Below are 56,597 nucleotides of genomic sequence, written 5' to 3' on the forward strand. Positions count from 1 at the left end.
ACCCCGGGCGAACGCCGCCCGCCACCTGCGCACCGTCGCCACCGAGACCCCCAGATCCCGCGCGACCTGCGCGTTACTGGCTCCAGGCTCGGCACCGAGGCCGAGCGTGCCCGGCTGGCCAGTAGACACAGTCGGTGACGGGCCGAGCGAGACCCGCTCGTGATGAGCAACACCGACGCGACCAAAAGAGTCCGTGTTATGTCGGGGAGGACCCTGTTGCGACCGACCGGCGTGTACTTCATCACCGCCTCCGACGCCCTGCAGGCGGCATCTGCGATGGCTCCGGCCGGTTCGTCACTGGGCACGTCGCGGTTCACCGGTGAGATCGTGGAGGGTCTCCCAACGGGGCGGATCAAGGAGAGCGGCTGGATCACGCCGGATGATCTCTTCGAATACCTTACGGCGCAGATGGCGCGGAACGGGATTCCGGAAGAGCGGCGGCCTACCAAGTCCACGATCCGCGCCACCCGGACTCTCCCTTTCGCGCGGTCGGTCGCCAGATCGGTGGTGCTTCCGGTTCCGCCTAGGGACGCCGCAGAAACGGCGCGGCGGTCGCCCGCCACGCGCAAGGCGAGGGAACTCGCCTCCTCGGGCGGCCGAGACGGCGTCGACTGGCAGCGACTACTGCGGTACTACGTCCACTGTCTCGCCGCCGGCCCCGACGCGCTCCGCTGTCACGCCAGGGCGGCGTTGAGATCGGATCTCAGGAGGCGACTTGGGCTCGACGTCGTGCTGCCACTTGCCCGGTTCGGATTTCGGACCCGTGAGACGGGCCAGCATCTGACGGCGGAGCCGAGGCGCACCGCACACCAGACCGACCAGAGTCTTTCTGGCCCGGTCTCCGCGCTCTCACCTCGCCACACGGTGCAGCCGAACCAGCGCCTCTTCAGGATGCGTCGCCACCATCTCGTCACGGCACGCCACGCTGATCACCTCGGCGAGCCGTTCACAGGGAGATAATCTCTACGCGACGAGTCGTATCTGTCGGCGGAAGCACCTGCCCTGCTCCTCGTCCCGGAGGGCATGACGCACTACCAGAGCGGCAGACTCCACCTTGCGGGTCGTGACCTCACCGTAGGTGTCCGTGCAACAGGGGGAACCTCAATTTAGGTATGGCGGTCGAGGATCCACTGCCGTCGGCGTCCTTCGGGTCAGACAGTGTTCTCGGGGCGGAAGAGGGGCTCCTGACGTGTGCGGCGGTAGCGGACGTGCATGCTCTTGGGGCTGCTGCCGACGATCTCGATCATGCCCTCTTCGCGCATGATCTTCAGCCACCGTCGGACGGTTTGATCGCTCAGGCCGGTCCGGGCGACCAGTTCGGCACGGGACAGGCTTTCGTCGTCGAGGGCTGTGAGGAGTTCGGCTCTGCGGTCGGCGCGCGGTGATCGACCTGCCGTGGCGGTGTGCCGAGGGGATAGTTGGTATCTGGCCCACCGGCGTGTTCCGGTTTGCGCGATGAGTTCGCGGGCGACGAGGTCCTGTAGTTCGCTGGTGGCTACGCGGGAGTCGACGCCGGTGGCGTTGCGGTAGGCGCGGTTATCGAGGACCCCCTCCTCACGCAAGACAGCGAGGGCTACGCATTGGCTGTCGGTGAGCCCTTGTTGGCCGAGACTGTGGATCCAGTTGATCGTTTCCTCGCTCAGCAGCGTGTGATTGGGGAAGGTCACGAGGAAGGAGGAGATCTTGTCGGTGAACTGCGGTGGGCTCATACCGGCGGCTAGGAGTGAGTCGAGCATGGCGCGGATGCCGGAGCCGCGGTTCTCGCAGACGGTGCGGGTCTCGCCGGGCAGGGGGACGTCTTCGAGGAGTTTGATGAGGGTGGCATTGCGGGCTGAAGAGATGCCTTCTTCGCCCAGGTTGTCTACGGTGACGGGGCCGAACAGTCCGCCGGGATTGCGGATGGTCAGCCGGTCGGGGTACATCTCCACCTGGACTTGAGCGCCGCGGGCGCCGCTGGACAGATCGCGGTGGACCAGAGCGTTGACGACCGCTTCGCGCAGCGCTGTCTCGGGGTACTCCCAGACATCCTGTCGGCCGGCGCCTCCGATGATCGCCCGGCGGGACATGTTCCGGCGGATGGCGGCCAGTGTGTCCCTGACCATGACCGGGACCGGACCCTCTAGGGTCACGTTGTCCAGGAATCTCTCGCTGGATCGGGGACCGGTCTCGGTGGGGTAGTGGACGAAGGTGACCATCAGCTGGGGGAAGTGCTCCTGAGGGTAGTCGCCGAGCGCCAGCAGCCCCGCCAGCGAGACCATGTCCTCGCCGTTCTGCCCCGGTACGAGTACCTTGGCGCGGCGCAGAACCGCGACACGGCCCAGGTCCTTGAACGCGTACGGCCTGCTGGTCCTCAACCGGGCGATCAGTGCATCGGCACTGGCCGCGTCAAGGTGTTCCAGCCCCACACCGTGGACGGCCTGCTCATCATCACGGGGCTGCCCGCGTGAGGACAGCATGACCTGAACCTCGTAGGCCGAGAGTCGGCGATCGCCGTCGCCGACTCTGATGCAGCTGCCCTTGGTGATGCCGGTCCCGCGCGGATAGCAGGGTTTCTGCGCGGGATCGATCTCAGGGATCTCCGCGACCAGAACCTGCGCTTCCTCGAAAGTATGGACCTTGATGAGCGGTCGGAGTGGCGGCTCCATGTCCTCGGAGCACATGGAAGCAAGGTCAGCGGCCAGCTTTGCGGGATCGGGGAGTCCCGTCGCGCGAAAGCCCTGGGTTTCGTCCAGCCCGAGGATGATGACACCACCCTGCGTGTTGGCGAACGCCGAGAGAGTCTCGCGCAGCGACTTGGGGAGGCCGCCCTGGGCCTTCTTCACCTCCACGTCGGCGATGTCAGCACCGATGGTGCGAAGGTTGGCGACGATCTCCGCGAGTTCTGCGTCGAGCATCTCATCTCCTCAGACCAACAACCATGCTAGTTAGCATGGTTGTGAGCATGGTTGTGAGCAAGCTGATTGGCCAAGGACATCGCTGATCGCCCGTAACCGCTGAGAGCTCCGTCCGATGCGTAACGGATCCTGGGGTGTCCGGGCGGGCGGCGGTGCGCTGTTCAGGGGGCTGTGATGATCTAGTTTGCGTGTCGCTCGGTAAGTTCGGCGATCTCCACCAGCGCCCCATCGAGCCGCATCTGCAACTCGACCGGTTCGCCCCACTCGGACCAGACGCCCACATATCAACGATCCAAGGCATGGGGCCGAGCGTCGGCGAACCTCGCGTATTCGCCAGGGCCGCTCAGCCGGGTGGGATCACTGTTCGGTCGGGGCGATGCCGAGGTCGGCGCGGTCGAAGCGGGCGATGAGACTGGGCTTGCGGAGATGCTGTCGGCGCAGGAGCGTGAACCGCCGTACGAACTCCTCGGCGTGGTCGGCGCGTGAGGTGACGACCTGTAGATCCTTGATGATCTCGACGGCTATGTCGTAGTCGTTCGGCCTGCGGGTGTTGATCAGCGCATCGACGCGGGCCCAGGCGGTTTCCTGGTCGCGGGCCAGTGTGTCCAGTCGTTTCTTGCGGGCCAGTGCACGTTCTCGTGCACGGCGGGCTTCCTCTGCGACGTGCGCGGCCTCGGCCTGCCGTTGGCGTTCCTGCCGGATGTCCGCGGCGGCGTCCAACAACTCGGCGACCGCGCGACGGGGACGTCCATTCTCGCTGATGCCGGGTTCACCACGGAAGCGACGCAGCAACTCCATCTGGACCTGGGCGCCGTGGCCTTGCGTGACCTGAAGCAGGAGCCGCTCCTTGTCCCTGGAGGGCAGGTCGTTGATCCATCCGGCGAGTTCGTGGGGATCGTTCTTGATCTTCGCCAGGGGTGGGCTCGTCTGGGCTGCGACCGTGAGCAGGTCGGCGTCCAGACGGAGGAAGTCCGCCAAGGCCCGCTGCGGCGCGGTGAGGGAGCTCAGCCCGGCGGGTACCGGCGGTTCGAGTTCGTCTTCGGCGTCGTAGTCGAAGGCGTCCTCGTCGCGTTCCCATGTCCCGTATCCGGCCAGCCAGGCCAGGTAGAGAGGCCGCAGGTCACCGGCGGCGAGTTCGGTGCGGACACCGATGATGGCCGACAGGGAGCCCTCGGCCCCCTCCACCCAGTCCCCGCCTTCGTCCTCGCTGCTCAAACCGAGGATGAGATGTTCGCGGGTGGTCCAGGCGGCCACGTGAGGGTCGATGCGGTACTGCTCGACGGTTTTCAGGTCGAGGAGGGTACGGGGCAGCCGGAGCATGACCTGGTGGGTGCCCCAGCTGGCGAGGTAGAGGTGGGCGTCGTAATAACGCTCCATCATCGCGCGTGGATCGCCGCGAAAATCGCCCCAGTGGTATTCATTGGTGAAGCTGGTGGCGGTGATCCGGGCCCGGGTGGACAGGGCGCGGACCTCGGTCTGCTGCCGTTCGTCCAGGGGGCAGTCGACGGCCAGGAATTCGTAGTACTGGTACTCGCTCATCGTCGCATTGTCACGGGGTGTAGTGCCGGTAGGCCTCGATCCATTCGGCGCCGGCCGGGGGTGGGGTGGGGAGTGGCAGGTCCAGGATGCCGATCGCCTGGCGGTGCTCGTCGCGGGTGCAGACCGCGACGATACCGCTACCGGGCAGCAGATCGACTTTTGTAACAGCCACTTCGATACCCAGGACGGTGGTCTGGAACGGGACAGCGAGGTTGTCCTCGATCACGAAATGGAAGGCCGTGAGCTGTTCGTACTCGTCATAGGCATCGACGATGGCCTGCTCGACCAAGGCATCCAGCTCGGCCTTCCTCGTTTTCGTCACGGACCGCAGCCTACCGAGGCGGCGAGTGGAGAAACGTTGCCATCGCGGTGGCGGCAGAGCCCAACCGAAACGGCTTTCCGTCGGACCCTCTGGACGCCAGCGCCGCCCTCCCGCTGCGTTTTCACGCGCGGTACCAGCGGCTGGTCGACATCCTCGTGACCCAGAAGTGGCGAGCCACCTCGTCGGCCTGAAGTCGCAATCACTTATCGCCCGCCATCCTCGACGGTTAATCCGTCATGACGCCTATACGTTATATACACGACATGGCCACCCTGAGAATCAGTGCCGAACCGAACTAAACCCGGCTATTCATGGCCAGAAGCGTAGATGACAAGATATGAGCCCATTATGGGTGCGAATTGGTTATGGTGTGCTGGTAATTTTTGTCGTTCGTCATATGCGGACTCTGGGTTTATTAGATGCTGGAACCGAAGTGTACGACTGCAGCGGGAGACGGGCCATGGTTGCGACTGTACCGTCGGGCACAAACCGGAGCGCGGGCGGCGATACGCTGCTGGCCTGGGCGGAGCGATCGGGAAACCGCACGGTGGCGGAGCCGCGTGGGGGCAGGCTTCGGTTCGCTTTCTATGGGCGGGTGTCGACAGAGGATCATCAAGATCCGGTGACGTCGCAGGCGCGGCAGCGGGATCAGGCCGCCGCCTTGGTCGGTGGGCATGGACGGATCATGGCCGAATTCTTTGATGTGGGGCAGAGTCGGGTGCTGCCGTGGGCGCGGCGTTGGTGGCGGCGATGGCGGATCCGGATCGCACCTTCGACGCGATCGTGATCGGGGAGTATGAGCGGGCGTTCTATGGCAACCAGTTCAGCCTGATGGCGTCGTTGTTCGAGCATTACGGCGTGCAATTGTGGATGCCGGAGGCCGACGGCCGGATCGACTTCGAGGCCGATGGCCACGAGCAACTGATGATCGGGTTGGGTATTCAGTCGAAGCGTGAGATCACACGGACCCGGATCCGGGTGCGCACGGCGATGGCCACGCAGGCCCGAGAGCAGGGCCGGTACCTGGGTGGCCGACCGCCCTACGGCTACCGGCTGGTGGACGCAGGCCCGCATCCGAACCGGGCGCATGCTGCGTGGGGGCGGCGGGCCCATCGGCTGGAGCCAGACCCGGAGACCGCGCCGATCGTGAAATGGATCTTCGCTCAGCGGCTGGCCGGTCACAGTGTGGCCCGGATCGCCCGTGCGTTGAACGACGCGGAGATCCCGTGCCCGTCGGCGGCCGATCCGGAGCGCAACGCCCACCGATCCGGGCGGGAGTGGACGCACACCACGGTGCGGAGCATCCTGGCCAATCCGCGCTACACCGGGCGGCAGGTGTGGAACCGTCAACCCACCGAACATGATCTGATCGATCCAGCCAACACCGGGCTCGGGCATCGCCAAGTGCAGCGGTGGAATCTGCCCGACGGCTGGGTGATCTCTCACCGGCCCGCGCACCCGGCGCTGGTCAGCGAAACCGACTTCGTCGCGGCCCAGAACATCCGCGCCCGGCGCGGCCACGCTGATCCAGATCGCTGTTATCGGTTGGCCGGACTGCTGCGGTGCGGGATCTGCGGGCGCCGCATGGAGTCGTGCTGGGCGAACAGCAGGGCGGCCTACCGCTGTCGACACGGCTACACCAGCGCCTCGAAGGTAGACCCCGAGCGACCGAAGAACCTCTACATCCGCGAGGACCGCATCCTCGTCCACCTGCCGGCGCTCTACATCCTCCTGGCCAAACCAGATCCCGTGAACACGCCGCCCACCGCTGAGGACATCATCGGCCACTTGCGAGCGGAGGAGATCACATTGACCTATGACCCCGAAACTCGAAGCCTTGGGACGGGCTCCCGCGAGGGGGTGAGGATCACCATCGACCGCACACGCTGAGCAGACGCACTGCCACAGCACCGGAAGAGGGAGTCACGTTCGGTGCCCAGCCGTAGACCGGGCACCCGACGGCGCTCCGTCATGCCCGGAGGAAACCGGACATGTGCAAACTGTGTGTCCGAGGGGGGACTTGAACCCCCATGCCCCGCAAAGGGCACTAGCACCTCAAGCTAGCGCGTCTGCCTATTCCGCCACCCGGACGTGGTGTGCCTCCGCGTCTCTCCGCGTCGGCTGCCACAGACTAGCAAATCCCTGGTGATGCCGCGAAGTCGGTTTCAGCGGCCACCCTGACCAGGCGTGCCAGGCCTGGGGGCGGCTGAGGGAGGATGGGGTGGACATCCCGGGCGAGACGAGCCGGGTACCCGCGACAGGCGGTGCGCCGCGCCTCAGGCGGCGGTGCTCCGGTTCTGCGCCGCGCGTGCGAGGAGGCAACGTGAGTAATCCTTCGGCTGAGGATGAGGTAGTCCAGCTGTGCAGTGACCTCATCCGTATCGACACCTCGAATCCGGGTGATCACAGCGGGCCGGGGGAGCGGGTGGCCGCGGAGTACGTCGCGGAGAAGCTCGCCGAGGTCGGCCTCGAGCCGAAGATCTACGAGTCGCACGCGAAGCGGTCGAGCGTCGTCGTACGGATCGAGGGGACCGATCCGCAGCGGGACGCGCTGTTGATCCACGGGCACCTGGACGTCGTTCCGGCGCGCAAGGAGGACTGGACCCGGGATCCGTTCGGCGGGGAGGTCGCCGACGACTGCGTGTGGGGGCGTGGCGCGGTCGACATGAAGGACATGGACGCGATGGTCCTCGCGGTGATCCGGGAGCGGCTGCGTCAGGGCCGTCGGCCGGAGCGGGACGTCGTGCTGGCCTTCCTCGCGGACGAGGAGGCGGGCGGCAAGTGGGGCGCGCACTGGCTGGTCGACAACCACCCGGAGCTGTTCGAGGGGTGCACGGAGGCGATCGGGGAGGTCGGCGGGTTCAGCCTGACCCTGCCGAACGACGACCGTCTGTACCTGATCGAGACGGCGGAGAAGGGCCTGGCCTGGATGCGGCTGATCGCCGAGGGTACGGCCGGGCACGGGTCGATGGTGCACCCGGACAACGCGGTGACGGCGCTGGCGGCGGCGGTGGGCCGGCTGGGGGAGCACGAGTTCCCGGTACGGCTGACGAAGACGGTGCGCGCGTTCCTGGAGGAGGTCTGCGACGCGACGGGTGTGGAGTTCGACCCGGACGACATCGAGAAGACCGTGCGGGAACTCGGGCCGTTGTCTCGGATGATCGGCGCGACTCTCAGAAATACCCTTAATCCGACTGTTCTGGATGCAGGCTACAAAGCCAATGTAATTCCGCAAACCGCCACGGCTCAGGTCGACGGGCGATTCCTGCCCGGATATGAGGAGGAGTTCTTCGCGACCGTCGACGAACTGCTCGGCGAGCACGTACGGCGGGAGTTCGTCCACCATGACATCGCGGTGGAGACGGAGTTCGACGGGCCGCTGGTGGCCGCGATGGCCTCGGCGCTGCGGGCCAACGACCCGCACGCGCGGCCGGTGCCGTACTGCCTGTCGGGCGGCACGGACGCGAAGTCGTTCGCCACTCTGGGCATCCGCTGCTTCGGTTTCGCACCGCTAAAACTGCCGAAGGATCTGGATTTTTCCGGAATGCTCCACGGCGTCGATGAGCGCGTTCCAGTCGACGGTCTGCGCTTCGGCGTGCGCGTCCTCGACCATTTTCTTGATCACGCCTGAAAACCTCTCGGCAATTGTCGATTCAATGCTCTCCGTGGTGATAGCGTGACTCACCGTACGGAGCGCCTTTGCGTTCCGCGCGGTGGGTCGATGCCGAGGAGGGCGCGTGGTTCCCAGGTGGTCGCGGTCACGGAGGTGCACCTCCGTCGTCCCGCGCCGCCGTGGTCTCCGCGCGCGATCGGTCACCCAGTGCCTGCGCGGTCTCCTCGCGCGGCCGGTCACCCGGCGCCTGCTGACCATGGCGGGCATCGCGGTCGCCGGCTGGCTGTTCGGAGCCGCCGGGCAGGCACACGCCGACACCGTTCCGGGCGCACGCCTTCCCAGCGCCGTCGCGCACGCGGCCCCGCACGTCACCGCTGATCCGGGTGACGTGCTGCCGTCGTTGCGCGCCGCCGCACCGGCCGTGCACATTCCCCGGGCGACTCTCCGGCACTCTCACCCGCCGTTGATCCCCGCCTCGCCGGCACCTGTGGCGAGCGGATCGGCCGGAGCCGTACGGCCCGGTACGTCGGAGGTCACGGCGGACCCTTCTCGGGCACCGCGGCATCCCGGCCACGGCCATCGCGCCACGGTCGGTCGCGGGCCGGTGACGAGCACCGGTCCGGTCGCCGCAACGGGGGCGTCCGAGAAGGTCTCCGTCGATCATGCGACCCGTTCCCGGGTCCCCGCGCCGGTCATGCCACGGATGCCGCAGCAGTCGCCGCACCGGGCACAGGCGCTTCCCCCGTCCATCGGCGACGGTGTCACCCAGACGGGGCTATGGCGTGCCCTCGGGTTCGGGGCGGCCTCTGGCCGCTCGCGTGTGTCCGCCCTGATCGTGCGGACGGTCCCCCCGGCCGTCCGCACTGCGGCGGACGAGCCCTCCTTTTCGCCTGACTAGTTCCCCCACCACCGGCCCGGCCCCCGCCGGGTCGAGGCGTGCCCGCATGCGCGCGGCCACGCCGTGAATTCCCCCAGGGACGTTCTCCGACTCCTGAGAGACGTACCCCCCAACCCTGTATCGAAGGAGCTTCATCCATGGCTACGTGGGCGAAGAGCACCGCGCGTGCCACGCTGCTCACCGCGAGTTTCGTCGCGCTCGGTGCCGGTCCGGCCCTCGCCGACGTCACCGACGGCTCGGGCAGTGTGCTCGGTGGCAACCAGGTCAAGGCGCCCGTTTCGGCGCCTGTCAACGTCAGCGGCAACGCCGTCGCCGTCATCGGTCACTCGATCGCCGGCTCGGTCGGCGGCGCGTCCGTGCACCGCGGCGGCAGCGGCCGTGGCGGGCAGTCGACGTCCGGGCGGCACAGCATCGGCGGCGGCAACCAGGTCGACGCCCCCATCACCGCGCCGGTGAACGTCTGCGGCAACGCGGTCGCGGTCATCGGTCGCTCCGCGGCCGGGTGCGCGGGCGGCGCCTCCGTCTCCGGCGGCCACGGCGGCGGGCACGGCACCGGCCACCATGGGCACACGACCGGAGCCGGATCCATCCTCGGCGGCAACCAGGTCAACGTCCCGATCGCCGCGCCGATCAACGTCTGCGGCAACTCGGCGGCCGTCCTCGGCGGGGCGCTCGCCGGATGCAAGGGCGGCGCCTCCGTCTCCGGCGGCCATGGCCACGGGCACAGCGGCGGCGGGACGACCTCCGGCCGGCACAGCATCGGCGGCGGCAACCAGGTCAACGTCCCGATCAAGGCCCCCGTCAACGTCTGCGGGAACGCCATCGGCAACGCCCTCGCCGGGTGCGAGGGCGGCGCGTCGGTCACCGGCCCCGGAAGCGCCGGCGGCGGCCGTACCAACGGTCGGCACAGCATCCTCGGGGGTAATCAGGTCACCATCCCGATCACCGCGCCGATCAACGTCTGCGGCAACGCCGTCGCGGTCCTCGGTGACGCCGCCGCCGGATGCGCCGGCGTGATCCCCCCGGTGCGCGGTGGCTCCGCCTCCGGCGGGCGCACGAACGGCCGGCACAGCATCGGCGGCGGTAACCAGGTCACCGCCCCGATCACCGCGCCGATCAACGTCTGCGGCAACGCCGTCGCCGTCATCGGCCGTTCCCTGGCGGGGTGCGAGGGCGGCGCCTCCGTCTCCGGCGGTCACGGCGGCCACGGCGGCGACCACCACTGCGTCTCCCCGCACCACGCCATGGCGGCACGAGCGCCACTCAGCGAGCTCCCGGTGCTGCCGGGTGCGCCGTCGCGTACGGGAGCGGTGGCGGCCAACCCTGCGGCCATGCCGGCCTTCACCGGACTGCGGTTCCAGCCGCGCCGGCGCATGAGCGCCCCCGTGACGTCGACCCTCCCCGACGCGCCTCGGACGCCGCTGGCCGTCCCGGCGCCGAGAACCCCGGTGGACGGCCGCCTGGCCGACCTCGCCGACGAGATCCCGGGCGCGCTCCCCGCGCTGCCGAACGCGGCGCGGATCGGTGGTAACCCGCTGAACCTCCCGCAGTCCTCCTCCGACACCTCTCAGACCGCCTCGGGCACCGAGAAGACCGGCGCTCCCGTTCCTCCGGGAGTCGCCGGCACGGTCCCGGGTGCGCGGGCGCTGCCCGATCTGCCGAGCGTCCCGGTCACCCGGCCGGTCCCGGCCGCGGGCGCGGCGCTGCCCGTCCCGGCCCGGTTCGGTCTCCCGCAGGTGGGCGGGCCGCCCAAGCGCATCCCCCCGATGCGGACGGTCGCGGCCCAGGAGCCGGCTCAGGCGGAGAACGGTGCGCTGGCCGCCCTGGCGCTCGCGGCGCTGCTCGCGGCGTCGTCCGGCACCGTCTCCCTGGTCCGCCGGTTCCGCGACCGCTGACGCCGACCTTCGACATCGACGCGGGCCCGCGATGGTGATGCGGGCCCGCAACGTCGACGCCGGTTCACGACGCCGGCACGGGCCCGCAGACGTCAGCGCGGGCCCGTGCCGGCTGAGGCGGGTTCGCGGCAGGTCGAGGCCCCCTGTAGGCGGTCAAGACGCAGCCGCAGCGGGGTCGCCATCGGGCTGCGGGTCCGTGGCAGCCGGAGGGAAAGCGGCGTCGCAGCCGGTCGAGGCGAGCCATGGGCGGTCAGAACGCAGCCCAGGCGGGGTCGGGGCGGGCCCCTGTCGGCTGAGCGGGTTCGCAACCGGTCAGGGCGAGTCGTGGACGGTCGAGGCGCAGCCGCGGCGGCCGAGGCGTGTGCGCGGTTGCGACGAGTCCGAATCTGGCCAGAACGCACCGTGATGCCTGAGGCGGGCCAGTGGCGGCCGAGGCGTCTGCGCGGCTGCGGCGGGTCCGCATCTGGCCAGACCGGCGACCGTACGGCTGAGGCCGCCTCGCCGATCCGCAGGTCCGTCGGGCCGCCGCTCCGGCCGGGTCTCGCGGCCGTAGGGAGGGTCGGTGACCGTCGTGACGGTTCTGTGATCGGTGTGGTGGGTGGACGCTCGCCGACGTCCGGCTTCGCCCGGCTGGGGGCTTGCCTTCCGGCCCGGCAAAGCCCGGTAAAAGGGAAAGTTTGTGCCAAGATGTGCCCTGCGCTCACGCTCGGGGCACATTGCTGTAGCGTCGAGGAGGTCGAGTACTGGCCGCCTCTACAAGGTGCGCGTAGCGCGGATGACCTTGCGGCGGAGCTGGATTCGGCGGCGTCCGTCGGGGTACACCCGCACGCGGACGAGTTCCCACCCGCCATGTTCGGCGTGCTCGACCATCACCTGCCTCGCGGCGTCCCGTGTCGTGCCGCGTGGTAGATGCAGTACTAGGTAGGAGTACTCCAGCATTGGCCTTATTCTGCTCCGTCTAGGGTCCTCACGGGGAGCGGGTGATCCTCTTCCGCGGATCCGGTCTGCCGAACGTCCCAGGTGGATCGGCTTCGGGGAGGCACTTGGCGACTCCCGCCGCAGTCGAGATTTGTGAGGTTCAAGCACCGTGCCCGACAGCAACGGCACAACGAGGTCCAGCCGCAACCGCCTGGTGATCGTCGAGTCGCCCGCCAAGGCCAAGACGATCGCGGGTTATCTCGGCCGTGGCTACGTCGTGGAGTCAAGTATCGGCCACATCCGTGATTTGCCGGAGAAAGCCGCTGATATTCCCTCGAAGTACAAGAGCGAAATCTGGGCTCGCCTGGGCGTGAACGTCGACCATGGCTTCGAACCGCTGTACGTCGTCAACGCCGACAAGAAGCAGCAGGTCGCCAAGCTGAAGAAGCTGCTGCAGGAGGCCGACGAGCTCTATCTCGCGACGGATGAGGACCGCGAGGGCGAGGCGATCGCCTGGCACCTGCGCGAGGTCCTCAAGCCGAAGGTGCCCGTGCGGCGCATGGTCTTCCACGAGATCACCAAGGACGCCATCCGCGCCGCCGCGGAAAGCCCCCGCGAGCTGAACCTCAAGCTCGTCGACGCCCAGGAGACCCGGCGCATCCTCGACCGGCTGTACGGCTACGAGGTCAGCCCGGTGCTGTGGAAGAAGGTCATGCCGAAGCTGTCGGCGGGCCGGGTGCAGAGCGTCGCCACCCGCCTCGTCGTCGAGCGCGAGCGCGAGCGCATCGCGTTCGTCCCGGCGCACTACTGGGACCTGTCGGCCACCTTCGACACCGGCAAGCCGGAAGAGCCCTCGACCTTCGCGGCCACTCTGGTCTCCCTCGACGGCAAGCGCGTCGCCCAGGGCCGTGACTTCACCGCGCAGGGCACGCTGAAGACCCAGGACGTCCTGCACCTCGACGAGGCCGCCGCGCGGGGGCTCGCCGAGCGGCTGCGGGACCGGCCGTACGCCGTCAGCTCGGTGGAGCGCAAGCCGTACCGCCGCAGCCCGTACGCTCCGTTCCGTACGACGACGCTGCAGCAGGAGGCCAGCCGCAAGCTGGGCTTCTCGGCGAAGTACACGATGCAGATCGCGCAGCGGCTGTACGAGAACGGCTTCATCACCTACATGCGAACCGACAGCATCACGCTGTCGGAGATCGCCATCAACGCCGCGCGCCAGCAGGCGAGGGCGCTGTACGGCGCCGACTACATCCCCGACAAGCCGCGCGTCTACCAGAGCAAGGTGAAGAACGCCCAGGAGGCGCACGAGGCGATCCGCCCGGCCGGTGACACGTTCCGCACGCCCGGCGAGACGGGTCTGTCCGGGGACCAGTTCAAGCTGTACGAGCTGATCTGGAAGCGCACCGTCGCCAGCCAGATGAAGGACGCCACCGGGCAGTCGGTCTCGGTGCGCGTCGGCGGCGAGTCCACCACCGGGGAGCGGGCCGAGTTCGGCGCCTCCGGAAAGATCATCACCTTCTACGGCTTCCTGAAGGCGTACGTCGAGAGCGCGGACGACCCGTCCTCCGACCGCGACGACCAGGAGCGCCGCCTGCCGCCGCTGGCGGAGGACGACCCGCTCACCGCGACCGAGCTGGGCGCCGAGGGCCACTCGACCCGGCCGCCGGCGCGGTACACCGAGGCGAGCCTGGTCAAGGAGCTGGAAGACCGCGAGATCGGCCGGCCCTCGACGTACGCCAGCATCCTCGGCACGATCCTGGACCGCGGGTACGTCTTCAAGAAGGGCACCGCGCTGGTGCCGTCCTTCCTGGCGTTCGCCGTGGTGAACCTGATGGAGAAGCACTTCGGCGAGCTCGTCGACTACGACTTCACCGCGCGCATGGAGGACGCGCTGGACGCCATCTCGCGCGGCGAGGCCGAGCGGGTCCGGTGGCTGCAGCGGTTCTACTTCGGCGAGGACGGGGACGGGCTCAAGGAGCTGGTCAGCCACCTCGACGAGATCGACGCCAAGGAGGTCAGCTCCTTCCCGCTCCCCGACAGCGACATCGTGGTCCGGGTGGGGCGCTTCGGGCCGTACCTCGACCGTGACGGCCAGCGGGTGAACATCCCCCAGGACATCACGCCCGACGAGCTGACCAAGGAGAAGGCCGAGGAGCTGCTCGCGCAGCCGAGCGGCGATCGCGAGCTGGGCGTCGACCCGGAGAACGGCCACTCGATCGTGGTCAAGACCGGCCGCTTCGGCCCGTTCGTCACCGAGATCCTGCCGGAGGACGCCCCGAAGAACGCGAAGGCGCGTACGGCGTCGCTGTTCAAGTCGATGTCGCCGGAGGCCGTGACGCTCGAGGAGGCCCTTCAGCTCCTGTCGCTGCCGCGCGTCGTCGGGGAGCTCGACGGTGAGCCGGTCACGGCGCAGAACGGCCGGTTCGGCCCGTACCTGAAGAAGGGCACCGACAGCCGGTCGCTGCAGGGCGAGGACCAGCTGTTCACGGTCACCATCGAGGAGGCCAAGGAGATCTTCGCCCAACCGAAGCAGCGCGGGCGCGGCCGGGCCGCCGCGGCGCCGCCGCTGCGCGAACTCGGCGAGGACTCGGGCAACAAGATCGTCATCAAGGAGGGGCGCTTCGGTCCGTACGTCACGGACGGCGAGACCAACGCCAGCCTGCGGAAGGGCGACGAGGTCGAATCGATCACGATGCAGCGGGCCCTCGAACTGCTCGCGGAGCGTCGCGAGAAGGTCGCCGCGGGCGGCGGGAAGAAGCCCGCGCGGCGGCGTACCGCGAAGTCTCGTTCCTGACGCTCTCAGGTGGATACGCTGACACAATGACCAGAACGGGCAGCTCTTCCGGCGTGCTGTCGATCAGGCCGTTCCGTCGGCTCTGGATCGCCCTGTCGTTGTCGAGTTTCGGCGATTGGCTCAGCATCCTGGCGTTGACCGCGCTGGCCGGCTCACTGACCAAGGGGTCGGCGGAGAACTATGCGATCGGCGGCGTGCTCGTCATCAAGCTGCTGCCGGCGCTGATCTTCGGGCCGCTCGCCGGCGCGGTGGCCGACCGCTTCGACCGCCGCACCACGATGGTGATCGCGGACATCCTGCGGTTCAGCCTGTTCCTGTCGATCCCGATCGTCGGGCGGCTCGACTGGCTGTTCGTCGCCACCTTCCTGGTCGAGATCGTGACGCTGTTCTGGATCCCGGCCAAGGAGGCCACGGTCCCGAACCTGGTGCCCAAGGACCGGCTCGAGAAGGCCAACCAGATCAGCCTCATCTCGACGTACGGCTCGGCGCCGGTGGCGGCGGGGACGTTCTCGGTGCTGGCGCTGATCTCCGGGGTGGTCTTCAAGACGCACCAGCAGCAGGCCGACCTCGCGCTGTACATCAACGCGGTGACGTTCCTGGTCTCCGCGATCACGATCTTCTCGCTGCGCGAGATCCCCCGGCAGGGCGGCAAGGTCTCGGTCCCGTCGATCCTCAAGCAGATCGTCGCCGGCTGGCGGTTCGTCGGCTCGACGCCGATGGTGCGCGGCCTGACCGTCGGAATCGCCGGCGCGTTCGCCGCGGGTGGCGCGGTGATCGGCGTCGCCAAGGTCTACGTCAAGGACCTGGGCGGGGGCGACGCCGCGTACGGTGTCGTCTTCGGCATGGTCTTCGTGGGCATGGCGGTCGGGATGTTCCTGGCCCCTCGCATCCTGAAGGACTTCAGCCGCCGCCGGCTGTTCGGCCTGGCGATCATCGGGTCCGGCGTCGCGCTGGCGCTGATCGCCATCATCCAGAACCTCGTCATCGTCTGCCTGCTGACAGCGCTGCTCGGGGCGGGCGCCGGCATCGCCTGGGTGATCGGCTACACGCTGGTCGGCTTGGAGGTCGAGGACAGCCTCCGCGGCCGTACGTGGGCGTTCCTGCAGTCGCTGGTCCGGGTCGTGCTGCTGCTCACCCTTGCCGCCGTGCCGTTCATCGCCGTAGGGGTCGGCGAGTACCGGATCAAGGTCGCGCACGGCGTCTACCGCTTCGCCGGCCCGAACGCGGTGCTGCTGCTCGGCGCGCTGGTCGCCGTCATCGTCGGCCTGCTCGCCTACCGGCAGATGGACGACCGCAAGGGCATCCCGCTGTCCCGCGACCTCCTGGCCGCGCTGCGCGGCGAGGAGTACGTCCCGGAGGAGCCGGGGCACGGCGAGCGCGGCGTGTTCCTCGCGTTCGAGGGCGGGGAGGGTGCCGGGAAGACCACGCAGGCCCGGCTGCTGGCGATCTGGCTCCGTGACCAGGGCTTCGACGTCGTCACGACCCGCGAGCCGGGCTCGACGAAGATCGGAATGCGGCTGCGCGCGCTGCTGCTGGACAAGGAGACCTCCGGCCTGTCGGCCCGCGCCGAGACCCTGCTGTACGCGGCGGACCGCGCGCAGCACGTCGCCGAGGTCATCCGCCCGGCGCTGGAGCGCGGCGCGATCGTCGTCACCGACCGGTACGTCGACTCGTCCCTGGCCTATCAGGGCGCCGGCCGCGAGCTGCAGGTCAAGGAGATCGCCGAGGTGAACCGCTGGGCCACCAGCGGGCTCACCCCCGACCTGACGATCGTCCTGGACGTGCCGTCCGAGGTCGGGCTGGGCCGGTTCGCGTCCCCGGCCGACCGGATCGAGTCCGAGCCCCGGGAGTTCCACGAGCGCGTACGCCGCGGGTTCCGGGCCCTCGCCGAGGCCGAGTCGCACCGGTACCTCGTCGTCGACGCCACCCAGCCCCAGGAGCAGATCACCCGGCAGATCCACGACCGGGTCCGCGCCATCCTGCCGGACCCCGTCCCGGCCACCGCCGAGGCCGTCACGAGCACGATGCCGGTCATCAGCGACTGACCGCCGGCCCGCGAACGACCACTCCGCGGGACCGCCCGGCCCCCGGAGGTCGCCGTCGACGCGGGCGTAACGCTCGGTGAAGCCACCGAGAGCGGGCCCGTCATCGGGATGAACCACCGGGCAGGGTGGCCTTTCACCGAGTGTGGTGCCCGTCTCGCCGAGCGCAGGGTGGCATGGGGACACCGAGTCGGTCGGCCCATGCGGCGAACGCTCGCGCCAGGCCCTAGCATCGAATGCGCCACAGGGCTGGAGGAGATCGACGCGTGACGGTGTACGACGACCTGGTCGGGCAGGAGCCCGTCATCGAACAGCTGCGCGCCGCCGCGGCCGCCGGAGCCGACGCCCTGGCCGGTACGGGCGGCGGCGGCATGACGCACGCCTGGCTGTTCACGGGCCCGCCCGGGTCGGGGCGCTCGACCGCCGCCCGGGCGTTCGCCGCCGCGCTGCTGTGCCCCGACCAGGGCTGCGGGCACTGCGCGTCCTGCCACCAGGTGCTGTCCGGCAGCCATGCCGACGTCGAGGTCGTACGCCCCGCCGGGCTGTCGTACGGCGTCAAGGAGACCCGCGCGCTGGTGCTGCGGGCCGCCTCCTCGCCGACCGGCGGGCGCTGGCGGATCGTGCTGTTCGAGGACGCCGACCGGTCCACCGAGCAGGCCGCGAACGCGCTGCTCAAGGCCATCGAGGAGCCCCCGGCCCGTACGGTCTGGCTGCTGTGCGCGCCGTCGCCGGACGACCTGGTCGTGACGATCCGGTCCCGTTGCCGGCTCGTGACGCTGCGGACGCCGCCCGCGCACGCGGTCGCCGACGTCCTCGTGCTCCGCGACGGGATCGACCCGGACACCGCGGCCGCGGCGGCCCGGGCCGCGCAGGGGCACGTCGGCCGGGCGAAGCGCCTGGCCACCGACGAGCAGGCGCGCCGCCGCCGGGCCGACGTGCTGGCCGTCCCCGGCCGGCTGAACGGTGTCGGGCCCGCCGTCGAGGCCGCCGAGGCCCTCGTGAAGGCCGCGGAGGCCGAGGCCAAGGACCTCGGCGCGGAGCTGGACGCGGAGGAGACCGCGGCGCTGCGCCAGGCGCTCGGCGAGAGCGCCAAGGGCCGCATGCCGCGCGGCACCGCGGGCGCCCTGAAGGAGCTCGAGGACCGGCAGAAGTCCCGGACGACCCGCATGAAGCGCGACGCCATCGACCGCGCGCTCCTGGACCTGGCCTCGTACTACCGGGACCTGCTCGTCGTGCAGCTCGGCGCGGGGGTGGAGCTGGTCAACACCGACCGGGCCCGGGAGCTGCGGTCGGTGTCCGGGCCGCCGGAGGCCACGCTGCGCCGCCTCGAGGCGATCATGGTCTGCCGGGAGCGCCTGCAGGCCAACGTCAATCCCCAGCTCGCGGTCGAGGCCATGGCGATGGCCCTGCGCACCGGCTGATTCCGCCGGTCCGGCGCCCGCGCGTGGCGCCGGATCGTATTCCATGGCCATTACCGGCCATAGATCTCACCGGTCGCAACACTGGACGAACCACGCACGGAACCGCTCTGATGCCTCCATTGCCAGTTCTTTACCGGCAGCAGATTGACACCAATGGAGGTGTGCAGTGCGGCGTGCCATCGTTCTGGCCGCCTGCGTCGCTGTGACGGCGGCGCTCGCGGCACCCGCTCAGGCGGGGCCCTCACCGACGGCCTCGGCCGACGGAAAGGCCACGGAGTACGTCGTGCTCTACAAGGACGGCGTCTCCCCCGAGCAGGCGCACGCGGCGATCAAGGCCGCGGGCGGCACCATCGTCCGGGAGAACACGGCCGTGGGACTGGCCACGGTCCGCTCGACGCGCAGCGCGTTCGGCACCGACGCCCGGCGGCAGTCCGCCGTCGGCGGGGTCGCGCGCAACCGGGCCGTCGGCGAGGCGCCCAAGATCACGCGCCGGGCGGCCGACAAGAACATCGCGGTCGAGAAGGAGGGACGCGACGGCGGGAGCCACGGCACCGCCGCGAAGAAGGTCAAGGGCGACCCCCTCGCCGGCAGCCAGTGGGACATGCAGAAGATCCACGCGACCGCCGACGGGTCCTACAAGGTGGAACCCGGTGACCGCCGGGTGCTCGTGGGGGTCATCGACACCGGCATCGACGGCAACCACCCCGACATCAAGGCGAACTTCGACCGGAGGCTGAGCCGCAACTTCACCACGGACATCCCGGTCGACGCCAACGGCGCCGAGGTCGACGGCCCCTGTGAACACCCCTCCTGCGTCGACCCGGTCGACGAGGACGACAACGAGCACGGCACGCACGTCGCCTCGACGATCGCCTCCCCGCTCAACGGGCTCGGCATCGCCGGCGTGGCGCCGGGCGTCACCCTCGTCAACGTACGGGCCGGGCAGGACTCGGGCTTCTTCTTCCTGCAGCCGGTCGTGGACGCGATCACGTACGCCGCGGACGCCGGCATCGACGTGGTCAACATGAGCTTCTACACCGACCCGTGGCTGTTCAACTGCCCGGACAACCCGGCCGACTCGCCGGAGTACCAGGCCGAGCAGCGCACGGTCATCGCCGCCACCGAACGCGCCCTGGCCTACGCCCACCGGCACGGCGTCACGATGGTCTCGGCGGCGGGCAACGGGGCGACCGACTACACCAAGACGATCGTCGACGCCTCGAGCCCGGACTACCCGGCCACGCCCGGCGAGGCCCCGTACAGCCGCACGATCCCGCCGAGCTGCGTCTCCGAGCCCAGCGAGGGCCAGAACGTCATCGCGGTCTCCTCGGTCGGTGTCAGCGGCCGTAAGGCGTACTACTCCGACTACGGCAACGGCTACGTGGACGTCGCCGCGCCCGGCGGTGACGTGTACGACACCGCCGACGGCAAGCGCGACGTCACCAAGGGCATCCTCGCGGCCTACCCCGAGTCGCTGGCCCGCGCCCGCGGTGAGCTGAACGCCGACGGCACGCCGAACGTCCCGTACGTCGTCCGCGACTGCAAGGGCACGACCTGCGGCTACTACCAGTACCTGCAGGGCACCTCGATGGCCTCCCCGCACGCCACCGGCGTCGCGGCGCTCATCGTCAGCCGGTACGGGCACCGCGACCCGAGGCACGGCGGCCTGACCCTGTCCCCGGACGTCGTCCAGCGGATCCTGCAGGGCACGGCCACCGAGCAGGCCTGCCCGTCGCCGGCCGCCTTCACGTACACGCGCTACGTGCTGCAGGCGGACGGCACCTACAAGAAGGTGACCGCCACCCACACCTGTGAGGGGTCGGCCGGCCACAACGGCTTCTTCGGCAGCGGCATCGTGGACGCCCTGCACGCCGTGGGCCACTGACGCCCCGCTTACGTGAGGCACGGCCCACCCGCACCGCGCGGGTGGGCCGTGCGCGTCTCGGGCCGTGCGCGTCTCGGGCCGTGCCCGTCTGGGGCCGGGTCAGCGGGCCCGGAAGGCGGAGACCGGGGCGCTGTGCGGGATCACCGCCCGCTCGGTGAGCACGACGTAGCGGCTCCCGGCCGAGTAGAACAGCTCGTCGTCGTCATCGCCGGGGAAGCGGGGCACGCCGACGTAGGTCAGCCTGCCGTCGCGCAGGGACAGCGCCCACAGACCCGGCTTCCACGAGGTGCCGCCGAGGACGTGCACGAGTCCGGGCTCGGCCTGCAGCGCGGCGAAGTCGCCGACACCGGTCGACCAGCGCAGCCGGCCGTCGGCCAGGTCGTAGCCGACCAAGCGATACTTGCCGCCCGGCAGCTGCGCCTTGGCCACCAGGAGCCCGTCCTGCAGGACCAGGTGACGGGCGGGCGTCGCCCGGAACCCGTGGTCGCTCACGTCCAGCCGCCGCTGCCCGTCGTCGATCGGGATCGTCGCCCGCACCCGGCCCGTCTCGTCGAACGAGGCGATGACGCTGACGCCCCGCTGCCCGCCCTCCTGGATGGAGAAGACCGCGGGATCCGCCGAGAGCGGCCGGATGTTCGCGGAGGTGCCCTGGATCGGGGCCTTCACCGTCCACCGGGCGCGCCCGGTCGCGGCGTCCAGGGCGCGGATCCGCGGCACCTGCTCGAAGCAGGAGACCGTCGTCAGGACCTGGTCGTGGCCGGCGGTGACGGTCGCCAGGCGGCAGCGGTCGGCCGCCTTGTCCTGCCAGAGGGGAGTGCCGTCCCGCAGGCGCAGCGCCATGACCGCCTGAGAGGTCTGCACGGCCGCCATGCCGTCCGTGACGGCGAGGACGTCCGCGCTGACCGACGACGAGATGCCGTCGGCGGGCACGCCGCGCTCCCACAGTGCGCGGCCGGTGTTCAGGTCGACGGCCGTCACCCGGCCGCACGGCTGCGTCTCGGCGCCGTGCGCGATCAGGCCGACGCCGTCGGCGGTCGTACGGCTCATCGCGCACAGGACGTCGCGTCCGGGCACGGTGTAGGTCCAGCGCACGGCGCCGGTGGCGACGTCGTAGCCGACCAGGCGGTCGAACCGCGCGCGGACCACCGTCGTTCCGGAGAGCCAGCCGCCGAGCCCCTCCGTCGTGGGCGGCCGGTCGGCCGGCGCCTGCCACACCGCGGCGAGCGTCCGGCCGTGCGACCAGCGGAAGACGGCCATTCCGGGGAGGACCCCCACCAGGGCGAGGACGACGACGCCGAGGCAGCCGAGCCGGCGGGAGCCCGCCCGCACGACGCAGAGCATCGCGGCCGGGACCACGACGAACAGCGAGACGATCGAGACCGGCAGCATCCAGGCCGTCCCCCGGGGACACGGCCCGTACGAGATCCCATTGCGGTCCGTTCCGCACGATCCGCCGGCCTCGGTGCCCAGGGTCCAGAAGCTGGAGACCAGCATCGTGAGCACCATTCCCAGCAGGACCGCGCCGATCACTCCGATGACGATCGGGAGAATCCGCCTGGGCGGCTTACGCGTCGGCTCCGGCGGCACGATCCGGAACCCGTTGTCCACGGACATCCCAGCGCTCCTCTTCCGCTTGCGGCTGGGATGGAACGGCCAGTCCGGAACAGCCGAAGCGTTGAACCATGAGACTCCCGAGAGGCGGATTCGGTTGCCGCCATCCGGGCGGTCGTCCACAACCTGTGGATGCCGAATGGCCGGGCGCTGAATAGGCTTTCCGCATGCCGTACCGCGTCACATTCGTCTGCACGGGCAACATCTGCCGCTCCCCGATGGCCGAGCACGTCTTCCGCCGGCACGCCGAGGAAGAAGGCCTCGACGTGGAGGTCGACAGCTCCGGCACCGGACACTGGCACGTCGGCGACCCCGCCGACGAGCGCACGGTCGCGACGCTGCGCCGCGCCGGGTACACCTCCGCGCACCGGGCACGGCAGTTCGAGGCCGCCTGGTTCGACCGGTACGACCTGATCATCGCACTGGACCAGGGACACCAGCGCGACCTGCGGTACCTCGCCCCGGACGAGGAGGCCGCCGCGAAGATCCGGCTGCTGCGCGAGTTCGACCCGGACGCCGGGCACCTCGACGTCGCCGACCCGTACTACGGCCGCAACTCCGCCTTCGAGGAGGTGCGCGAGCAGATCGAGGCGGCCGTCCCCGGCCTGCTCGACCACGTGCGCGAGCAGCTCAAGAACGCCGGCTGACCCGTGGACCGGCTCCTCGGCACACCCGTCGCCGAGGTCACCGACCTGGGCACGAGCCACGAGTGGTCCCTGCGGCGGGCCACCCTCACCGACGGACGCCGGGTCTTCGTGAAGGAGGCCCGGCGGCGCATCGACGGGCTGTTCGCGGCGGAGGCGGCGGGGCTGCGCTGGCTGGCGGAGGGCTGGCGTCGGGTCGCGGGCGACGTGCCGGGTCCCGTCCCCGAGGTGCTGGCCGCCGACGAGACCACCCTCGTCCTGCCGTGGATCGAGGGAAGCGCGCCGACACCGGTGGCGGCCGAGCGGTTCGGGCGGGAGCTGGCCGCCCTGCACGGCGCGGGCGCGGAGTCGTACGGCGCGCCGTGGCGCGGCTACATCGCCGAGCTGCCGCTGGACAACACGGCCGGATCGTCCTGGCCGGAGTGGTACGCCGAGCGCCGCGTGCTGCCGTACGTCCGGATGGCGGTGGACCGGGGAGCGCTGTCGGCGGCCGACGCGGCGCTGGTCGAACGCGCCGCCGCCCGGATCCCGGACGTCGCCGGCCCCGCCGAGCCGCCCGCCCGGATCCACGGCGACCTGTGGTCCGGCAACGTCCTGTGGGGCCGCGACCGCGCATGGCTGATCGACCCCGCGGCGCACGCCGGGCACCGTGAGACCGACCTGGCCATGCTCGAGCTGTTCGGCGCCCCGCAATTCGACCGGATCATCGCCGCCTACGACGAGGTCGCGCCGCTCGCCGCCGGGTGGCGGCAGCGGGTGCCGCTGCACCGGTTGCACCCGCTGCTCGTCCACACCGTCCTGTACGGCCGGGCCTACCGTGGGCAGGCCCTCGACGCCGCGCGATCCGTGCTGCGCTCCCGCTGAAGAGCCCGCGCGGAAGGGAATGCCGGGGCTCCCGGCGCCCGTTCCGCGCGGGCTCCGGCCGTCAGCTCGGCAGCGTCCACTGCCGCCCGGGACCGCCGTCGCAGGCTCCAAGCTGCAGCTGCGTGCCGTTGGCGCCGGTGTCGTCCGGGTCCGCGAGGCACTTGCCGGATTCCGTGTTCACCACTGCCTTGCCCGACGCGTCGTATCTCCACCGCTGCCCGCCGCCGGTGGTACCGCACTCCCACAGGCGCACCTTCGCGCCGTCCGCGGTGCCGTCGGCGTCCATGCACAGGCCGAACGCGGTGAGCGTGCCGTCGTCGTGCACGGTCCACTTCTGCGCGTTGGTCCCGTTGCAGACGTACATCTGGACGGGGTTGCCGTTGGCGGCCCTGCTCGACTGGACGTCGACGCACTTGCCCGCGATCGCCGAGGTGATCGGCCCGGTACGCGTCGCCGGGCCGCCGGTGCCGGCGTAGGACGGCGGGGCCGACGATGGCGCCGTGGCCCAGGACGTGTCGGCGGTCGTGCGGAGGTCGAGGTGGAGCGTGCCGCCCTCAAGGACGGCCGACGGCCGCAGGTACGCGTTGTGCCACGCCGTGCCGTTCCAGGTGGCGCCGTGGACGTACGGCGCGTCCGGCGCGGCCTTCGGCGCGTCGATGGTGAGCTTCCGGCCGGTGCCGAGCGCGATGACGATCTTGGTGAACTCCGGGCTGCCCAGCGCCAGGTCGGCCGTGCCCGGCGTCTCGGGGTAGACGCCCATTGCCGCCCAGACGTACCAGGCGCTCATCGTGCCGAGGTCGTCGTTGCCGACGCCCCAGCCGGTGGGGGAGTCCGGCCAAAGCTTGTCTCGTACGTCGTGGATGATCGCCTGGGTCTTCCACGGCTGCCCGACGTAGTCGTACTCCCACGGCAACTCGATGCTCGGCTCGTTGCCGAGGTTAGCGTGGTCGCCGCCGCTTCCGTCGTACGCGGCGAGCACGTGGTCCAGGTAGGCGATCATCGCGGCGTTCCCGCCCTTGGCGTCGGCGAGACCGCGCACGTTGAACGGGACCATGCCGGTGTACTGCCAGGACGTTCCCTCGGTCATGTTGCTCTTGGACGCGGGGTCGAATCCGCTCGTCCAGGAGCCGCTGGCGGTGCGGGGCTGCATGAAGCCGCTCGTGGTGTTAAGAAGGTTCTTCCAGTCCTGGGCACGGGTGACGAACCTCGTCTGCGTGGCCTTGTCGCCGAGCGCGCCGGCGAACGCGCCGATGGCGAAGTCGGCGGTGTTGTACTCCAGGGTCGTCGAGACCGAGCCGTTGTAGTTGCAGCAGCCGTACACGCCGTTGCTGGGCGTGTACCCGATGCTCTCGAGGTAGTTCAGCCCCGGCCGGATCTTGCTGGCGACCGTCGCACCATGGACCATCGCGTTCTTCGCCGTGGCCGTGTCGAAGTGCCGGGCGCCGAAGGCGTACAGGTCGGCGATGATCGGGTCGATGGGGTCGCCGATCATTGTGTACGTCTCGCCGTTGGCCTGGGACCACTTCGGCAGCTGGCCGCTCTGCGCGTAGTCGTTCACCGCCGACTGGGCGATGTCGCTCGCCTGATCCGGCGCGATCATGCCGAGGAGCTGCGCCTGCGCGCGGTAGATGTCCCAGCCCGAGTAGTTGGCGTACTGGGCGTGGCCGTGGGCGACCCGGTGCACGGCGTTGTCGAAGCCCATGTAACGGCCGTCGGCGTCGCTCATGACGTTCGGGTGCAGGAGCGCGTGGTAGAGGGCGGTGTAGAAGACGTGCCGCTGCGCGAGCGTGCCGCCGGCCACCCGGATGCGGCCGAGGGCGGCGTTCCAGGCCGTACGGGCGGCGGCCCGTACGTGCTCGAAACTCGGCGTGCGGACCTCGGCGTCCCGGTTGGCCTGGGCCTCGGCGTCGGAGGTGAACGAGAGGCCGACCCGGGCGGTCACCACCGGGTTCTTGGTCGTGTCGAACGTCAGGTAGGCCCCGTTCGGGTCGGTCAGCGGCGCGGCCTGCGGCCGCTGCGGGCCGTGCGGGCGCGGGTTGTTCGGTGCGTCGCCCTCCTCGGCCGAGGCGGCCTGCGACATCATCCGCGCGGCCGAGGTGGCGGTGAGGGACGTCGCGCCCGGCCGCAGCGTCGTGGCCTGCCACGTACCGGCCGCGAACGGGCGGTCGAAGGTGACGGCGAAGTGGACGGTGTAGCGGTTGCCCTGGCCGCAGAAGTTCCCGCTGGTCACCGACCCGACGACGGCCCGGTCACCGACGACCTTCCAGGTGTCGGCGAAAGTGCCGTTCTGGCTGCCGGTCAGCTTGAACAGCAGGTTCGCCCGGGTGGTGGCCGGAAAGGTGAACCGGCCGATCCCGCCGCGGGTCGTCGTGGTCAGGTCCGTCCGTACGCCGTTGCCCAGCTTGACCGAGTAGGAGCCGGGCGAGACGGACTCATCGTCATGAGAGAAGGACGCGCTCGCCGAGCCGGCGTCGGTGACGGCGCCGACGGTCGGCATGATCGGGACGTCACCGTACGCCTTGCAGCCCGGCCCGGCCATGTGGGTGAGGCTGAATCCCGTGATCGTCGAGCTGGTGTAGGAGTAACCGCCGCCGTACGGCCGCGGGTTCGTGTCGGGACTCCACTGCACCATCCCGAACGGCACGTCGGCGCCGGGGAAGTCGTCGGCCGCGTTCGTGGTGCCGAGCAGGGGATTGACCAGCGAGGCCGGGTTCGTGACGAGGGACGCGGCCTCCGCCCGTACGGGCGTCAGCAGTGCGCCCAGGACGGCGGCGGCCGTCAGGAGCAGTGTGAGGGAGCGGGGCGCTCTCGGCGGATCGACGGGGCGGGGGAGGGCCATACGGGTCGCCCTTCGCGGAGGAGGCTGATCACGGCAACGTTGCCCGGATCACGTCTACGCCCCGTCCGAAGGTGCGGTCAATGATCTTGTCAGAAGTCGGCCATCCGTGTGATCTCGCTCACGACGGAGGCATACCGGTTGCGCGTAGTCTGACGGGCAGGTCGACCCCCCCGGCGGACGGAGCGAGGCATGGGCATGATGATGGCCGTCAGCTTCACGCGGTACGGACGTCTCTACTACCTCGACCCGGGGCCGTACTCACCGAAGGTCGGCGACAAGGTGCTCGTCCCCACCGAGGCCGGCGCCGAGGTCGCCGAGTGCATCTGGGCCCCGCAGTACGTCTCGGAGGACGTCGAGCTGCCGGTCTGCGCGGGCATCGCCGGGGAGGAGCACCTGGCCCGCGACGAGGAGAATCGCCGACGGCGCGCGGACGCGCGCTCCATCGCCAAACGGCTGATCCGTAAGCATGACCTCCCGATGAAGGTCATCGGCGTCGACTACCTCGACCAGGACAACGTCTACAAGATCTACTTCACCGCGCCGCACCGCGTCGACTTCCGCGCGCTCGTCCGCGACCTCGCCCGCGCGATGAAGGCCCGCGTCGAACTGCGCCAGGTCGGCCCGCGTGACGAGGCGCGCCTGCAGGGCGGCATCGGCCCGTGCGGCCGCGACCTGTGCTGCGCCACCTTCCTCAAGGACTTCGAACCGGTGTCGGTGCGCATGGCCAAGGAGCAGGACCTCCCGGTCAACCCGCTGCGCATCGCCGGCGCCTGCGGGCGGCTCATGTGCTGCCTGAAGTACGAGCACCCGCTGTACGTCGAGGCGCACAACCGCATGCCCCGGCTCGGCGCGCGGGTACAGACCGAGTCCGGCCCCGGACAGGTCGTCGGCCGCAACGTGCCCTCCGACACGGTCGCCGTACGGCTCGACGGCGGCGGCCGCTGCGCCTGCCCGTCCGCGTCGGTCTGCTCACCCCGCAAACAGCACGACCAGCGCTATGGCGACACTCTGGGATGACTCGCCAGTACGCTGAGTAGCGAAAACGGGGCTAGACCCGCGTAGGCTGCCAGCGAACCCAATGGCGACGAGAACGGTGACGGCGTGAAGAAGTTCCGTACGGTCTCCGTGCTGGCGGCGGCCGCGATCGTGGTGACGGCCTGCACGGACGCTCCGAAGTCCACCGCGTCGGCCCCCACCCCCAGCGGCAGCACGCCGGTCTACGCCCAGCGCATCTCCTGGCGTGACTGCGGCAACGGCTTCCAGTGCGGCAGCATCCACGTCCCGCTCGACTACGCCCACCCGACCGGCCGCCTCCTCACGCTCCCCGTGATCCGGCTGCCCGCCGAGGGCGGCCAGCGCAGGGGATCGCTCGTGCTCAACCCCGGCGGCCCCGGTGGCTCCGGCGTCGAGTTCGCTCGCGGCTCCGCCCGCTCGTTCGGCCCCGAGCTGCGCCGCAACTTCGACATCGTCGGCTTCGACCCGCGCGGCGTCGGCCAGAGCCGCCCACCGGTCCGCTGCCTGACCGGCAAGCAGCTCGACAAGTTCTTCGAAACCGACACCTCGCCCACCGACCAGGCCCAAATCAACAGTCTCGTCGACGTCAGCAAGATGTGGGCCGACGAGTGCAAGACCCGCATTCCCACGCTGCTTCCGTACGTCGGCACCGCCAACGCCGCCCACGACATGGACGTCCTGCGCGCCGCCCTCGGCGACAAGGGCCTCACCTACTACGGCGCCTCGTACGGCACCTACCTCGGCGCGTACTACGCCCAGGAGTTCCCCAAGCACGTCCGCGCCCTCGTCCTCGACGGCGCCATCGACCCGAAGCTCGGCGCCGACGAGATCAACATCGAGCAGGCCAAGGGCTTCGACACCGCCACCAGGTCCTTCGCCACCGACTGCGTCAAGACCAAGGACTGCCCGCTCGGCACCGGCAGCGCCGACGAGGCCCTCGACCGGCTGAGCCGGCTCTTTGAGCAGACCAGGCAGAAACCGCTCCACAACGGCCTGGGCGACGGTCGCACCGTCAACAACTCCATGGTCGAACTCGGCGTCGCCGCCGCGCTCTACAACAAGCAGACCTGGCCGGTGTTGAAACTGGCCCTGCGCAGCGCCATCGACCAGAACGACGGCACCACCCTCCTCCGCCTCGGCGACCTCCTCATCGAGCGCAACAAGGACGGCACCTACTCCAACCAGACCGAGGCCAACATGGCCATCAACTGCATCGACAAGCCGTACGACCGCGACCTGGCAGCCTGGCAGAACCAGGCCGACCGCGCGAAGAAGGCCGCCCCGCTCTTCGGCCAGTTCGTCGTATGGGGCACCCTGCCGTGCGGCTACTGGCCCGTCCAGGACAACACCAAGCCCGTTGCCTTCACCGCCAACGGCGCGAAGCCCATCCTGGTCGTCGGCACCACCCGCGACCCGGCCACCCCGTACAAGTGGGCCCAGGGCCTGGCGTCGCAGCTGAAGTCCGGCGTCCTGCTCAGCCTCGACGGCGACGGCCACACCGCCTACCTCCAGGGCAACCCCTGCATCACCACCGCCGTGGACCGCTACCTGGTCACCGGGACCCCACCGCGGAAGAACACCATGTGCCGCTGATATGGGTGTACGAGGAGCCCGGAGAACCCGGTAGACTCTCTGCGTCACACCGTGTGTGGCAGGCCGCCTTAGCTCAGTCGGCAGAGCGATTCACTCGTAATGAATAGGTCGTCGGTTCGATTCCGACAGGCGGCTCGTCTGTGACGTGGGCGTCTCTCCCTCGGAGAGGCGCCCTTCGTCGTTCCCGGTCTCAATCGTGGTCTCATTCGCCGTGAAGAGCGCACGTCCGATGCGCTGGGCGGCGTCGTGGACGAGGGGCGAGGCGACGTGTGTGTAGCCGCGGGTGACGCGGATGTCGGAGTGACCCAGGATCTCTTGGACCACGGCCAGGGCTACGCCCTGTTCGAGGAGGAGCGTCGCGGCCGTGTGGCGGGCGGCGTGGACGCGGTAGTGAGGGAGGCCGGCGGCGCGGAGGAGATCCGCCCAGGCGTCCCAGTCGCGGCGCGGGTCGATCGGACGGCCGTTGAGCTGGCAGAACACGAGATCGTGTCCCTCCCAGGCGCTCCCGGCCCGCTTGCGCTGCCGTTCTTGCCAGGCGAAGTGGTGGCGTAGGACCTCCACCAGCTCGTCGGCGAGAGCGATCGTCTTCTTCCTCCGTTCCTTGATCTGCCGGAAGACCAGCCCTCCGCCTGTGCGCTTCGGGCAGGTGGACGCGTGCCTGGCGCAGTTCTTCGGGCAGAGCCCTTTGGCGTCATCGAGGACGCACTTGTGGCGGCGGCCGGACGTCCGCTTGGCCTTCGGGCAGTCGTCGGGGCAGGGGTGGCGGTGCCTGTCCTTCGTGCACTCGGCGGGGTCGTCGCAGCCGTGTTGCCAGGTGGTCCGCTGGAGCTGGAACCAGACCCGTGCCTCGGCGCGGTAGCGGTCGTCGCCGCACCTCGGGCACTTCGGCGAGTCGGTGGCCCACCAGCCGATCACCGATCCGCTGTGATCGCAGCCCAGGCAGGTGGCGACGAGGTACGGCCAGCGCAGCCCCAGGACCTCGCCCTGACGGAGGCCACACGACAGCCCGACCGGCCAGCGCGCGCCGTTAGAGCGCTGCTGAGCTTCAGAGAGGACCGCGCGTGCCTCGTCGCGGGTCAGGGACTTGAGCTCCGGATTGTCGAGCCGTGGTGGCTGGACGAGTTCGGCGGGATTCCGGCCGACGCGTTGCCGCCGTACGGCGACGTTGTAGGCGCTGGAGATGATCGCATGGACCTTGCGGACGTGGCTCGGCTTCTTGCCGGCGGCGAACATCTTCGAGTAGAGCGCTTCGAGGTGTTCGGGCTGGCAGCGGTCGATCCGGTGACGGCCGATGTTGGGGAAGATCCAGTTTCGGCAGTCCGACCAGTAAGCGCTGATCGTATTGGGCGCCGTCTGCTTGAGCGGCAGGACGGTCGTGAGCCAGTACGTCATCCACTTTTCCACAGTCGGTGGACGACCAGGTTTGTCGACCTTTCCGGCGTCGCGCTTCGCCTCCAGCTCACGAACCTTCTTCGTCACCTCCCTTTCGGTCTTCGCGGTGACGTGGCGCCGGTCGGGGCTGCCGTCGTTCTTCACGCCCATCGTGACGCGGCCGTGCCAGCGGCCATCGCTGCCTTTGTAGATGGTCGAACGGCCATCGGGCGTACGCGTGGACTTCGTTCTGCCCTTCGGCTTACTGGGTTTGTCGGCCAAGCTGATCACTCCTTTCCTGCGGTGCGGAGACGGTTGACGTAGGCGTCGAGGGCGGTGGCGGGGATCTTGCGGCTTCGGCCGATGTAGACGGATTCGATCTCGTTCGCGGTGAGGAGTTCATAGAGCTTCGTCCTGCTGATTCGAAGGAGCGCGGCGGCTTCGGGAAGCGTGTAGAGGAGCGGCGTGTCGGATGCGGTCGTCGTGGTGTTCATCTCCTTCCGGGGGTTGTTCGTCCGTGCGGACGTCCGGACGTTGTGTGGCCCTACGCGCGCAGGCGCGCGCGAGGACGCGGACGAACGAGCGGTCACGGACGTTGGGCGGCGTGCCAGCGGCCTCGGGAGACCTGCTGGACGCGTCCGGCGTGGGCGTGCTCTTGGAGTCGGCTGTAGACCCAGGTGCGGCCCATGCCGGTGGTCTTCATGAGCTGGGAGACGGACAGCCCCTTGTCGGGTGCTTCGAGCAGCGCTGCCCAGAGGGCTTGTTCGGGGTCGTCGGCGATGATTTCGGCGTCGATCACCTCTATGTCGGCGGTCGTGTGGGCGGTGGCGTCCGCGGATAGGGCGTCGAGACGAGGCCGATGGTTGCGGTGGGCGCGGGTGGTGGCGCGTACGCGTTCGTCGGTGAGCAGGTAGGCGCGGGCTCGGCGGGGGACGTCGAAGCCGGGTGCGGAGATGAGGAACTTGCCGGGCGCGTCGAGGGTGTGGGCGTGCCAGCCGGCGGTGTGGGCGCCCTGCCCGAGGATGAGATCGGTGTCGCGGCGTTCGCGGACGCGGAGGCAGATGCGGATGTCCATCTGGGAGCGGACGGCGCCCTTACCCATGGCTGCCTGTGTCGGGCGCTGTGTGGCGGCGAGGAGCGTGACGGCGACGGCACGGCCTCGGCGGGCGATCGAGTCGGCATGGGCCATCGCGTCGGGCGATTCGTCGGCGAGTTCGGCGTACTCGTCGGCCACGACGATCAGCGCGGGCTCTTCCGGAGTCGGTATCCACAGGCGAGCGCCCTGGCGCGTGAGGGTGGTCGCGCGGGTGTCGAGGACGGTGACGGCGTCGGCGAGAAGTTCGGCGGCCTGGCGCGGGTCGGTGGCGATCCGGTCGAGGCAGGATGCCCAGGGCTGGAGTTCCATCCCGCCCTTGAGATCGATGCCCCAGATCACCACGTCCGGGTAGGCGGTGAGGGCGGCGAGGATGACGTTGAGGATGCCGCTCTTGCCGGATCCGGCGATGCCGGCGACGAGGGCATGCCGATGTAGGAGCCTGACGCCTACGGGTGTGGCGTCCTCGAAGACGCCGAGTTCCACGGGGTCGGTGACGCTCGTGCCGGTCGGCGCGGGCCAGGGGATCGGACGGGCGTGCGGGTCCTTTTCGAGGACATGCAGGACGCAGTGATCCGCGCGGGCGGGGTCAGGTTCGACACGGACCGATCCGGGGCGCGTGCCGAGACCGGACTCGATCGCCGGGAGTTTGTTGATGACGTCGCTGACGGTCTGACCGCGCTTGAGGGCCAGACGGGCGCGCCAGCCCCACAGGTCGACGACGGCGGACAGGATGCGTGATCCGGCGAGGCCGATCGTCTCGGCAAGGTCGGGCCAGGCGCTCACGGTGCGTTCGATGCGGACGCGGGAACGGCGTCGGCGGTGCGACCACCAAGGCGCTCCGCAAATGAGAGTGGCGGCGACGAGCAGTCCGGGGAGCGGTGGCGAGGCCGGCCCGTACGCGGTCGCCGTGGCGAGCCAGGTTCCGGCAGCGACTGCGACGACGGCGGCGTAGGCACGTTCGATGCCTCGATCGAGCCAGCGCCTACCGCTCGCCAGGATGATGGCTACGGCAACGACGCTGAGCGCGAGGACGTCTGGCCAGAGTCCGCGGTGGCCGTGGTGAAGGAGTGCTGCGGTTCCGGCGAGGAGCAGCGCCGTGGTGAGGGGCGCGAGCTCGGAGCGGTAGCGGAACAGCCATCGGGCGAGTACCGCGATCGCCTCGCCGGCATGGCGGTCATCGGTGACGACGTACAGCGGCATGGGTTCGGAACGGCCCCACCGGCGACGGCGAGTCGGGTAGCGCTGCCTCATCGGCCACCCTCTCGAAGGTCGACGAGGGCGAGGAGTTCGGTGGCGTGCAGGTCCTCGTCCGGGAGCTGGCCGCGCTCGTCGAGTTCATCCCGTAGGTAGAGCAGCGGGTCATCCTCGCCGTCCCGTTCGGCGGCGACGGCGGCACGAGCAGCGGCGAGCAGGCCGGCGTACTGAGCGCGGGCGAGTGCGAGCAGCGACCGGAGACGTTCAACCTCGGCGATGAGCATTGGGACGTCAGCGACGGCGACCCACAGTGCGACGGGTACGCGCGCGGATCGCGCTTCGTGCAGGTGAGTACGGACGGCGTTGAGGTCGAGGGTCGGGCGTGGAGCCCGTTGGGGTCGTGTCATGGGCAGTCCGGCACCTCCTTTCGGTCGGGAACGTCCTTGGGGAGCGGCGCGGCGGGCGTCACGCCGAGCGCGGACAGCAGCGCCTCGGCGGCCGGCACGGCGTCGCCGAGCTGGACGAGCGTGTAGCGGGTCTTGACGCCCTGGCGGGCCAGCTCCTTCATGAGGAGGTCGACCAGGGCGTACGGGTCATAGGTCGGCTTGCTCATCGGCGGTGCCTTTCTCGATCAGTTGGCGTCGGAGTTCGGTTGCGCGGGCGTTGCTGACGCGCAGCGTCGTTCGAAGCGCGTCACGGGTGATGGGGCGGCCGTCGTTGGCTTCGCGGCGCCGCGCGTCAGCCGTGCGGGCGGCGTCGATCAGTTCGTCCTCAGTCCGGTACCGGCGGTGGCGCTTGCGGCGAGTACGGCGGGCGTGCCGATCACGGTCGCCGGTCCGGTCCTCGGCTGCGGCTTCGGTTCGTCCCTGTAGAGCGTGAAGGTGGGCGGTGAGCCCGAGGACGGCGGCGGGGACGGCGCCGACGAGGACGACGATGGGCCAGGACACCGACAGGAGTCCGGTACGGGCTGCGTGGTACGTCGCGTTGCCCGCGATGCTGGCCGCGATGGCGCCCAAGGCGTTGAAGCGGGCGAAGCGCCGAGCGGCGGCCGACCGCGTCGAGGCGGCCAGCCAGACGCGCACCGAGGTCATCGCGTAGGCGTCCAGAGTGACGGGCAGCAGCCACGACATCCGTGACGGCCAGCCGGCGATGTGAGCCAACCCTTGTAGTCCGGAGAAGCTGGCGATGGCTGCGGATGCGGCGGCGACGGTCATCCCTGCCATGACCCACCAGTCGCGGTCGGCGTTCGTTGGGGGCGTGGTCACGGGGGACCTCTCAGATCTCGATGCCGGACAGGAAATGAGCGAAGGACCGCACGCCTTGGCGGATCTGCGGCGCGAGGGAGGTCGAGGCGAGATAGAAGCCGAAGAGCGTGCAGACGACGGCGTGCCAGGCGCGGAGGCCGGCGTAGCGGTACAGGCCGTAGACCAGCGCGCCGAGCACGATGACGAACGAGACGGACAGCGCCAAGCGGAGATCACCTCCCTTCCGATCGGACCAGGGGAACGGGCTCGCGACGGTCGGAGCTGGCCGCCTGGAGGTCGTTGCCGCGGGCGTGGTCGGTGTCGGGCTTGCGGACGTGTACGCCGAGGACGGAGCGAGCGAAGGCGGCGAGCGGCGTAGGGGCGGCGGAGTCCAGCCCGGTCCAGGGCGCCTCGCGATGAGTACCGACGATCACGAGGCCGATGAGTACGAGCGCCGTGGCGGCGAGGACGAGGGCTAGTCCGGCGATCACGATGGCCATCACCGGCTCGCCGCCTCGGCGTCGCGGCGGAAGATGCGGCGGACGCGCGTACCGCGCCGAGCGCGAGCGGTACGGCGGAACCAGGCGGCGCGGGCGCGGCACTTGCGGCACAGGCCGAACCGGTACTCCGAGCGCGCCCCGCACGGGCACTGGCGCTGCCAGTCGTCCAGGGGGAGGGGGCGAAGATGCATCGAGGGCTCCTCTCCGAGCCCGTGTCCCGACGATCCCTAGAAGTGAACAGGACTAGTCATGTGCACGATTACAGTGCGGCGTCTTAGCACCTGTCAAGGTCTGGGTTGTTCGCCGGAACGGGGCTCTGGCTTATCGGGATTTCCTTACGCCATCGAGGATGCGCCGATCAGCCGTGACGAGCACCTACATGACTGGACGTGTTCATGACGTCCTGACTAGGGTGTTGGCGTCCCAAGACGTCCTGCGATCTGGTCGGGTAGATGGCGAACGAACGGCTACGAGCAGTCCTGCTAGAGCAGGGAATCACCGTGGCCGCACTCGCCGAGGCGATCAACGTTGACGAGAAGACCGTTGAGCGCTGGATCAGCAAGGGACGCACGCCATACCGCCGGCACCGCTACGCAGTGGCAACGCATCTCGGCGTGGACGAGACCTACCTGTGGCCCGAAGCGCTCTCGAATGAGCAGGTCACCGCGGCCTCTCAGAGCGAACTCATCACCGTCTACCCGGAGCGCACGGCGGTGCCACGGGACGGATGGGGACGTCTCTTCTCACGGGCGGAGCGTGAGATCGGGATCCTCGTTTACGCCGGCCTATTCATCTCCGAAGACGGCGGCGTACAGAAGATCCTCGCCGACAAGGCGCGGGCGGGCATACGCGTGCGCATCCTGCTCGGCGACCCGGAAAGCCCCGAAGTGGCACAGCGCGGCGCCGACGAGGGCGTAGACGACGCCATGGCGGCGAAGATCCGCAACGCCCTGGTCATGTATCGGCCGTTGCGCGCCGTCGAGGGTGTCGAGTTCCGGTTCCACAACACGATCTTGTACAACTCGATCTACCGAGCCGACGACGAACTGTTGGTCAACACGCACGTCTACGGAGTGACCGCAGCACGAGCGCCCGTGCTCCACCTTCGCAAGGTCGCCGGCGGCGACATCGTGAACACCTACGTTGAGAGCTTCGAGCGCGTCTGGGGCGGCGCGACACCGATACCGGAGGCGTGACGTTGGGGCGGCGGATCGACTACTACGACGACCCGAACGCGCCGGCCGCCAACAGCATCGTCCCGTCGGTCAACGTGGTCGTCGTGAACGACCAGGGCGAGATCCTGCTAATCCACCGCACCGACAACGACAACTGGGCCGTCCCCGGCGGCGCCATCGACCTCGGTGAATCGCTCACGCAGGCAGCCATCCGGGAGACGAGGGAAGAGACCGGAATCGACTGCGAAATAACCGGCCTCGTCGGTATCTACACCGACCCGAAGCACGTCATGCACTACACGAGCAACGACGAGGTCCGGCAGGAGTTCTCGATCGTCCTGACGGCCCGGCCGGTCGGTGGCACACCAACGACGAGCAGCGAATCCCGTGAGGTGCGCTGGGTCGCACCGGAAGAGGTCCGCGGCTACCCGATGGACCGCTCAATGCGGCTGCGCGTCGAGCGTTACCTCTCCGGGGAGACCTCGCCAGAGATCAGCTGATCGGTGCCTCGGACTGCGCTCTCTCGATCGCGCGTACCGACCCGACGATGTGCGGCGACGAGCGTCGGATTGAGCGCGCCACGAGATGGCCAGCGCCGTACCGCGACTGAATCTCGGCAAGACGATCCTCAACCTCGATGAGATCCCCGTCGGGCGTTGTCGTCATGTCGCAGTAGGTCAGGGCGTCGGAGAGGAGCGGGGCAGCGGGCTTGAACTCGCTGGTCAACTCGACGATCAAGCCGCGTTCGTATGCTTCGTTGATCGCGCAAGAGTGATACGCGACGAGGCTGCACAGCACGTCGTCGGCGTGCTGGACGTCCCGAAGGTGACGGGCGCCGTCGAGAGAGTGCAGGCCGGTGTTCACAAGGTCAGGGGAGTAGCCGACATCGTGCAGCCACGCGGCGGCTTCAAGGAGATCGGCGTTCTCGCCGAGGACTGGAGCAAGGGTCCACGCCTGCCGGGCGACACCTTGGCTGTGTGCCCAACGGCGGGGAAGCGGGACTTCGAGCAGCTTGCGGGCGACCTCTTCAGCCCAGTCGGCTTGTCTCATGGCCCTGACGCTACGCGGTGATCTTGGGACGTCCACGGACGTAGGCGAGGCGTCTACGGACGTCTACGAACGAAGCGACCCTTGCCGTGACGCGCCTCGATCAGGCCATCTTGTTCTAGGGCGGCGAGCGCCTGGCGCGCGGTGCCGCGTGCGACCCCGTACTTCTCGACGATCGCGGCCTCACTCGGCAAGGCATCGCCGACAGCCAGGTCTCCGCCCTCGATCCGCTTCCGCAGTTCCGCAGCAATGCGGCGGTACTCATACTGCGTCGGTGCCTCGCCACGCACGACACGCCCCTTGCCCGGAAGTGTCTCGATCAGTCCCTCATCCTCCAAGGCGGCGAGAGCGCGACGGACTGTGTTACGAACAACGGCGAACTCATCACACAAGGCCGCTTCGGAAGGCATCGGAGAACCGGGCACGAGTTCTCCGCCGCTGATGCGCTGCCGCAGGACCTCGGCAATCTGCGCGTACGCGCCCCATGCGGTCTCTCGTGGGCTCACCGGGCTCCTCTCACTCCGCGTCTCCCGCACTGCACGGCCATGGCAGTCGTATCACTCTGGGCGTTCCCGTTCGTCCTGATCGGCGAGGAAGCGCCGTGCCTGCTCCGGATACTTGCCGACCAAGACCTTGAGGTGCTGAACCTCAACGACCTGAGAGGCGCCTGTGAACCGCATGTTGTCGAGCATGGCGTAGAACTCCGCCAGCGAGCGCTGTAGCCCCTCCTCGCGCGGATTCACGAGCATTCCTCGCGCCAGTCCTCGGCCGGCCGCGCATAGCTGCCCTTGTGCGGCAGCGTCCAGACGTACCCGTGCTCTCGGAGATGGGCGATGGCGTCGGAAACCGTGCTGCCCGATACGCCGAACTCCTCGGCCATCTTCGCTTGAGAAGGAAGCTGGCTCCGAGGCTGCCAATCGCCGCGAGCGATTCGATCCCGGATGACCTCCGCGACCTCTTGGTAGCTCTTCCGCCGTGTACTCATGCCGACCCCTCGATCAGGCACTCGCACCAGACGATCTTTCCGCCCGTCGGTAGGAGGACGCAGCCCCAATCCTTCGACAGCGCTTGCACGAGCACCAGCCCGCGGCCGTTCTCTTCGTCGTCCGCCGCCGCACGCTGGAGCGGCGGCGTGCTGCTGGAATCCCAGACCTCGATCAGCACGGCCTCGGGCCGGACCGAGAGACAGAGGTAGATGTGCTGCGCCTTGCCGACGAGTTGGCTGGTGCCTTCCGGTATCTCCATAACGCCAGTCGCATTGATGGCGTTCGTCACCAGTTCGCTGGCCAGCAGCTCGACGGTGTCCACCATCGAAGGCAGCTTCCACACGTCGAGCAGCCATCGCACGTACTGCCGCGCCTTCCCGGCCGTGTGTGGCAAGGCCGGCATCAGCATGCAGCTCGATCGAGAGCATTCAGTCATCTTGCGCCTCGCAGCCTGCGATCCGTCCGCGAGCGGCGGACCGGATCGATCCGCCACATGTCCACACAGGCTCGCGTGAGAGCGAGGACCTCTCATGGGCAGCTAGGGGACGTCTAGGGACGTCTTGTGTTAGCGTCGGCCCGAACAGCGCGGTTTGGAGGATCGCGATGAACGATGTCTTGAGGCGTGCTTTCGCTGAGGCCGGCCTGACTGAGCAGGACGTAGCCACGCGCTTGGGCGTGGACGTGAAGACCGTGCGACGCTGGCTGGCCGGACGACGTCCATACCCGCGTCACCGTTCTCAACTCGCCGATCTCCTCGGCATCGACCAGACGAAGATTTGGCGTACTGAAGTACCTGTGCCGCCATCGTCACAACATGGCGGCGCTGAGATCGAAGCCTCCTATGCGCACCGCTGGGCCGTCCCTCGCAACGTATGGCAGTGGCTCTTCAACCAAGCCGAACGGGAGATCGGCATCCTTGTCTACTCAGGCCTCTTCCTCGCTGAGGACATAGGAATGCTCCGTATCCTTGCGGAGAAAGCACACGCTGGCGTCCCCGTGCGGATCTTGCTCGGTGATCCGAACTGCCCGCACGTTGCCGATCGCGGTGCCGACGAAGGCGTGGGCGAGGCGCTGGCGGCCAAGATCCGAAACAGCATCGTGCTGTACCAGCCGCTCCGAGACGTCGACGGTGTTGAGATTCGCCTACACAGCACGGTTCTGTACGCCTCGCTCTATTGTGCCGACGACGACTTCCTCGTCAACCCGCATGCCTATGGCGTCACGGCCTCGAACGCGCCCGTCCTACACGTACGGCGCGCAAGCCACGACGACGTCGCCAGTATGTACGCTCATAGCTTCGAGGCAGTGTGGCGGTCAGCACAATCATTGGCGTGAGCAGTAACCGAGGGAGGCGCGGTTTTGGCAAGCAAGGCATGAGCGGCGCCCCAGCCCTGGAGGGTTAAGCGTCAATCGAGGAAGAAATCCCGTGCGGTTTCGGCCTTCGATCGGTGGTTGGCTCTGCTGGGTGCCAGACTCATGAACTTTCCAGCGTGCGGTGAGTTGCTGACCGTCGCAGCTTGATCACGAGTTCGCCGCACGCCCTCGGATACGGCGACCCCCCACTAATCGGTGGCTTCCTCGCGAAGGTCTCTGCTCAGCCCCAGGGGCTTCGACGCCCCGACCGTGCTGCCGTTCGGGCAAGAATCAGCGGCACTCGACATGGAGGACGGCGGCTGACCGGTCGACTCTGGCGGGCAGGGTAGTCACTCTCGCAGGGGTTTGGAGCTAGGCTCACTTTGTGGCAGAAGCTCAGAACGGCCCGTTTGAGGGGGATCCGGGCCGGGTGCAGCGGGTTAGCCGTGTCACCCGCCGGGACATCTTCGACTACCTGCAGACCGAAGGTGGCCCGTGGTGGGGGCGGCTAGGAGACGTCGCCTTCCTGACCCGCGTCTATGACTTGGACGCCCTGCCTTCGACCGATCCTCGTTATACGACGGCACATCGCGACATCGTTCAGCACCGCGTATACAATGAAGACTGGGATGACGACTGGGTATTCCACGATCCACGATTCAAACTCGCGAGCGGTCCTGATGAGATAGTACTCGATTTTCTTGCTCAGGTAGTGCACCCGATCGTGCAACCTGATGCAGATCGAGCATCCAAGGTCGTCGCGGACCTAAATCATTTCCTCGCGCCTGATGGCTGGACACTCAAGCCGCAGAAGGAGATATCGGGCCGCCCGGTATACGCGCCGATCCGTATCTCTGACGCCGGGGATCAACCGAGCGTATTGACGCCACCGAGGTCGGTGACGAACCAGTCCGGTGGAACCGCTCGGAATGTGGTCCAGCTGCATACGCTGCACGGTGATCTCGTGATTGGCGATGCTGCTTCGTGTCAGGACGAGGCGCCCATTGGCACCCTGATCGTACAGTTAGCGGATCCGTTCGCGTTGGAGGTGCACCGGCCGATCGATGTTGCTGCAAGAGTGGCAGCGGATGCCGTACCAACGCTTCCGCCCTATATCCCGCGTGCGCATGACGAGCAGTTGGCCGAGATCGTGTCGAGGGCCGCCTCCGGGCAGAGCACGGTTGCCACGCTGATCGGTGGATCGTCGACCGGCAAGACACGGGCCTGCTGGGAGGCGATCCAAGGTTTGCCGCAGGGATGGCGCCTGTGGCATCCGATCAGTCCCGAGCGGCCCGAAGCTGCACTTGACGAACTTTCCCGGGTCGCCCCGCATACGGTGGTGTGGCTCAACGAGGCCCAGTTCTACCTGCTGACCGCCGACCCGGCAGTGGGGGAGCGGGTGGCCGCGGGGCTACGCGACCTGCTTCGCGACCCTAAACGCCAGCCCGTGCTGGCACTGGCCACGATCTGGCCGCAGTACTGGCAACGGCTGATCGTTCCTCCACGACTGGATGCTGAACGAGACCCTCACGCACAGGCGCGGATGCTGGTTGCAGGCACCGGTATCGAGGTGCCGGAGGCGTTTAATGGACCAGAACTAACCGCCTTGGCGAGGAATGCGCAGGTAGACCCGAGACTCGCGGAAGCGCTAAGCCACGCTGAAGATGGCCGGGTTACGCAATTCCTAGCTGGTGTGCCAGCCTTGCTGGAGCGGTACCAGACGGCCCCACCTGTTACCAAAGCACTGATCCACGCAGCGATGGACGCCCGCGATCTCGGCTGCGGTCCTTCTCTCCCTCTTGCCTTGCTTGAATCCGCTGCACCGGGCTACCTAAGCGATCACGAATGGGAGGCCGCTGGGGACGACTGGCTAGAGCAGGCCCTGCACTACACCTCGCAGCCCTGCTACGGAGTCCGTGGCCCCCTCACCCGCGTCCGCTCCCGGACTGGACCGCGATCAGATGATGACGGCACGGCGGAAGACCCGGTGCGGCCTCAGACCTCGGATCAGCCGAGATATCGGCTAGCGGACTACTTGGAACAGATCGGCCGCCGTACTCGCGCCCACAATGTCCGACCACCTACCCTCTGGGACGCGCTGGTTGCCCACGCTGACCCCTCCGACCTGATGGGACTCGCGGAACAAGCATCTGCCAGAGCTCTACACCGGCATGCGGCGCTCCTCTACAAGCGGGCTATAGCCAGCGGCAATACTCAGGCTGCAAGGCCTCTCCTCGATCTACTTCAGACCATCGACCGTGACCATCTTCGCGACGTAACGCAATGGGTCGCAACACACGCTGACATCAAGAACTCAGATGACCTCACCGCACTGCTACGCATCCTGCACCAAGCAGATGCCACATGCGCGGTCGCTACGTTGGTCAACCGAGCGGTCGCGCAGGCTGATTTCACTAGGTCACCTGCGCTTATCACTCTCCTTTTGGAACTGCATCGGGCGGGAGCTGAAGACGCCGTTGCTGAGTTGGCTCGACGCGCCGCTGTACATACCCATACCGCCGACCTACGTGATATCGCTGGCCTGCTTGAGGCCATGCGTCGCATCAACGCGCACGATGCTCTTGTACGTCTAGCTGGACGCGCCGCCGCGCAAGCTGATCTGTCCGACCCGCTTGCCGTCGCCATCCTCTTGGATGCACTCCGCCAAAGCGGTACCGACGAGGCAGTAGCAACTCTGCTATCCCGCGACCCCGCCAAACACACCGATTGCAGAGACCCACGCACCGTCGCAGCCCTGCTAGACGCCCTGTGCGAGGCAAGTGACGAAAGCGCGGTTGCCGAGCTAACCGCGCGTGCAACCACGAATACCGACGTCAGTGATCCGCTCGCCAGCGCTCGCCTAATAGATGCACTACGCCAAACAAATGCCAAGGATGCGATTGTGACCCTGGCTGGACGCGCCGCCGCGCAAGTTGATCTGTCCGATCCGCTTGCCGTCGCCGTCCTCTTGGATGCACTCCGCCAAAGCGGTACCGACGAGGCAGTAGCAACTCTGCTATCCCGCGACCCCGCCAAACACGCCGATTGCTCAAACCCGCGTGCAGTAAGGGTTCTTCTAGACACCCTTCGTGATGCCGGCGCCTGCGAAGCAGCCTTGACTCTGGCTGCTCGCGACACGGCTGATAAGTCGTCTCGCGGACGACGAGACAGTCTCGTACAGACGCAACGCCTTCCTTTTGGACGGGAAGTAGACGGGAGCCCGGCCCCAGCATGGGGCTGGCGCGATCTCAACTGACCTGTGTTAGCCAAACCCGACAAACGCAGGCCCTTCGAGCAGGTCGAGGCCAAGACGACCGCTGCGGACATCGATCTTCGCTACCTATGACGTCCCCGTGGCTAACAAGGTCGCGTAAGTCGTTGGCCGACTGGTGTCGCCAATTGAGTCTACCGAGAACCGTGCACTCATAACCGACATTCTGTCCCACGTGCCTGCTTCGGAAGATCTCGCTGCTCGGATCGGAGCTTGCCTGCGGTCCGGGTGTGCGGCCACTATTGAGGAATATCGCTAATCCTGTCCGTCGGTCACGGATTCGCTGGATCGGTCAGGTATATCCCAGTAGCCGTCGGGTGCAGGGATACAAAGGGCCTCGTCAACCGGACGGTGCTCGTATTCGCTGCACATCGCAAATGGCCCGTTTGGCCCCATCATGATTGGTAGCAGCGGATACAAGAAATCCCTGTACCAGGTGACCATCCCAGTCCCCGGCTGTAGCCGCATCGTCTCCCATGAGTGCCAAAGTCCCGTGAGGATCGCGATCGCTTCAGCATGATCCCACCAGTGAGAACACCATCGAAATTCGTCGCCAAGAACGCGACGATACATCGGCACGAAACGTTTCGTGACGAACTCTTCGACGGTCAAATAGACGGGCTCGGGAGTCTCAATATCATCTTCATAGCCAGGTTCGTATGGATAATCAGGTGATTCCGATAGGGCTGCATGAAAGTGAATGTCTCCGAAGATTTTACCGGCCTGAACGACGCTGTTCGCCAGGCCTGATTGATCATTGTGTACTCTGTGATTAAATGAATTTTGTTGCTCGGTCATTGACTTTTATCACCTGTGTCAGCGACTCATATCCACCATGTGTAGCCTACCGTGCCCCCTCGTCGGGTGAGAGCCCTACGCCGTCGGTATCGGCGAATACGAATCTCTCGGTGACCTAATCCGCGGCCGGATCTGGCCTTGCGCCAGGTGGAGGTCGACGCGGGTGTCGCGAGTAGTAACGGTTGGCGTACGGTTGGACGGGTCACTGGCTAGAGCGAGCGGGTGGATTCGGGGTGAGCCTTGATGACGGGCGTAGAATTGCTGGCTGGCGCGGCCGTCGGCTACTTGATTCGTAAGCTGCGGAAGGTGGGGGGGAAGGCCGATGCCGAGGTCGACCGGGTGCTGGATGACGGCATGGATGCCTTGCACGAGCTAATCAGTGCGCGGCTGGGGTCGGACGGAGCGCTAGAACGGTTGCGACTTGAGGCGCAAGCTGGTGCCGAGACCGGGTTGACGGTACGGCGTTCCGAAGACGCCATCGCCCAGGTCGCCCTCGACGACCCGGATTTCGCGGCGCGGCTGCAGCTGCTGGTCGAGATTCTGGACGAGCGTGCCGCCGCCATCGGCGAGGCTGCGGGAGCTGGGTCGACGCATAACGTGATCAGCGGAACCGTGCACGGGTCGGTGCTCCAGGGCCGGGACTTCACCGGCAGTATCGCTTTCGGTTCTGCCGGTCCTGCGGCCTTGCCGGGCGAGGACGGGCAGGGAAAAGGGGCCGCCCCGATCGCGTGAGCGGCCTCGCGGGCACGGCTGGCAATACACGAGGTGGGATCTCGGGCGGAGTGGCGCTTCTGGGCCGAGGCATCACCGTGCAGCGGCCAGCGCAGGTGCCCATGGTGCTGGGGGTACTGCTGCAGGTGCTCAGTTATGACGCCGCCGTCGACCTGCTGGTGCTTGAGGACAAGCTCGGGCCGATTGGGCGAGCTACGGACTTACCGACCGTGGGGGGCCGTCTCAAACGTGGTCTCATTTCGACGCGTGTAAGCGGCGATGCGCGGCTGTCGGCTTGCGGACGTGTACGCCGAGGACGGAGCGAGCGAAGGCCGCGAGCGGCGTACGGCCGGCGGAGTCCAGTCAGGCCCGGGGAGCCTCGCGATGAGTACCGACGATCCCGAGGCCAATGAGTGCGAGCGCCGTGACGGCGAGGACGAGGGCGAGGCGATCACGATGACCATCACAGGCTCGCCGCCTCGGCGTCGCACCGCCTGTCGGCGTTCCGGTCGGGCAGCACCGACGCATGCGGTGCTGAGAGCCACGGCTAGCACAGCTCTGTGCTTGTCGGAGAGCTGATGGGCAGGATGTAGACCGGTTGTCACGACGGACCAAACCCTGCAGTCGAGAACTACGGCTGTGTCGACCACTTCAGCGTACTGATGACACCCCCTATCCTGGTGTGAGCCAAAGCACTGCAAGGGGGCGGTGAAGCTTGCGGCTTCGTGTCTATGAGCTGGCAAAGTCGCTGAACGTCTCATCCCAGAGCGTCCTGGTACGTCTGGCCGAGCTCGGTGTGCCGGCACAGAGTGCCGCCAGCCTCGTCGACAGCGCGACCGCCACACGTGTTAAGGAGTCATTCGGCCAATACGATGCTGCGACCGAAGCCGGATCCACTACCCCGCGCCAGTCGACCTGGAACGCCGGAGCCGTCAAGCCGTCGACGCATCCCGACACCTTGCGGAACTTGCAGCGGCTCAAGCGGGAATTTCCCGTAGTCGAGGACCATCAAGCGATCCTCGGACGCCTCGGATCGCAGTTCGTTTATTCAGCGGCAGGCCGGGTGTCCAAGTTCGAAGACTGCGGCTTCGCTCTCGTCCGATTCAGCGGCGCTATCGAGAATGCATTCGGACTTACAAGAGAGGTATTTTTCTTCTATAGCCCGCATAAGGACTTGCAGATCAGGACCTTCCGTGCAGCGAAGAAGGCTCTGGTCGAGCTGCAACGAGAGGTGACTCCCGACATGATGTTCCTCTGGTCGCCTGACGTGCGTCTCCGTGAGAAGCTGGACGACTGGTCGTCAGGTAACTTCCTTGCTATTCCGCTGGTTCTTTCCGACGAGGGCGATCCGATTGCCTTCATCAAGCTTCTGCGCGACTACGTGTTTTCACGAGACCTCTTCTATGAGACAACGCCAGTGCAGGGCGACCGATTCTTTGGCAGGCGTAGGCTCCTCCAGACTCTTCGTGATGACATAGGCAACCAGCGAGTGGCTGGGCTGTTCGGGCTCAGGAAAGCCGGGAAAACGAGCGTGCTCTCGGAGCTGGCGCAAAGCCTCGCTGGCCCAGAAACGATCTTCATCTTGCGCGACTTGGAAAGCTTGCCATCCCCGCCTGACGATCCCGTACCGATCCTGCTTCAAGATCTGACAGATGACCTGCTGAGTGAGCTTCGGCAGCGCCGGCTGGAGACCGACGATCTGCGCAAGCTCGCAGCTAATCCGGGCATACCTGAGTTCAAACGGGCATTTCAAGCTACACTACACAAGCTCGCCGAAAGCGATATTACAGTCGTTTTAATGCTTGATGAAATTGAATATCTGACGCCTTCGGATCGGATCGATGTCAGTGAAGGTGACATGACCTCGGTTGCCCAACTCCTTGGGGCTCTGCGCAGCGTCGTGCAGGAGAATGGTAACTTCACTTTCCTATTGTCGGGGCTTACCAGTGCCATAATCGAGAATGGCCGCCTTTATGGTCGGCCGAATCCGCTCTTTTCCTGGGCTAAGGCGAACTTCCTTGCTCCGTTTGAACGTCACGAGGCCGACGATCTCGCGCGGTCGGTAGGGCAGAAGATGGGCATAACCATCGATGACGGAGCTCTGGATGCATTGTTCGAAGCGACCGGCGGACATGCGTTTCTCTATAGACACCTTGCATCCTCCGTGGTGAATGAGCTGCCTATAGACACCTTCCATCGAGAGATCAAGAAGCCGCTGGTCCTGCGAGTCATCAACACTTGGCGCCGGCGGGTCGCCGGGAACATGCGCGAGATGCTCGATCATGTCAAGAGATACTATCCGGATGAATCTTTCTTGCTAGAGGTCCTTATGGACGAGCCTGAGTCATTCGCCTTCGTCGCTGAGGACGTTCCCCTAGCGCTCGGTCATCTGATCAGCCTTGGGCTCGTGCAGGAGGTCGACAATTCCTATGAGCTAACGCCGGTGCTGCAACTGCTATGACCGACCTCATTATGTCCGATGCTCAGAGTCGCGCTGCCGACATCAAGACGCGGCTGAAGCGCTTCAAACTAGTTTTTATCCAATGCGGTGCGGCGTTCGAGGTTCTGCGGAACCCGCTGTTGACTGCTCTGGGCGGGACGGTGTTCAACGCTGCGGACTTCGCAAGAAGCGGAAGCCCCATCGAGATTCCTGCTGGCCCGATCATTTTGGATGGCTTGGAGGCGTTCGCGCATGACGGCAAAGTGAGCGGTGCCACGTTTGGAGGGCTCCGCGCTAAGGTTAACAAACTTATAGACGACGATGCCGAGATTTGCATGGTGTCACGGATACCGAAGATATCGTTCGCGCCGGTCCCGGGCAGTAGCCTACTGGACGATGCGTCTTGGCACTGTCTTCCGCTGCTCGAACCGCACGAATGTCTTGAAGAGGAACGGGATAATCCAGCGTCGGCGCTCCCGTCGATTGGGCTTGGTCATCAACCCGACGTTGACATCCTTCTGCGGGCATCTCTCGATGAGCTCGGCGTCAACGTTCTGACTGACCTGGACTTCGCGATCTTCGAGGCAAATCACGATGCGCATTTCATCACTGAAGTCGAGCCCGGTGTGGCAGAGGCGATGCGCGGCGCCGGCCTTGCTCGTGTTGTTGACGACGGGCTCCGATTTACTTCGCCAGTCCTCTTCTGGCAATTCAAGGCGGCCGTCGCGGATGCCATAGCCTCCGTTGTAGGCCCACAGGCTGACCTCGCTGACGTCTTCGGTGGCCTATGGCAGATAGAACGTATAATCCGGAAGGCGCTGCGCGACGCTGCCATCGAGAATTCGGGTCAACGATGGCGTAAAAACCTCTTTAATGAAGCCATTGCCAAGAATGTGCTTGAGCGAGCACGGAACGACGTGAACGTAACGGCGGTAAGTGTTTCCCAACTACGTGACCCCACCGAATGGCTTAGCCTTGGAGAGTTGCTCGAAGTTGTTCAATCATCGAGATTCAAGGGCCTGTCGTGGGATGCGATTGCGTGGAAGCACTTCGCCCAGGACATCATGCCGATAAGGAACAGGATTTCCCATATGCGTTTGCTCAAGAAAGGTGACCGGGCAACCGTACGTATGTGGCTGAATCGGGTTACGGCAACTCTAAGCTAAGCCTTCGTCGTAGTATTAGTAGCTAGTTGATCTGGACATCTGCGTTATAGTGATCGGTCCAGGGAGATCACATGACGGCCCTGCGGCTCGATCAACCGCACGCTGGCGCACCCGCCAGGCCGAGGCTGATTCGGTCTGGCGTGCACTTACTAAATGGATGCGGCAGGCCTCCGCTGGCAGGGTGCCGGATCAATCTGTGCGAGGCCGTATCACGAGCACACGAACGGTAGTGTGGTCTCGAACGTGGTCTCATTTCGGCGGATGTAAGCGGCGATGCGCGTCTGTCCGCCGGGGTGCGCAACTTGCCGTCGTGGCTGATCAGCACACCCCGCCGGACGTGGGCGAACTACTGGTACCGGAACTCGTAATGAATAGGTCGTCGGTTCGATTCCGACAGGCGGCTCTCGCGTTGACCTGGGCGTCTCTCCTTGGGAGAGGCGCCCAGGCTCGTTTTGTTTCATTTTTGGTCTCATACACCGCTCCCCGCGCGGTCGACATGCGCCGGCGTTGCTAGGGCCGGCGTCAGGGCCGCGCCACGAACGTCGCCGGGTCTCTGTTCCGGCCGTGCTCGCGTCCATGCGGTCGCCGTCGTGGCGGCGATGTCGGCGACGGCGGTGCTCCTGCCGGGCCGATCGTGGTGGTTGGCCCGCTCGCCGGACTCCTCCAGGCCCCCGAGGTAGTGATCCGCCGACCGCTCTCATGCTCGCCCTGAGCGTGCGCTCTTGCCGACGGGAGTGTGCGGCGGACGGCGTCGGCCACCCGGTGTGTTCGGGCTTCATTTGGGCCCGTCGGCCGGGGCTGGGCTGTGGGGCAGGCCCCGGGTGTCACTGCGGGTCGGGCTCAGGGGCGGTGGTCGTCTGGTGGTCGGTCGTGGGGTGCGGTGATTCGTCGATCGGGAATTGGATCAGGCTCATCAGGCGGGGGCTGCGGCCGGGTTCCGGCCGGTTGTGCGTCCGGGCAGCGACGACGGCGCGGAACTCGCCGATCATCTCGGTGAGCTCGTCCTGGCTGAGCCAGAGGATGCCCTGGCGGTAGCCCACCAGGTCGGCGTACGGGTCGGCGCCGGGACGGTCGAGGTAGGCGTTGAACTCCGCGTGCAGGGCGGCCATGGCCGCGGCGAACCCGTGGCGGTGGTCGTCCAGTGACATCGAGGCGCCCGCCTCCGCGTCGATCATTGCCCGGTCCCGACGCAGGCGGTAGCGACGCTCCACCGCGCCTCGTACGCGCTGCTCGCCGACGACCTCAAGCACTCCACCGTCGGCCAGCAGGCCGACATGTCGGTACAGGGTGGTCTTCGGGACCTCGGGCAGGCTCGCACACAGATCGGCGGTGGAGCGCACACGACCGCTGGACAGGGCGTAGACGATGCGCAGCCGTACCGGGTGCAGGAGCAGATCTAGCGTGTCCACCGCCGAATTATCCCACGTTCGGTACCATTCCCAATATTGGGAACATTCGAGGGAGGCGTACGAATGACCGAGGGCACCTCCACGGCGACGGTCGGGCTGAGCGGCCAGGCGGTGATGCCGCTGCGCACGCTGGATCCGTCCGGGCCGCTGGACGATCTGGAGTGGCTGGATGAGGCGATCGGCGACGCGCGGGTGGTGGCGATCGGGGAGAGCGCGCACTACAACGGCGAGACTTACCGACTCCGCCACCGCCTGCTGCGCTACCTGGTCGAGCGGCACGGGTTCGGTGCGTACGCAATGGAGTCGGGATTCGCCGAAGGATGGCGGACCGACGCGTGGGTACGGGGTGGTGAGGACGATCTCAGCCAGGTCCTGGCGAACGGCATGACCTCGCTGATGGGACTGTGGACCCAGATGCGCGCCCACCTGGAGTGGATGCGGCACCACAACCGGACCGCCGCACGGCCGGTCGGCTTCTACGGCGCCGACCTGTCCGGCTCCAACGCATCCCTGCTGCCGAGCCTGGACGCCGTCATCGACTACCTGGCGCAGGCCGATCCCGAGTACCAGGTGGATCCGAGCATCCGGGAGACGGCCGCCGTCTTCGCCGCGTCATCGGCGTTCTCCATCCCCACGGCCATCGGCGCCTATGCACAGCTCGTGGCCCAGGCCAAGGACGCGCTGACCGCGGGCCTGGCCGAACTGACCGTGCGCATGACCGGACGCCGTCTCGAGTACACCCGGCGGACCACGGCCGGCGCGTACGAGCGGGCACTGCGCTCGCTGCACCTCACGATCACCATCGACGCGCTCGCCCGCGCGATGGCCCGCGGCGACCGGCCGACGGTGATGTTCGACCGCGGCGCCGCGATCGCGGACAACCTCGAGTGGATCCTGCGCCGCGAAGACCGAATCGTACTGGCCGCCCACAACGGCCACATCCAGCGCTGGCCCTTCCCCCTGCCCGGGGCACCGGAGGCGGCGACACCTGCGGGCATGCACCTGGCCGACCGGCTCGGCGAGGACTACCTCGTCATCGGTACGACCACGGGAACCGGCCAAACCCTCAACACCGAGGCCGACTTCTACACCGGCACGCTCTTCACGCAGATGGGGCCGCCGGAGCCCGGCACTCTCGACGCGCTCATGGCCGCCTGTCACGACGGGCCCTTCGCGACCGACCTTCGGCGGCTGTCACCGGCTGACGCCGACGCCGTCCGCGCCGCCGCCCGGCAACGTTTCGGCGCCTTCCACGTCGACCTGAACCCACTCGACGCCTACGATCTCATCGTCCACCTCCCCAACGTCACGGCGGCCGAACCCGACCGGGCCGCCCTCGCCTGCTCCCCCGACGACGTACAAGAGACGTTCTCGCGCTGGAACCCGCGGTGAAAACCAGGTCGACACCCGGAATCACGAACACCCTCTTCTGCCGCGATGATCGTAGAGCCGTCTCAAACGTGGTCTCATTCAGAGGTGCGTCAGCCGGGATCCGTACCCGTCCGCCGAGGTACGCCACATACCGTCTGAGCTGGCTGGGCGTACCTCAGTGGACGTTGCCGAACGGTTCTTACCGGAGCTCGTAATGAATAGGTCGTCGGTTCGATTCCGACAGGCGGCTCCCAGGTCAAAGGCCCCTTCCGATCATCGGAAGGGGCCTTTTGCTAACGCGTTTGCTAACAGCGCGTCCTACGCCGCCTTGATCGCCTTGGCGAACACGTCCGCCGCAGCCGTCTCGGCCGAGCGGACCACGTGCGCGTAGACCCGGAGCGTGATCGCCGGGTCGGCGTGCCCGAGGCGGGCCGCGACGACATGGACGGGGACGCCCGCCAGGAGGAGCGTCGTCGCGTGGATGTGCCGAAGGTCGTGCAGCCGCGCGTACGGCAGCGGTTCGGCCGGCGGTCTCCCTTCCTTGGGGTGGTTGTAGGCGTTGATCAGCTTGCGGGGGAGTGCGGTCACGGTGTCGGGATAGATCGGCTCACCGAGGCCGGTCGTGAACACGTGGCAGTCCTTCTCACCGCGCCACTCGTCACCGGCAAGCAGCTTGTCGGCCGCCTGCGCCTTCCGGTGCTCGCGGAGAGTTAGGTGACCTAAGAAAGGAGGCGGGCGAGATGCCGATCAAACTCGGCTTCCGCGAGATCGCCAGAGCGCTCCGTAACGAGATCCTCGCCGGCCGGTACCCGACCGCGTCGATCCTGCCAGCGGTGCCGGTCCTGGCCGAGGTCAGGGGTTGAGGTGGATGACCCGGCAGGCGGTGCTGTGGCGTGGGCGCCCTTGCCCCGTCCGGTCCCACAAATCCACCGGCAGGTGACCCATCACGGCGGCTGAGCGGCTACTGATGTAGGTGCTGTCGTTCATCTATGCAGCGGTTTTGGCTGCAGTTGTGCCTGTGTCTCAGTATCGGTGAATCCGACCGAGCGATACACCCGGATCGCGACGTAGGTCGGATCAGCCACCATGATCAGCATGCGGACAGCCATATGCGCTACAGCGTGCCGACCTGCAGTGTAGACGAGTGTTCCGGCTAGGCCCTGGTTCCGATGGTCTGGGTGCGTGTCGACGCTTTGGTAGCGGGCAATGCCGGAGCCATCGGTGAAAACGCCGAGTCCGGAAACCATCCGACCGTCCTTGAACGCCCCGAACCACGCGCCATGGCCGAGTTCTTGCAGCCGTCGCATTGCCGCTAGCTTTCGCCGAGCGAACACCCGGTAGCCTTCGACATCCGGTTCGGTGTTGACGGCCTCCTTGAGCGCCAAAGCCGCACGCCAATCAGCGTCACTGGCCAGAATGCGAAAGACAGCTTCGTGGTTGGGGCGAGGCGGCAGTTGCAGCGCCCCGGCGGTCATCACGGTGCTGCGTTCGACATCCAGTCCGGCTGCCGCCAGTTCCCGCATGTTCCCGGCATCGCCACGCACGCCGTCGACACCCAGGGCGACATGGTTGGCATCGGGGAATTCGCGATGGAAGGTATCCACCCATGACTGCACCGTCCCGGGCGTTGCTGGCCCAGGCAGCAGGACGAAGTTCCCCCAGTGATAGGTCGGGTTGGCCGGCGTTCGGACGACCAAGTAACCGTCGCGGCGATCGATGAGACTCCCTTGCAGCCTCAGCAACATCAGATCACTCTGGTACCCCAGGGACAGCACAGCCATGATCAAAACGTACGCGAACTGTGTTGACTCACGAACCTCTACCCCGGCTGGTGCGGGCAGTCCAGAGTTGAGCGCACTTGACGGCAATGGCGGAAACCGGGGGTCGCCCACCGGCACCTGTCCGCCGATCTCCACAAGTAGGAGCGATTGCTGTACAGCACGGAAGTACAGCAGTCGCCCGCGTTGGCTCTGGTTCATTGTCGGTCTCATTTGCCGTCGGCGAGCGCGAAGGCCTTGGCGAAGGTCAGGGCTCGTGCCGAGTCGGCGGCCGGGTGCGCATTACGTGACTGCGCGAGCATGTCGGCGCCGAGTCGACTCCCGTGCCCGTCCCTGGCACAAGGGTTTGAAGACTCGCATGCCCGCACCGGTGCCGCCGCATACGCCAGTCCCCGGTCGTACGGCCGGAGCGGACGCGCCGGGCGTCGAAATTCTTCCTCCGCGAGAGCTTCTGTCGCCCACGCGTACGCTGATCGAGCGAGCCGTCGGCAGCAGCGCCGGTGGGGAAGACGGTCCCATTCGTGTGACGGGTCGGTCGTCAGCGGCATCGCCTCATTGGACTCGGTCGGTCATCATTCCGCGGGCTCGCGCAGCCGTGGGGTCAGGAGCACGCCGAGCACCGCGAGGGTGGCCGTGAGAGCGAACGTTGCCAGCAGCGCGGACCGGGTCTCGCCGCGCGCGATCGCGGCACCGCCCAGTCCACTGATCAGTGCGGTTGCGAGCGTCTGGGCGAGCTGGAGGGCTCCGCTGACCTCGCCGATCCGTTTGCCGGCCCGTTCCATCGTGTCGGTGGTGGCGGCGTTGAACGCGACCCCCATGCCGACGCCGCCGACGGCCCAGCCCGCGATGGCGATCCCGGGTGGGATGCTCTCAGCGAGGACTCCGGCCGCCATGATGACTTCGCCCGCCAGCAGTAGTGCCCATCCGGTGGCCACGGCCCCCGTCCGCCCGCGTGCGCGTCCGGCCGGCGCGCCGGCTCCGTCCCGACGGGCCTGCAGTGCCGAGCCCAGGACCCAGGTCAGCGCGCCCGCAGAGAGGGCGAGCCCGGCCTCGGTCGCGGTCACGCCGCGCAGGTCGGTCAGGCCCAGCGGCAGGAACGCCTCGCTGCCGAAGTAGACCGCGCACAGCAGGAAGCGTGTGGCGACGCCCGCACCGACACCGCGCCGTGCGGTGAGGGTTCCGGCCGGTGTGACCCGGCGCAGTGCCGTGACCGCGACGGCCAGCCCGGCGATGGCGAGAACGGTGAGGAGCGCGGTGTCCTCCAGCGTGGGAGCCTGCACCAGGAGTCCGGTCCCGGCGGCGAGCAGCACGCTGGATACGACCGCCTCCCACGCGCCCCGCCCGCCAGGCGCGTGCCCACCGTCCGTCTCGTCCGCGGTGTCCTGAGCGGCGGTACGGCCGGTGCGGCGCGCGGACGGCACGGTCAGCACGGCAGCCACGGCGATCAGCGGCAGGAGCAGCATGAAGACGCCGCGCCAGCCCGCCCCCGCCGCGATCTCGGCCGCCAGGGTCGGTCCGATCAGGGACGGAACGGTCCACGCGGATGAGAGCAGGGCGAACATCCGGGCGCGCAGGGCCTGCGGGTAGGCCGACCCGATCAGCGCGTACGCCATCCCCATGACGACGCCGACGCCGAGCCCCTGCGTGAAGCGTCCGGCGAGGAAGACCGGCCAGCTCTGCGCCGCCCCACCCAGCGCGCAGCCCGCGGCGAAGGCCAGCAGGCCCCATGCCAGCGGGCGTGCCGGGCCGTGCCGGTCGGCGGCGCCTCCGGCGGCGACGGCGCCGACGATCTGGGCGAGCATCAGCGCGGACAGGCCCCAACCGTAGGCGTGCAGACCATGCAGCCGGTGCGCGATCTCCGGCAGCACCGTGGCCACGCCCAGGGACTCGAACGCCACCAGCCCGACGGCGAGGACGACACCGACCGTGAGTCCCCGGTACGGGGCGGAGAAGACTCCGCGCGAGACCGCGACCTGCCCGCATCCCTCCCCAACCTGCATAGACACGAACGACCTCCTAGGAAGAAATATTATGGTTCGGAACGTAACGTAATAACTCTGTCCCTATACTGGCCGCATGGTCAACTCCCCGGGCGAGAGAGCCTCGACCCGCCAACCCCGTTCCGTCGAGGGAGAGCCCGGTCGGGGCTCAGCGCGGAGCCGGGGAGCGGGGCGTCCGCGTGACACGCGCATTGACGACGCCGTACGGGACGCCGTGCTGGGCACGCTCAAGGAGTCGGGCTACTCCGGCCTCACCATGGAGAGGATCGCCGCCCGAGCGGGGACCACCAAGCCGGCCATCCACCGCCGCTGGCACACCCGCCAGCATCTGGTCGTGGACGCCCTCGCCACCACACTCGGAACAGAACCGACACCCGACACCGGATGCACGCACTGCGATCTGGTCGAGGGCATCGGGACGCTGACGAAGGCGTTCGCGGGCGACACCGTCCTGCGCCGCGCACTGCCGGGCCTGGTCGCCGACCTCCAGGACGATCCCGCCTTGGCCACCTCGTTTTTCGAGCGGCTGTTCCATCCCCGCCGCGCGACGACAGCGGCGGCGCTGCGGCGCGGCGTCGAGCGCGGTGAGATCCGCGCGGACGCGGACCTCGACCTGCTGCTGGACATGCTCGGCGCCACGACCTACTACCGGGCGTTGTTCGGCCACCTGCCGATCACGCCGGCCCTGGCCGAGCAAGTGGTCAACGTCGTCCTGGAGGGGGTCGCCACTCAGCGGTGGCGTGCGGCGCATCGCTGACCACGGGCCGCCCGGACGACGCTCCCAGGAGAAGTCCTCCGAGTCGCATGCGAACAGTCGAGTCCGCCCGACAGGGTTTTCGGAAGGCGGTTCGCCGAGGGTGTAGCACCGCGTCGGAGTCGCGGCCGCACGAATCATCCGCTCATGCCTATGACGAGGTCTACCCGGTCGCGCTCATCGAGGCCCTGGATGTGAAGATCCGGGACGGTCAGGTCACCAATCGGCCGATCTACGTCGCCGTGGGCATCAACTGTCACGGCGAACGCGACGTTGTCGTCGAGGCACCATAACGACTCGGTCGGAAAATCGAAGCCGGCAGATGATCAAAAAGCGATAGCATGCGGGCGATCTTCCTCTTTCCGCCCCGAAGCATTCTCTTACCCCTTGGAATCCCCCATGCTGCGACGCCTTGTCGGCGGAGTGGGCGTGTTCGGCCTGTTTATCGGGCTGACCGCAGTGCCCGCCAACGCGGACCCGATTCTCTCGCCGAAAATCACCTTTTCGGCTGATCCGGCGGTCCTGGACCCCGATCACCCGACCGCCGTGCTGTCCGGGCAGGTCACCTCGCCCACTGACGACACCCCCGTGGTGGGCCTGGGCGTCCACCTGTGGATTCAGCACAACGAGGCCACGATCGCGGATGTCACCACCGACGCGACCGGACACTTCACCGCGACGTTCAGCCCGACGGAGCAGGAGACCGATCCGAATTCTCCGGATCGGGTCGAGGTCGAGGCCTCGACTCCGTACACCAGCGAGCATGCCGCGGCCTCGACTTGGGTCTCCGTGGCATTGAACCGGCCGCAGCTCAGCATGACGCTGACCGCGGACCGTACCAAGGACGACCAGGGCACCCCGGTCGGGCTCACCGGCACGGTACAGCGGCAGACCGACGCCGGCTCGGCGCCGGCCGCCGGTGTCGCCGTCGACCTGTCCGGCTGCGGCGGGTCGCTGGGCAGCGTCACGACCGATGCCACGGGAGAGTTCGCCACCAAGGTGAACATGCTCTGCACGGGTGCCATCTGGGCCCGCGCGCACGGTGTGCTGTACCGGCTCGTCGACGCGTACACCCCAACGATCACGGTCCGGCAGAAGCCGAGGTTCTGGGACATCCAGGCGTCCCTGGACGCGGATGGCACTGTCGCGTTCCGGGGCGAGACCGACCTCGGCCGCGGCACCACGTCGGTGGCGAACCAGCCGGTCGCCATCCAGTACTCGACGGGCAACGGCTCGTGGCGGACCGTTGCCACGACCAGGTTCCAGTCGTCCGACGGCATCTTCGCCACCTCATTCTTCACCGGCCGCTCTGGTTACTACCGGGCGTCCTTCGCCGGGAACGCCGACTACACGCCCGCGGTCAGTTCGGCCGTCAAGCTGTGGCGCTGGAACACCCGGTTTGACAAGTTCAAGGTGTCGCCGCACAGCGTCCGTAAGAACCACCAGGTCACGGTGAGCGGAACGCTCAGCCGAGCGGTCTCGATGACGAAGCGAACCGGCTACGCGGGCCGGAAGGTGGAGGTCATCTTCCGGTTCAAGGGCAAGAAGACCTGGTACCACCTGGCCTGGGCCAAGACCGACAAGCGCGGGAAGTTCAGCAAGAAGGTCAAGGCCTACGGATCGGGCTACTACGCGGTGGTGTTCTACGGCGGATCGGGCACCTTCTCCACCGGTACCGACGGCAAGACGTACGTGCGCGCAACGGGGGCCGATGGAGCGATCACACTGTCCGGCCTGCTGCCGGGGAAGGTCGTCACGTCTTAACGGTGCAGGGTCTGGTGACGCGCTCCAACAGGCGGCTCGTCTGCGAAGAGGGCGTCTCCCCCGGGGAGACGCCCTCTTCGTCTTCCGGGCGATGTAGCCGGCCACGGCTTGGCCGGTCAGTACCCCGGTCGTGGTGATCGGCCGCGCGTCGACCGGAGCCCCCACGCCAGTGAGCGCGCCGGACATGCCGGCCACGGTCATCGCCGAGCGGATCGGCCGGGCGAACTCGCTGACGGCACTCAAGGACCGGGTGCGGGTGCTGCGGCCGTACTACAAGCCGGTGGATCCAGCGCCGCGGACGACGTATTAGCCGGGTGGGTGCCGCGTAGGGTTTGCAGGAGTTCGCTGGTCGGTTTGGGATCGCCGAGCTGGATGGCTTT

General features: G+C 67.9%; 49 protein-coding genes, 2 tRNA genes and 3 pseudogenes (1 of these 54 running past the window's edge). 26 read left to right on the forward strand and 28 right to left on the reverse strand.

The window, feature by feature from the left end; all coding sequences use genetic code 11:
* On the reverse strand, nucleotides 1–129 hold a 129-nt coding region (locus AB0L00_RS41730; RefSeq protein WP_364443328.1), incomplete at its 3' end, for a helix-turn-helix domain-containing protein.
* Nucleotides 130–162: 33 nt separating this feature from the next.
* On the opposite strand from AB0L00_RS41730, the gene AB0L00_RS41735 reads away from it, so the two are divergent.
* Nucleotides 163–960, forward strand: a complete 798-nt coding sequence (locus AB0L00_RS41735; protein ID WP_364443251.1) for a hypothetical protein — start codon at nucleotides 163–165, stop codon at nucleotides 958–960.
* Nucleotides 961–1,151: 191 nt separating this feature from the next.
* On the opposite strand, the gene AB0L00_RS41740 is transcribed toward AB0L00_RS41735, so the two are convergent.
* The 3 genes from AB0L00_RS41740 to AB0L00_RS41750 form a co-directional block, all read right to left on the reverse strand.
* Nucleotides 1,152–2,894 (reverse strand): ATP-binding protein, encoded by a 1,743-nt coding sequence (locus AB0L00_RS41740; RefSeq protein WP_364443252.1) that lies wholly within the window; start codon nucleotides 2,892–2,894, stop codon nucleotides 1,152–1,154.
* Between the two features lie 357 nt (nucleotides 2,895–3,251).
* A complete protein-coding gene (locus AB0L00_RS41745; RefSeq protein ID WP_364443254.1) occupies nucleotides 3,252–4,433 on the reverse strand; it encodes a hypothetical protein in 1,182 nt (393 codons plus the stop codon).
* 10 nt (nucleotides 4,434–4,443) lie between these two features.
* Entirely contained in the window at nucleotides 4,444–4,755 is a 312-nt protein-coding gene (locus tag AB0L00_RS41750; protein ID WP_364443256.1) for a hypothetical protein, read from the reverse strand.
* Nucleotides 4,756–5,481: 726 nt separating this feature from the next.
* Here AB0L00_RS41750 and AB0L00_RS41755 point away from each other — a divergent pair.
* Nucleotides 5,482–6,645 carry a recombinase family protein gene (locus AB0L00_RS41755; RefSeq protein WP_364443258.1) on the forward strand — a complete coding sequence of 388 codons (1,164 nt, stop codon included), beginning with the start codon at nucleotides 5,482–5,484 and terminating at the stop codon, nucleotides 6,643–6,645.
* A 115-nt stretch (nucleotides 6,646–6,760) separates the two neighbouring features.
* Here AB0L00_RS41755 and AB0L00_RS41760 read toward each other — a convergent pair.
* A tRNA-Leu gene (locus tag AB0L00_RS41760) sits at nucleotides 6,761–6,846 on the reverse strand.
* Nucleotides 6,847–7,078: 232 nt separating this feature from the next.
* On the opposite strand from AB0L00_RS41760, the gene AB0L00_RS41765 reads away from it, so the two are divergent.
* Together AB0L00_RS41765 and AB0L00_RS41770 are read left to right on the forward strand one after the other, a co-directional pair.
* Nucleotides 7,079–8,386, forward strand: coding sequence for a M20/M25/M40 family metallo-hydrolase (locus AB0L00_RS41765; RefSeq protein ID WP_364443259.1), 1,308 nt, complete (start codon nucleotides 7,079–7,081; stop codon nucleotides 8,384–8,386).
* Between the two features lie 1,017 nt (nucleotides 8,387–9,403).
* A complete protein-coding gene (locus tag AB0L00_RS41770) occupies nucleotides 9,404–11,161 on the forward strand; it encodes a chaplin family protein (RefSeq protein WP_364443260.1) in 1,758 nt (585 codons plus the stop codon).
* Nucleotides 11,162–11,914: 753 nt separating this feature from the next.
* Here AB0L00_RS41770 and AB0L00_RS41775 read toward each other — a convergent pair.
* Nucleotides 11,915–12,100: a DUF5703 family protein gene (locus AB0L00_RS41775; RefSeq protein ID WP_252782122.1), complete on the reverse strand. Its 186-nt coding sequence runs from the start codon at nucleotides 12,098–12,100 to the stop codon at nucleotides 11,915–11,917.
* A 148-nt stretch (nucleotides 12,101–12,248) separates the two neighbouring features.
* Here AB0L00_RS41775 and topA point away from each other — a divergent pair, with 148 nt between their 5' ends.
* The 4 genes from topA (at nucleotide 12,249) to AB0L00_RS41795 (ending at nucleotide 20,224) form a co-directional block, all read left to right on the forward strand.
* Entirely contained in the window at nucleotides 12,249–14,876 is a 2,628-nt protein-coding gene (gene topA, locus AB0L00_RS41780) for a type I DNA topoisomerase (RefSeq protein ID WP_364443261.1), read from the forward strand.
* Between the two features lie 26 nt (nucleotides 14,877–14,902).
* A complete protein-coding gene (gene tmk, locus AB0L00_RS41785; protein ID WP_364443262.1) occupies nucleotides 14,903–16,921 on the forward strand; it encodes a dTMP kinase in 2,019 nt (672 codons plus the stop codon).
* A gap of 263 nt (nucleotides 16,922–17,184) precedes the next feature.
* Nucleotides 17,185–18,339, forward strand: coding sequence for a DNA polymerase III subunit delta' (locus tag AB0L00_RS41790; protein ID WP_364443263.1), 1,155 nt, complete (start codon nucleotides 17,185–17,187; stop codon nucleotides 18,337–18,339).
* A 166-nt stretch (nucleotides 18,340–18,505) separates the two neighbouring features.
* Entirely contained in the window at nucleotides 18,506–20,224 is a 1,719-nt protein-coding gene (locus AB0L00_RS41795; protein WP_364443265.1) for a S8 family serine peptidase, read from the forward strand.
* A gap of 99 nt (nucleotides 20,225–20,323) precedes the next feature.
* Here AB0L00_RS41795 and AB0L00_RS41800 read toward each other — a convergent pair whose 3' ends face one another.
* The gene (locus tag AB0L00_RS41800; protein ID WP_364443266.1) at nucleotides 20,324–21,838 is read right to left on the reverse strand and encodes a PQQ-binding-like beta-propeller repeat protein; all 1,515 of its coding nucleotides are present in this window, start codon (nucleotides 21,836–21,838) and stop codon (nucleotides 20,324–20,326) included.
* A gap of 164 nt (nucleotides 21,839–22,002) precedes the next feature.
* On the opposite strand from AB0L00_RS41800, the gene AB0L00_RS41805 reads away from it, so the two are divergent.
* Nucleotides 22,003–22,482: a low molecular weight protein-tyrosine-phosphatase gene (locus AB0L00_RS41805; protein WP_364443267.1), complete on the forward strand. Its 480-nt coding sequence runs from the start codon at nucleotides 22,003–22,005 to the stop codon at nucleotides 22,480–22,482.
* A 3-nt stretch (nucleotides 22,483–22,485) separates the two neighbouring features.
* The gene (locus tag AB0L00_RS41810; protein ID WP_364443268.1) at nucleotides 22,486–23,343 is read left to right on the forward strand and encodes a fructosamine kinase family protein; all 858 of its coding nucleotides are present in this window, start codon (nucleotides 22,486–22,488) and stop codon (nucleotides 23,341–23,343) included.
* Between the two features lie 61 nt (nucleotides 23,344–23,404).
* On the opposite strand, the gene AB0L00_RS41815 is transcribed toward AB0L00_RS41810, so the two are convergent.
* Complete coding sequence (locus tag AB0L00_RS41815; protein ID WP_364443270.1) at nucleotides 23,405–26,182, reverse strand: lectin; 2,778 nt, start codon at nucleotides 26,180–26,182, stop codon at nucleotides 23,405–23,407.
* A 189-nt stretch (nucleotides 26,183–26,371) separates the two neighbouring features.
* On the opposite strand from AB0L00_RS41815, the gene ricT reads away from it, so the two are divergent.
* The 3 genes from ricT (at nucleotide 26,372) to AB0L00_RS41830 (ending at nucleotide 28,924) form a co-directional block, all read left to right on the forward strand.
* Nucleotides 26,372–27,199 carry a regulatory iron-sulfur-containing complex subunit RicT gene (gene ricT, locus AB0L00_RS41820; protein WP_364443271.1) on the forward strand — a complete coding sequence of 276 codons (828 nt, stop codon included), beginning with the start codon at nucleotides 26,372–26,374 and terminating at the stop codon, nucleotides 27,197–27,199.
* 84 nt (nucleotides 27,200–27,283) lie between these two features.
* Entirely contained in the window at nucleotides 27,284–28,789 is a 1,506-nt protein-coding gene (locus tag AB0L00_RS41825; RefSeq protein ID WP_364443273.1) for an alpha/beta hydrolase, read from the forward strand.
* A 62-nt stretch (nucleotides 28,790–28,851) separates the two neighbouring features.
* Nucleotides 28,852–28,924, forward strand: a tRNA-Thr gene (locus tag AB0L00_RS41830).
* Here the strand turns inward: AB0L00_RS41830 and AB0L00_RS41835 are convergent.
* The 9 genes from AB0L00_RS41835 to AB0L00_RS41875 form a co-directional block, all read right to left on the reverse strand.
* Nucleotides 28,880–30,331: a tyrosine-type recombinase/integrase gene (locus AB0L00_RS41835; protein WP_364443329.1), complete on the reverse strand. Its 1,452-nt coding sequence runs from the start codon at nucleotides 30,329–30,331 to the stop codon at nucleotides 28,880–28,882. The two genes, AB0L00_RS41830 and AB0L00_RS41835, sit on opposite strands and share 45 nt — an antisense overlap.
* A 116-nt stretch (nucleotides 30,332–30,447) precedes the next feature.
* Nucleotides 30,448–30,654, reverse strand: a complete 207-nt coding sequence (locus tag AB0L00_RS41840) for a helix-turn-helix domain-containing protein (RefSeq protein ID WP_364443275.1) — start codon at nucleotides 30,652–30,654, stop codon at nucleotides 30,448–30,450.
* A gap of 92 nt (nucleotides 30,655–30,746) precedes the next feature.
* Nucleotides 30,747–32,456 (reverse strand): FtsK/SpoIIIE domain-containing protein, encoded by a 1,710-nt coding sequence (locus tag AB0L00_RS41845; RefSeq protein WP_364443276.1) that lies wholly within the window; start codon nucleotides 32,454–32,456, stop codon nucleotides 30,747–30,749.
* A 47-nt stretch (nucleotides 32,457–32,503) separates the two neighbouring features.
* Nucleotides 32,504–32,857: a hypothetical protein gene (locus AB0L00_RS41850; RefSeq protein ID WP_364443277.1), complete on the reverse strand. Its 354-nt coding sequence runs from the start codon at nucleotides 32,855–32,857 to the stop codon at nucleotides 32,504–32,506.
* Nucleotides 32,854–33,063: a hypothetical protein gene (locus AB0L00_RS41855; protein WP_252803073.1), complete on the reverse strand. Its 210-nt coding sequence runs from the start codon at nucleotides 33,061–33,063 to the stop codon at nucleotides 32,854–32,856. The genes AB0L00_RS41850 and AB0L00_RS41855 overlap by 4 nt, the downstream gene beginning before the upstream one ends.
* Nucleotides 33,044–33,664, reverse strand: coding sequence for a DUF2637 domain-containing protein (locus AB0L00_RS41860; protein ID WP_364443278.1), 621 nt, complete (start codon nucleotides 33,662–33,664; stop codon nucleotides 33,044–33,046). The genes AB0L00_RS41855 and AB0L00_RS41860 overlap by 20 nt, the downstream gene beginning before the upstream one ends.
* A 61-nt stretch (nucleotides 33,665–33,725) precedes the next feature.
* The gene (locus AB0L00_RS41865) at nucleotides 33,726–33,920 is read right to left on the reverse strand and encodes a hypothetical protein (RefSeq protein ID WP_364443280.1); all 195 of its coding nucleotides are present in this window, start codon (nucleotides 33,918–33,920) and stop codon (nucleotides 33,726–33,728) included.
* A 7-nt stretch (nucleotides 33,921–33,927) separates the two neighbouring features.
* Nucleotides 33,928–34,194 carry a hypothetical protein gene (locus tag AB0L00_RS41870; protein ID WP_364443282.1) on the reverse strand — a complete coding sequence of 89 codons (267 nt, stop codon included), beginning with the start codon at nucleotides 34,192–34,194 and terminating at the stop codon, nucleotides 33,928–33,930.
* A complete protein-coding gene (locus AB0L00_RS41875; RefSeq protein WP_364443283.1) occupies nucleotides 34,194–34,385 on the reverse strand; it encodes a hypothetical protein in 192 nt (63 codons plus the stop codon). The genes AB0L00_RS41870 and AB0L00_RS41875 overlap by 1 nt, the downstream gene beginning before the upstream one ends.
* Nucleotides 34,386–34,646: 261 nt before the next feature.
* On the opposite strand from AB0L00_RS41875, the gene AB0L00_RS41880 reads away from it, so the two are divergent.
* A complete protein-coding gene (locus AB0L00_RS41880; RefSeq protein WP_364443285.1) occupies nucleotides 34,647–35,390 on the forward strand; it encodes an XRE family transcriptional regulator in 744 nt (247 codons plus the stop codon).
* 2 nt (nucleotides 35,391–35,392) lie between these two features.
* On the forward strand, nucleotides 35,393–35,869 hold the full coding sequence (locus AB0L00_RS41885; RefSeq protein ID WP_364443331.1) for an NUDIX domain-containing protein: 477 nt from the start codon (nucleotides 35,393–35,395) through the stop codon (nucleotides 35,867–35,869).
* Here AB0L00_RS41885 and AB0L00_RS41890 read toward each other — a convergent pair.
* The 5 genes from AB0L00_RS41890 to AB0L00_RS41910 are packed head-to-tail and all read right to left on the reverse strand — an operon-like array spanning nucleotide 35,862 to nucleotide 37,811.
* A complete protein-coding gene (locus tag AB0L00_RS41890) occupies nucleotides 35,862–36,419 on the reverse strand; it encodes an HD domain-containing protein (protein ID WP_364443287.1) in 558 nt (185 codons plus the stop codon). The two genes, AB0L00_RS41885 and AB0L00_RS41890, sit on opposite strands and share 8 nt — an antisense overlap.
* A gap of 53 nt (nucleotides 36,420–36,472) precedes the next feature.
* Nucleotides 36,473–36,922, reverse strand: coding sequence for a GntR family transcriptional regulator (locus tag AB0L00_RS41895; protein ID WP_364443288.1), 450 nt, complete (start codon nucleotides 36,920–36,922; stop codon nucleotides 36,473–36,475).
* Between the two features lie 51 nt (nucleotides 36,923–36,973).
* Nucleotides 36,974–37,159 carry a hypothetical protein gene (locus AB0L00_RS41900; protein WP_364443289.1) on the reverse strand — a complete coding sequence of 62 codons (186 nt, stop codon included), beginning with the start codon at nucleotides 37,157–37,159 and terminating at the stop codon, nucleotides 36,974–36,976.
* On the reverse strand, nucleotides 37,156–37,401 hold the full coding sequence (locus AB0L00_RS41905) for a winged helix-turn-helix domain-containing protein (protein WP_364443290.1): 246 nt from the start codon (nucleotides 37,399–37,401) through the stop codon (nucleotides 37,156–37,158). The genes AB0L00_RS41900 and AB0L00_RS41905 overlap by 4 nt, the downstream gene beginning before the upstream one ends.
* Nucleotides 37,398–37,811: an ATP-binding protein gene (locus AB0L00_RS41910; RefSeq protein WP_364443291.1), complete on the reverse strand. Its 414-nt coding sequence runs from the start codon at nucleotides 37,809–37,811 to the stop codon at nucleotides 37,398–37,400. The genes AB0L00_RS41905 and AB0L00_RS41910 overlap by 4 nt, the downstream gene beginning before the upstream one ends.
* Nucleotides 37,812–38,005: 194 nt before the next feature.
* Here AB0L00_RS41910 and AB0L00_RS41915 point away from each other — a divergent pair, with 194 nt between their 5' ends.
* Together AB0L00_RS41915 and AB0L00_RS41920 are read left to right on the forward strand one after the other, a co-directional pair.
* Nucleotides 38,006–38,737, forward strand: coding sequence for a helix-turn-helix domain-containing protein (locus tag AB0L00_RS41915; protein ID WP_364443293.1), 732 nt, complete (start codon nucleotides 38,006–38,008; stop codon nucleotides 38,735–38,737).
* Between the two features lie 403 nt (nucleotides 38,738–39,140).
* Nucleotides 39,141–42,011 (forward strand): hypothetical protein, encoded by a 2,871-nt coding sequence (locus AB0L00_RS41920; RefSeq protein WP_364443294.1) that lies wholly within the window; start codon nucleotides 39,141–39,143, stop codon nucleotides 42,009–42,011.
* Between the two features lie 270 nt (nucleotides 42,012–42,281).
* Here the strand turns inward: AB0L00_RS41920 and AB0L00_RS41925 are convergent, their stop codons facing one another.
* A complete protein-coding gene (locus AB0L00_RS41925) occupies nucleotides 42,282–42,824 on the reverse strand; it encodes a DUF4913 domain-containing protein (RefSeq protein WP_364443295.1) in 543 nt (180 codons plus the stop codon).
* Nucleotides 42,825–43,067: 243 nt separating this feature from the next.
* Here AB0L00_RS41925 and AB0L00_RS41930 point away from each other — a divergent pair, with 243 nt between their 5' ends.
* The 3 genes from AB0L00_RS41930 (at nucleotide 43,068) to AB0L00_RS41940 (ending at nucleotide 47,141) form a co-directional block, all read left to right on the forward strand.
* Nucleotides 43,068–43,556: a hypothetical protein gene (locus AB0L00_RS41930; protein ID WP_364443296.1), complete on the forward strand. Its 489-nt coding sequence runs from the start codon at nucleotides 43,068–43,070 to the stop codon at nucleotides 43,554–43,556.
* Nucleotides 43,557–44,250: 694 nt separating this feature from the next.
* Nucleotides 44,251–45,996, forward strand: a complete 1,746-nt coding sequence (locus AB0L00_RS41935; RefSeq protein ID WP_364443298.1) for a translation initiation factor IF-2 N-terminal domain-containing protein — start codon at nucleotides 44,251–44,253, stop codon at nucleotides 45,994–45,996.
* Entirely contained in the window at nucleotides 45,993–47,141 is a 1,149-nt protein-coding gene (locus AB0L00_RS41940) for a hypothetical protein (RefSeq protein WP_364443300.1), read from the forward strand. The genes AB0L00_RS41935 and AB0L00_RS41940 overlap by 4 nt, the downstream gene beginning before the upstream one ends.
* 824 nt (nucleotides 47,142–47,965) lie before the next feature.
* On the opposite strand, the gene AB0L00_RS41945 is transcribed toward AB0L00_RS41940, so the two are convergent.
* Complete coding sequence (locus AB0L00_RS41945; protein ID WP_364443301.1) at nucleotides 47,966–48,550, reverse strand: helix-turn-helix domain-containing protein; 585 nt, start codon at nucleotides 48,548–48,550, stop codon at nucleotides 47,966–47,968.
* A 63-nt stretch (nucleotides 48,551–48,613) separates the two neighbouring features.
* Here AB0L00_RS41945 and AB0L00_RS41950 point away from each other — a divergent pair, with 63 nt between their 5' ends.
* Nucleotides 48,614–49,942, forward strand: coding sequence for an erythromycin esterase family protein (locus AB0L00_RS41950; protein ID WP_364443303.1), 1,329 nt, complete (start codon nucleotides 48,614–48,616; stop codon nucleotides 49,940–49,942).
* 297 nt (nucleotides 49,943–50,239) lie between these two features.
* Here AB0L00_RS41950 and AB0L00_RS41955 read toward each other — a convergent pair whose 3' ends face one another.
* Nucleotides 50,240–50,593, reverse strand: coding sequence for a tyrosine-type recombinase/integrase (locus AB0L00_RS41955; RefSeq protein ID WP_364443333.1), 354 nt, complete (start codon nucleotides 50,591–50,593; stop codon nucleotides 50,240–50,242).
* 68 nt (nucleotides 50,594–50,661) lie between these two features.
* On the opposite strand from AB0L00_RS41955, the gene AB0L00_RS41960 reads away from it, so the two are divergent.
* Complete coding sequence (locus AB0L00_RS41960; protein ID WP_364443304.1) at nucleotides 50,662–50,784, forward strand: hypothetical protein; 123 nt, start codon at nucleotides 50,662–50,664, stop codon at nucleotides 50,782–50,784.
* 120 nt (nucleotides 50,785–50,904) lie between these two features.
* Here AB0L00_RS41960 and AB0L00_RS41965 read toward each other — a convergent pair whose 3' ends face one another.
* Entirely contained in the window at nucleotides 50,905–51,900 is a 996-nt protein-coding gene (locus tag AB0L00_RS41965) for a GNAT family N-acetyltransferase (RefSeq protein WP_364443306.1), read from the reverse strand.
* A 371-nt stretch (nucleotides 51,901–52,271) separates the two neighbouring features.
* On the reverse strand, nucleotides 52,272–53,699 hold the full coding sequence (locus AB0L00_RS41970) for an MFS transporter (RefSeq protein WP_364443335.1): 1,428 nt from the start codon (nucleotides 53,697–53,699) through the stop codon (nucleotides 52,272–52,274).
* 76 nt (nucleotides 53,700–53,775) lie between these two features.
* Between AB0L00_RS41970 and AB0L00_RS41975 the strand changes: the two genes are divergently transcribed.
* The 4 genes and pseudogenes from AB0L00_RS41975 to AB0L00_RS41990 all read left to right on the forward strand — a co-directional run.
* A complete protein-coding gene (locus tag AB0L00_RS41975) occupies nucleotides 53,776–54,456 on the forward strand; it encodes a TetR/AcrR family transcriptional regulator (RefSeq protein ID WP_364443307.1) in 681 nt (226 codons plus the stop codon).
* A gap of 152 nt (nucleotides 54,457–54,608) precedes the next feature.
* Nucleotides 54,609–54,728 (forward strand): annotated as a pseudogene (locus AB0L00_RS41980) (transposase); the annotation flags it as partial.
* A 124-nt stretch (nucleotides 54,729–54,852) separates the two neighbouring features.
* Entirely contained in the window at nucleotides 54,853–56,217 is a 1,365-nt protein-coding gene (locus AB0L00_RS41985; RefSeq protein WP_364443309.1) for a hypothetical protein, read from the forward strand.
* A gap of 178 nt (nucleotides 56,218–56,395) precedes the next feature.
* Nucleotides 56,396–56,524: pseudogene (locus AB0L00_RS41990) on the forward strand (IS21 family transposase); the annotation flags it as partial.
* A 49-nt stretch (nucleotides 56,525–56,573) separates the two neighbouring features.
* On the opposite strand, the pseudogene AB0L00_RS41995 reads toward AB0L00_RS41990, so the two are convergent.
* Nucleotides 56,574–56,597, reverse strand: a pseudogene (locus AB0L00_RS41995) (DUF6082 family protein); its annotated part runs 555 nt beyond the window's last position; the annotation flags it as partial.

Origin of the sequence: Actinoallomurus sp. NPDC052308 (assembly GCF_040679195.1) — a bacterium.
GTDB classification, from domain to species: domain Bacteria; phylum Actinomycetota; class Actinomycetes; order Streptosporangiales; family Streptosporangiaceae; genus Actinoallomurus; species Actinoallomurus liliacearum.

Excerpts from the sequence above, each read along its gene's own strand:
- AB0L00_RS41845 (WP_364443276.1), bottom strand. The coding sequence starts at position 32,456 with ATGCCGCTGTACGTCGTCACCGATGACCGCCATGCCGGCGAGGCGATC.
- AB0L00_RS41925 (WP_364443295.1), bottom strand. The coding sequence starts at position 42,824 with ATGACCGAGCAACAAAATTCATTTAATCACAGAGTACACAATGATCAA.
- AB0L00_RS41875 (WP_364443283.1), bottom strand. The coding sequence starts at position 34,385 with ATGCATCTTCGCCCCCTCCCCCTGGACGACTGGCAGCGCCAGTGCCCG.
- tmk (WP_364443262.1), top strand. The coding sequence starts at position 14,903 with ATGACCAGAACGGGCAGCTCTTCCGGCGTGCTGTCGATCAGGCCGTTC.
- AB0L00_RS41915 (WP_364443293.1), top strand. The coding sequence starts at position 38,006 with ATGAACGATGTCTTGAGGCGTGCTTTCGCTGAGGCCGGCCTGACTGAG.
- AB0L00_RS41870 (WP_364443282.1), bottom strand. The coding sequence starts at position 34,194 with ATGGCCATCGTGATCGCCGGACTAGCCCTCGTCCTCGCCGCCACGGCG.
- AB0L00_RS41860 (WP_364443278.1), bottom strand. The coding sequence starts at position 33,664 with ATGACCGTCGCCGCCGCATCCGCAGCCATCGCCAGCTTCTCCGGACTA.
- AB0L00_RS41835 (WP_364443329.1), bottom strand. The coding sequence starts at position 30,331 with ATGGGCGTGAAGAACGACGGCAGCCCCGACCGGCGCCACGTCACCGCG.
- AB0L00_RS41950 (WP_364443303.1), top strand. The coding sequence starts at position 48,614 with ATGACCGAGGGCACCTCCACGGCGACGGTCGGGCTGAGCGGCCAGGCG.
- AB0L00_RS41740 (WP_364443252.1), bottom strand. The coding sequence starts at position 2,894 with ATGCTCGACGCAGAACTCGCGGAGATCGTCGCCAACCTTCGCACCATC.
- AB0L00_RS41930 (WP_364443296.1), top strand. The coding sequence starts at position 43,068 with ATGACGGGCGTAGAATTGCTGGCTGGCGCGGCCGTCGGCTACTTGATT.
- AB0L00_RS41985 (WP_364443309.1), top strand. The coding sequence starts at position 54,853 with ATGCTGCGACGCCTTGTCGGCGGAGTGGGCGTGTTCGGCCTGTTTATC.
- AB0L00_RS41880 (WP_364443285.1), top strand. The coding sequence starts at position 34,647 with ATGGCGAACGAACGGCTACGAGCAGTCCTGCTAGAGCAGGGAATCACC.
- AB0L00_RS41890 (WP_364443287.1), bottom strand. The coding sequence starts at position 36,419 with ATGAGACAAGCCGACTGGGCTGAAGAGGTCGCCCGCAAGCTGCTCGAA.
- AB0L00_RS41745 (WP_364443254.1), bottom strand. The coding sequence starts at position 4,433 with ATGAGCGAGTACCAGTACTACGAATTCCTGGCCGTCGACTGCCCCCTG.
- AB0L00_RS41805 (WP_364443267.1), top strand. The coding sequence starts at position 22,003 with ATGCCGTACCGCGTCACATTCGTCTGCACGGGCAACATCTGCCGCTCC.
- AB0L00_RS41840 (WP_364443275.1), bottom strand. The coding sequence starts at position 30,654 with ATGAACACCACGACGACCGCATCCGACACGCCGCTCCTCTACACGCTT.
- ricT (WP_364443271.1), top strand. The coding sequence starts at position 26,372 with ATGGGCATGATGATGGCCGTCAGCTTCACGCGGTACGGACGTCTCTAC.
- AB0L00_RS41815 (WP_364443270.1), bottom strand. The coding sequence starts at position 26,182 with ATGGCCCTCCCCCGCCCCGTCGATCCGCCGAGAGCGCCCCGCTCCCTC.
- AB0L00_RS41770 (WP_364443260.1), top strand. The coding sequence starts at position 9,404 with ATGGCTACGTGGGCGAAGAGCACCGCGCGTGCCACGCTGCTCACCGCG.
- AB0L00_RS41970 (WP_364443335.1), bottom strand. The coding sequence starts at position 53,699 with ATGCAGGTTGGGGAGGGATGCGGGCAGGTCGCGGTCTCGCGCGGAGTC.
- AB0L00_RS41910 (WP_364443291.1), bottom strand. The coding sequence starts at position 37,811 with ATGCTGATGCCGGCCTTGCCACACACGGCCGGGAAGGCGCGGCAGTAC.
- AB0L00_RS41940 (WP_364443300.1), top strand. The coding sequence starts at position 45,993 with ATGACCGACCTCATTATGTCCGATGCTCAGAGTCGCGCTGCCGACATC.
- AB0L00_RS41965 (WP_364443306.1), bottom strand. The coding sequence starts at position 51,900 with ATGAACCAGAGCCAACGCGGGCGACTGCTGTACTTCCGTGCTGTACAG.
- AB0L00_RS41855 (WP_252803073.1), bottom strand. The coding sequence starts at position 33,063 with ATGAGCAAGCCGACCTATGACCCGTACGCCCTGGTCGACCTCCTCATG.
- AB0L00_RS41960 (WP_364443304.1), top strand. The coding sequence starts at position 50,662 with ATGCCGATCAAACTCGGCTTCCGCGAGATCGCCAGAGCGCTCCGTAAC.
- AB0L00_RS41905 (WP_364443290.1), bottom strand. The coding sequence starts at position 37,401 with ATGAGTACACGGCGGAAGAGCTACCAAGAGGTCGCGGAGGTCATCCGG.
- AB0L00_RS41975 (WP_364443307.1), top strand. The coding sequence starts at position 53,776 with ATGGTCAACTCCCCGGGCGAGAGAGCCTCGACCCGCCAACCCCGTTCC.
- AB0L00_RS41800 (WP_364443266.1), bottom strand. The coding sequence starts at position 21,838 with ATGTCCGTGGACAACGGGTTCCGGATCGTGCCGCCGGAGCCGACGCGT.
- AB0L00_RS41735 (WP_364443251.1), top strand. The coding sequence starts at position 163 with ATGAGCAACACCGACGCGACCAAAAGAGTCCGTGTTATGTCGGGGAGG.
- AB0L00_RS41775 (WP_252782122.1), bottom strand. The coding sequence starts at position 12,100 with ATGCTGGAGTACTCCTACCTAGTACTGCATCTACCACGCGGCACGACA.
- AB0L00_RS41850 (WP_364443277.1), bottom strand. The coding sequence starts at position 32,857 with ATGACACGACCCCAACGGGCTCCACGCCCGACCCTCGACCTCAACGCC.